The sequence below is a fragment of the Actinomadura sp. WAC 06369 genome, assembly GCF_003947565.1.
In the GTDB taxonomy this organism is placed as follows: Bacteria; Actinomycetota; Actinomycetes; order Streptosporangiales; family Streptosporangiaceae; genus Spirillospora; species Spirillospora rifamycini.
In genome coordinates, this window is the sequence record NZ_QHJN01000049.1 from 1 (window position 1) to 48,973 (window position 48,973).

The following is a 48,973-nucleotide window of genomic DNA, read 5'->3' on the forward strand; positions in this document are numbered from 1 at the left end:
GATGCCCCCGCCGCGGATCCCCCACCACCGCGTCCAGAAGCACCCCGAGGACGAGGCCCTCAGCAGAGACACGAATCAAGCTCATCCCAGTGACGCTCCAGCCAATCCTGAGCCCGCCTTATCCGGAGCCCCGCACCACCCTGCCAGACGCGCGCCCAGCTCCCGCCCGCCCGGGCCCTCGCACGCATCGACTCGTACGACCGCTCGAACCGCACCCGCGCCGCCGGCAGCACCTCGTTCCGCTCCCCCCGCGACAGCCCGTACGCGTCGCAGAACACCCGGAGCCTCCGCCCCACGTCGACGCCGTACCACACCGCGTCCCGATCCGCCGGATCCGCGATCGGCCCCCAATGCCGCAGCGCCGTCACCACGTCGTACAAACACCGCGTCGGCCGCGCCAACTCGAAGTCGATCAGCGCGACCGGCCGCCCCCCGCGAAACACCACGTTCTCCGGCGTCACATCGCAGTGCCCGACGACCTCCGGCTCCCCGTCGAGATACGACCCCCGATCCCACGGGCCGTCCGGCACCCCGAACGACCGCACCGCCTCGTGGTACCGCCGCAGCAACCCCGCGACCCCCCGCAGGGCGTCGTCCGTCCCCGCGTACCGCGGCAGCGGCCGCCCCGGCACCTCCCCGGGCACCCAGCTCAGCACCTCGCGGCCCGCCTCGTCCGTCCCCAGCACCCGCGGCGCCTCGAACCCGACCTCCTCCAGATGCCGCAGCAACCCCCGCACGGCCGCACTGTGCGCCCCCGCCGGCCGCCGCACCGTGTCCGCCACCCGCACCACGCCCCCCGTCCCGGAGAGCGGAACCTCACCTTCCACGGCCACCAAAGATATGCCCCGCACCACACCGGCGCGGCCGACGGCGGCGATATGGATGTGGAGCCAGACGACGCTCCGCCATACACTGTGTCCCGGCGTCCAGCCGGTCGCCGAGCGCCCGTAGCTCAGCTGGATAGAGCATCGGACTTCTAATCCGACGGTCGCGGGTTCGAATCCTGCCGGGCGCGCAACCCCATGACCTGCACAAATGCCCTCGCCAGGCCGAGTGGGTCGAGTGCATGTGGGGCCGGACCGAGGCCAGCCTGTGTCCAAGACATTCCCGCCCACACCGGCCGGTTCACGGGTTCCGACGCCGACAAGGGGCATTGGGGTACGACCGGGCAGCACCCACCGCGCGTCGACCTGTCCCGAGCCGAAGCGTGCGGTTATCCAGTTAGCCCTCACTCGAGGACAAGGACGGGGAGCCCGAGGCTCACGATCACTGAACGGCGGCGGATCCGCCTACTCGCTTTCACTCAGCAGCGTTGCGGCCGGCCGAGTTGACGTGCGGGGTGCGTCGTCGACGCCCGTGTCGGGGCCGTGTCGGTCTTGCGGAGTTTCCTGCGGCCGGTGTCTCGCCGGCGCACCCGGTTGGTACCGGGTATCAGCCGGCCCGCCTTCATCACGTGCTTGGCGGTCTTCTCCGCCGCACGATGAGCGACCTCGGGCAGCACCGAGGTGTAGGTGTCGGCGGTCAGCACGATGCTGGAGTGCCCCAGCATGTCCTGAACGACCTTCAACTCCACCCCGGCCGCCAGCGCCAGCGTCGCCGCGCCATGACGCAGGTCGTGCAACCGGATCGGCGGCAGACCGTGCTCGGCCACCAGCCCTTGGAACAGCCGGGTCAGCCGCACCGGGGCCAGCGGGTCACCGTCGGGGGCGGTGAACACGTAGCCGCTGTCGCGATAATCCACCCCGGCCTGCCGCTGTTCGCCTTGTTGCCGTTCACGATGAGCGCGTAGAGCCGCGACGGTGGTGCGGTCCAGCGCGATGACGCGGGCGCTGGTGGCGGTCTTGGGCGGGCACGCGGTCAGATAGCCCTGGTGCTGCTGGATCTGCTGGGAGATCACCGCGACCCGCTGGTCCAGGTCCACATCGCACCACCGCAGTCCGGCGGCCTCTCCGCGCCGTAGACCCCGTAACGCGATCAGGTGGAACGCCGCATACAACCGGTGCTCCCGGATCGCGTGCAGGAACTCGGCGGTCTGCGCCGCGGTCCACACAGCGACCGGCGGCCGCTCCCCCGTCCGCTGCCAGTGCACCACCCGCGCCGCGGTCCACACCACCACCCGTGGACGCCGCGCCACCGGCAACTCCACCCGAGACGCGGGATTGTCGCCGATGAGCCCCTGCCGGATCGCGGCGTTCAACGCAGTGCGCAGCGTCGCCCGGATCCGGTTCAGTCGCCGCCGTCAACGGCGCACCCCGCGCCTCGTGCCAGCGGACGATGCCCGCGAACATCGCCTGCAAGTGGGCGACCGACAACTCGGCCAGCACGATCTGCCCCAGGTACGGGGCCAGGTACCGACGGACATGGCATGCATAGTTCTTGATCGTGGACGCCGCCCCTGTCCGGGTGGCCAGCCACCGGGTCAGCCAGTCGCCCACCATGAGCAAACCGCCCCCGCCCCGCACGGACTGCCGAACTGCTCCAGCGCCTCCTCAGCGGCCTTCCGGGTGGCGAAGCCACCGCGGCGGATCCGGCGCCGCCGCCCATCCGCACCGACCGGCAACTCCAGCCGGATATACCAGCTCCCATGTCGAGGGCCTGCCTCCAGCTTCGGGCACCGGCCGCCCCAAGCCTTCCCAGATCGGGGGTCTACACAGCCACACCGCCGATAAACCCCACCAGTGCTGTTGCTAATCGCCATGCCCGCCATCTACACCCTTGGCAAGGACAGCGACTTCCAGACTCACGCAATCCAAGCCTGGAGGCAATCGATCCATCACCTCAACGAGAACGGACCCCGGGTTGACATCTTCACCAATTTGTCGGCCTTGCCCAGGAGGCTCAGCATCCCTGCCACCATCAAGGTGGCGGCCTCTAGCAAGACTGGACTTGTTGCCTCGGCGCGCCACCACGTCCTCGCCAGCCACCCGGAAACGAGAGGTAGTGTTCAGTCGCCACCTTCGAGCAGGCCGACTCGGTTTAGCAACTCGGTGCACTGCTTCTCCACCAGCGGCGTGGACTCCGGGGCTCGAAGAGAGCCGTCCGCGTGAGGGTGCAGCCCGAGCAAGGAGCCCTGGACAGGCACGGCCAACTCCTGAAGTACGTCGATACGCCCGTGCAGAAAGTCGTCCGCTGCATTCAGGAGGTCCGTCCCCCATTGTTCTCGCGCGTCCTCGTTCATATCAATGGCCTCTTGCCCCTCGTCGCCTATCAGCACGCCGTCGTCGGCCAGCAACTGGAGCGTGAGGTCCAGTTCGTGCCTGCCCTCCGCAAAGCGGACCTGGCGCGTGACCGAATCGTATGAGACGAGCAAACATTGCTCGTCCCGACGGAGGAGCAAGTCTTCCAAGCCGCCTTCCCAAGTCGATCGGTTCAGTTCGACCCAGCCGGAAGAGGACAAGATCACTTGTACGTAATCTAGAACGCCCTCCGTATAGTCATCCGTCTCGTTCGCACCGTATAGCCGTTTATAGGCTTTCTCAGCCCATCCTTCGCTCGCGTCGGCCACAGCCGCCGTGTCCCCCGCGGCAATGACCGGCTCCAGTAGGGGTGCCGCTTCCAGGAAGCCGACGTCAGGGCAGCCACCACGGTGACACCAATTGTCTCCCGGGCACGACAGATGCACTCGGTGAACGGTGTCGACCGTGTCCGTACCATCGGCTGTCCGGGTCACGCACAGCAGGTAACTATGCAGCGGGCTAGGGACACCGACCAAGCCCTCGGCCGCATGGAGCGCCCCACCGTGGATGTAGACGATCAGCCCGCTACGACCTTCATCCGCCCAACCGGCGATGGCCGCGCGAGCCGTAGCCAGCGTGGGCATACCATCGCCGGGCCCCCAGAGCTCGAGCGACCAGCGCGGGCTGTATCTCCAGTCCCCTGCAGAGCAGAGGGCGGTGACCACCGCCCCATAAGACTGGTCTTTGTCGTCGACGACCGACAACCCGCCAAGGCTTGGTGACGTGGCAAGCAGCTCACTCGCCACCCCTGGATCCTGCGCAGCGGACAGCGGCTGCGTCGGCTCCTTCTGCCACCACCGCCTGTCGTCCGGCACAAGGGCCTCATTGGAGTCAGCATCGAGAAGCACAGTCGTGGCGGGGCCATGCTCATGAGTGACGCCCAGCACCGCGTGCAGAGCCGCTTCCCACTCCCCGACCCCACCGGGCTTCATGGCCAGCTCCGGCCGATCCCAATCACCGGCCGGCAGCAGGACCGGCACATCGCCGAGTTCGGGGAGAGCTGTGATCGTGAGCGGGCGCTCAGGGAGAACGCTGTCAGAAGGCTCATCGTCCCGCGGCGTCGGCATGGGCTTGCCGTCCCGATCCAGGCGCGGAATCCAGGGAGGCCGGCGGTCCTGCCTCCGCCGGATCCGGTAGGCCTGGTCCACCAGCTCGTCCTTGGACGGATACGAACGAAGGAAACCATCGGCGACTGGCCGCACCAAGGCATCCAAATCAGCCTTGCGAAGCTTTTCCGGGTGTTCCGGAACGTCGATGAACGTCTCAGGCTGGACCAGCTGGGCGAACCGCGCCTCCACTGCAGCGGTGAACTTGGCCGTGAAGTCGCCTTTGGCTGACTCAAACGCCTCCCGAACCGGCTCCCAGTCACTCTCCCTGGTCAGCGTCTCCATCATCGCGAGCAACACGTCATTCTGAGTGTACGGACGGAACATGAACACGACCATAACCGCCGGAACCGACCCGGCAGGGAAGTTCAAGCGAATTGGTTCCGGCGCTCCCATCAGCGCGCCGGTCTGCCGATGACAGGATGCGTCTGCCCGAGCGTCAACCTGGGCTGCGGCGTCGCGTCCTGCCTCAGAGCCCGAACGCCTGCGTCACCCGCCGGCCAGCTCGCTCTCATGTGTCTCGCTGGCAATCTACATCCTTACTGGAACCGGGTCTGAGTGAGCGCACTGGGCGACGCAATGATCGCCTGAGAAGACATGTCAGCCGGTCTGCTGCCCGAGTTCGTCTGTCATTTCTGCAAGGTCGCTCCACTCGACCAGCTCGAACGACTGCCGGAGGACCCAGATGAGTTTCTGTTGGAGTCCCGGGTCTTCGCTCATCCGGCCGGTGGCCGCCAGCAGAATATGCGCCAGCCGTTCGACATCGTCCTTGGAATGGGCGACCTTGGCGACCAAGGGCCGCACGCGCTGGTCGAAAGTCTCCCAGGAGAGATCGGGTTCTGGTTGGCTGAGGTACTGCCGGAGCCACCAGAGGCTGGCACGCGTGATATCCGACAGATGGTCCTCGCTCAGGGAGACAACGGCGTCTTCGGCTAGGACCGTTTCGAGACGACCTGCCCTGCGCGCCTCGGAGAATCGTTCGGAGCGCACAAGATCCGGCCCAGTTAGGGAAACACTCATGCGCCCTCGAAACTCTACGTCGCTGTAGGTAGGCGTCGGCATCCAGGTCGCGAGCGCCATAGTCAGTTGCTGCTCTGCCTCGAATACCTCCTCGGGAAGCAATTTCTCGGTGATGCTCCTAGCCACTGCTTTCGCTCCAGCAAGCGCTGCGGCGCGCGCCGCAGCGGCGTTCGGGTGCGGACGATTCGCGTTGTGCACTCCTGAACGACGGAGTTGGTACCAAACCCGTCCTCGTCCCTCGAAAGCGATGCCGGGCACGGTGGTGGGTAGGGCCATCGCGGCCTTCACCGACCGGGCCCGCCCTAGCTTCGTTTCACGCTTCACACGCATCGGTGCCCTCTTCCCAGCCGAGCGAGGTGTCGGCGCTGCTGGACGGGGCTGATGCATCTCCGGAACCCTTGCTACCCCAGATCAGGCGCCTGAGCATCGTGTGGGCGAAATTGTCGTCCTCGTCCTGCTCGTTCCTGGTGAGCGCTTTGAGGAGATCGAGGTTCATACCCTTCCTGATGACGGTGCTGAACAACTCGTCGACGGACTCCTTCGGGATCAGAGCCCGCTTAGCGGCATTCTTCCAGAACACTGCGATCTCGGTGGCCACCGTTTGAGTCTCAGTGCTGGCGTGAGCCTTCTGGAGCGCCTCGGAGAGAACCGCGATGCGGTCGGGGGACTCGAGGTCTTTGCCGTCCTCACCGCAGAGCACGACGAGTCCTTGTTCGGTGGATGCGAGACAGAGGAACGCGACGATGCCCGCACGCTCAAGTTCGGTCTTGCTGAGCCACTTGCGAAGTGTTGTCAGAACCAGGTCCCGGTGCTCAGAGGTCCCAAGCACGGTAAAGGCGTTCACGAGGGCGGGACTGACGGGGTTCGGGGATCTGAGCGCGGCGCGTCCCAGGCGGGTGAGCGCCATGTTCGGGCTCGCCAGCCCGAACTCGCCGCCGCAGACCGCGGCGATCGTATCGACCTTCTCCTGCGACGGCCTCGCCGCGAGCCAGGTGTACAGGCGACTACGAACGTATGCGCCGATGACCGGATCAAGCGCGGCCTTCGACAGTTCTTCGACGAGGAGCTCGGGCCGCTTACCGGAAAGCTGTTCAAAGAGCTCCTGCACCAGAGATCGGTCGTTGAGACGGGCCGCGAGTTCCATCAATGAGCTGACCACTCGCATGGCGTCATCATCGTCGAGGTTCAGGATGCTGCCGATCGACCAAGCGCGTAGCGTCTTGCGTTGGTTGACGAACTGGTCCCACAGATGGAGCCGGACCGCAGCGGCGAGCCCATGGGACTGAGGATCTACCCTTGTCCTGCCATCCACTTCTTCGATCTTGGCTTCTTCCAGCCTCTCGGAGGCGAAGTCGTCCGAGAATATGTCGAGGAGAGAACGGGGCTGACCGATCTCATTTCGGAACATCTCGGACATGATGAGCACCGATTCGCGTCGACCGCCGTCGCACATGGCCGCCGACCAAAGGAGTGTGCGCGCCCCGAGGCTAGAGGGGCAGTCGGTCTTGAACCAGTCCTGCCAGCCGAGGAACTCCTCGGCGATCTGCTTGCCCGTGGCATCCGGGCCCACGGTGCGGAGAATGTTCGTCAGTCGGAGCACTTCCCTAGCCCGTGGTGACGACTGCCAGATCTTGGCGAGTGCGTCGTCCGCCAGCCGGAACAAGCAGTGGCCCGCACCAGTGCGTCGCAGGATGCTCTCGGCGAGCTCTCTACCTGGCGGTGCGGGGAGCCGAACGATCCGCCCGCCCAGCTCGCTCAACCACTGCTCTTTCTCCTTGGCCTCGCAGGTGAGCACGACGAGTCGCGCGCTGGCGTCCATGGCCCAGGAGAGCAGCTCCGCACCGAATTCGGCGGATGGGCTCTTGTCATATTCCGACATGTCGAGGACGTAGCCGTATCCTGGGGCCGCAGGCGGTAGTAGCTGCTTACGCGGCTGCCCCCAGTTGGGTTGCAACCGGATCACTCGATTGGTGCCACACTGCTCGCGGAGTCTGCGCAGGGCCGCGGTGCCCCGGCCGGTGCCAGGTGAACCGATGATGACGAGTGCACCGGGCTTGGAGAGGATGAACTCGCTCTTCCTCCAATCGTCGCTCCGCGGGTGGACGAACACCCCATCTTCGGTAGGCCGCAGTTCTGCGCCGCTGACGGGTACGGGCTCGACGGATTCGTCGCCCATGATGAAGGTCATGTGCTGCCCAAGCCAGGTGGGTCCACGGAAGGTGGCCTCAGGGAAGGTCATGGTTACTCCTTGGGGAAGCCGGGGGGTAATGGGTATTGATGGTCATGCCGTTGAAGACCTGGTTGGAGGCGAGGTAGACCGGACCTTGGAACGTGACGTCGCCTTCGAACCGGGCTCCGCCCTCGATCGGCGAGGACTGCCCCGCTCGCTCGGGGAGCGCGATGCCGTACTTGCGCTGGAACCGTGCCCGCACCTGGTGGGCGTCGAGGTCGCCTCCATGAGGTCCGACCTCTTCGGCGAGTTCGGCGAGCAGAGCCAGCAGGATGGCGGCCGACTGCCCGGTGTGGCGGGCCAGTTCGGCGAGATCGTCGAGTCCGTCCAGCCGGTCACGGCCGTCCTCGAACGGCTCGACCCGCCACACGTGCAGACGCGACAACACCTGGTGGGTCATCTGCCCGAGTTCGCTGGGTTCAGTGATGCCCGTCGCGGCGGACATCGCCTTAACGATGTGGGCGTGTCGTGTCCGTAGCCGCTGGTTCGTCGCCTTCTCCACAAGCAAGCTTTGGAACGAGACGAGCGAGGTGTGGTCGTGGGCCCGAGCTGCCAGCTCCGCCAAGTCGGCGAGATCGTCCGACGGCCCGGCCGCTGCGGCGCCGAGAAGGAGACGCCCGGTTTTCAAGGCATGCTCCCGTGTGCTCCAAGTCTCCGCCGCCTGGCCGAGCAGGGAGATCAACGCCTGGCTGCTCCCCGTGACGGCCAGTTGCTTCTTGACCTGAAATTCGATTGTCGTGTGCTGGTGCGGAGGCCCCGCCCGCATGACGATGTCATCGAGCAGACTCCCCGCGATCCGCTGTTGCAACGCGACGCTCTCGACAGGTAGATCGATGCCCACAGGAACATGGGCCCCACGCAGCAGCCTGCTGAACGCGAACGCCGCCACCCGGTACTCGAAGATCGTCCCGGCGCCTCCCGTAGCCTCGGGGGGCGCTACTCCGTACGCCATTCCCTCTCCCTGCTTCCGCGGTTGCCACAATCCTAGGAACTGCCACTGACAAAACCGTTACTCGAATGTTTATTCGATGTCAGAGGCGGGGTCTCCTGAGGCTCCTAACCAGAGTTATTGGGTGATGGCGGTCGGGTAAGTCGACGGACCGTCGGTGCAGGCGTATGCCGGTGACATGGCCAGATACCCCCAGGGCGGGGGATGACCGCCGCCGGCCGTGACAAACGAGAACGGGTGCAGATGCAGGCCGCGCAGTGGTTCGCCGAAGGACGGCCCAACGCCCGGATCGCCGCCGAGCTGCGGGTCGGGCTGCGGCAGGTGGAGAAGTGGCGGCGGGCCTGGCGCGAGGGCGGGGCCGAGGCGCTGCGGTCCAAGGGCCCGCATGGACGGCCGCGGCTGGACCAGGCGGCCTTCGCGCGGCTGGAGGCCGAGCTGAACCGCGGCCCCGCCGCGCACGGCTGGGCCCATGACCAGCGGTGGACGTTGGAGCGGGTCGCCGAGGTGATCCGCCGGCTGTTCGGCGTCGACTACACCCGGCCCGGGGTGTCGCTGCTGCTGCGCCGCAACGGCTGGTCGGTGCAGGTCCCCGGACGCCGCGCCATCGAACGCGACGACCGGGCGATCGAGGTGTGGAAAGAGCAGGTGTGGCCGCAAGTGGAAACACCGCGGCGGACCTGGGCGCCTGGATCTGCTTCGAAGACGAGGCCGGTCAAGGGCTCAGGCCGCCCCGAGGACGCACCTGGAGCCGCCGGGGACACCGCCCGCAGGTGAGGGTGCACGGCGGCGAGCACGGCTCGCGGGTCTCGATCGCCGGGATGGTCTGCTACCGGCCCGGCCACCGCTCCCGCCTGATCTACCGGATCCACCGCTACCGCCGCCGCAAAGACGAACGCGTCGGCTTCACCCTCACCGAGTACACACGCATGCTCCAGGCCGCTCACCAGCAGTTGCCGGGCGGGAGGATCGTGCTGGTGTGGGACAACCTCGGCGTCCACCACTCCACGGCGATGCGCGCGTTCATCGATGATCACGCCGACTGGCTGACGGTGTTCTACCTGCTGGCCTACGCCCCCGAGCTGAACCCGGCCGAGACGGTGTGGTCGCTGCTGAAACGCTCCGTGGTCAACTTCCTGGCCACCGACCTGGACGACCTCGCCGACATGATCAAGCACCGGCTCAAGGTCATCCAGCACCACCCCGGCGTGATCGACGGCTGCCTCGCCCCCACAGGCCTCACCCTCAACACCACACCCGCCATCACCAATTAACCCTGGTTAGACCGTGACGACGATTTTCTTTCCGGCGTGGAGCCCCTTTTCGAGGTGGCGGTGTGCCTCGACGATGTCGTCGAGGAGGAACGTCTTGTCGATGGCGGGCCGCAGCGCACCGAGGCGCACACCAGCGTTGAGGAAGGCCGCCATGCGCTTCACCACGACCGCGTCGAGGGTGTGCTCGAAGCTCTGGTAGCCGAAGACCGTGAGCGGCGTGCCCGTCGGGAAGGACGTGGGCCGAGGGTCAAGGAAGCCTGCGGCAACTAGTGCTCCACCGGGGCGGGCCGCCTTGAGAAGATCCTGCTGGCCGGGGCCCATGACCAGGTCGAGGACGATGTCGGCGCCTGTCCCGCCGGTGTGGTGGTGGACGGCTTCGACGACGTCCACCTGGTCGGTGGCGATGACCGCGGCCGCGCCGGCGGCGAGCAGGCCGTCCGTCTTCGCGGTGTGCCGAGTGACGGCGAGGGGCACGGCGCCGATCTGGTTTGCGATCTGCATCGCCGCCCGGCCGACGCCGCCGGACGCGGCGGTGATGAGGACGCGGTCGCCGGGCCGCATCCTCGCCTTCTCGACGAGCGCGCCGTAGGCGGTAGAGAACGCGACCCAGACCGCCGCCGCTTCCGTGATCGCGAGCCCGGCCGGCCGGGGGGCGACCCGGCCCGCGGGGACGGTGGTGTATTCGGCATAGCTGCCCTTGACGCTCGCGTCCGGAACGGCCGTGAGGATGACCGGATCGCCGATCTGCAATCCGGTGACGTCGCGACCCACCGCGTCGACGACGCCGGTTCCTTCGACACCGAGGCGGGCGTGCGGCAAGGGGGCGGGCGCGGGCGCGGCGCCGGAACGCGTCATGAGGTCGAGCGGGTTGACGGCGAACGCCTCGATCCTGACCCGTACCTCGCCGACCGCGGGCTCGACGATCGGCTCCTCGACGACGTGCATGACCTCCGGCCCGCCGAACTCGTCGAACACGACGACTCGTGGCATGGTGACTCCTCCGCATCTGGTGCTGGTTCAGTACTCACCGAAGACGTTACGGAGGCGTGGGTTACCTCCTGGTACCTTCGTTCACCATGCAGAACGCGACCGGGCCCGTCTTCCTCGCCGACTGCCCCACTCGCCTGGCGGTCGAGATCATCTCCGACAAATGGGCCGCGCTTGTGCTTTTCGGGCTCAGCCAACGGCCACGCAGGCACGGTGAGCTCGTCGACCTCATCGGTGAAATCTCGCGCAAGGTCCTCACTCAGACGCTGCGCAGGCTCCAGCAGTACGGTCTGGTCGAACGCCGGGCAGAAGCACCGCGGCGGGTCGAGTACGGTCTCACCGACCTCGGTCGGACCCTCGTCGAGCCCATCGAGGTCCTGACGAACTGGGCGAGGGACCACGGCGGGGCCGTCGTCGACTTTCAGGAGGCCGCGGAGGCCGCTGCTTCCGCTCAAGCTCGCGCGGCACACTGATCTCGGCGGCCGACGGCCTTGCCGGACGGGAGCACCGACCGTCGATCTGCGCGGCGGCTCGTCGGTGCCCGCCAGAGCATGGCCCAAGACCGGTCCAGTCCCTCACGCCCCGGGGCGCCGCCTGGTTCAGGCTCCGTTGTCAGCTTGTTCGGACGTTGTTGGCGGGTGTGCGGCGGAAGCGACTCTCCCCGCGGCCTGCTTTCGGTATCGCCCCGGTGTCGTGCCGAACTCCCTCTCGAAGGCGTGGGAGAGCGCGTACGGGCTGCCGTAGCCGACCCGGCCGGCGATGGCGGCCAGGGTCTCCTTGGTGTCGCGGAGCAGAGTGGCGGCGAGGATCACGCGCCACCAAGCGAGGTAGGCCATCGGAGGGCGGCCGACCAGGGCGGTGAATCGGCGCGCCAGGGTGGGACGGGAGACGCCCGCCTCCGCGGCCAGGCGGTCGTTGCTCCACGGCGCGGACGGATGCGAGTGCAGCGCCCGCAGGGCGGCGGCCGTCACCGGGTCCCCCAGTGCGCCGGGCCAGGTTCCGCAGGTGCTCTCGGCCATCCAGGAGCGGATCATGTAGACGAGGAGGAGGTCGAGCAGGTTAGGGAGCGCCACGCAGGAGCCGGGCCGCACCTCGTCCAGCTCGCCGGCGAGCAGGTCGATCGCGGCACGGAGTTCGAGGTGGCCGCCCACGCGGCTGGGCAGATGGACGACCTCGGGCAGCTCCGCCATCAGCGGATGCATGCGGCTGCAGTCGAGCCAGTACTTGCCGCACAGCAGCTCCGTCCCGTCGCGGCCGAGGTCTGCCTGCGACCCGACCTCCGCAAGCCATTGCTCGAACGGCTCCGCCTTCCGCGTCGCGACCGCCGCATCGGCGGGAGAGTCGGCGATCACGTGGCCCGTGCCGTGAGGCAGCAGGACCGCGTCGCCCACGCCGAGGGACACCGAGGTCCCGCCGTCGGTCAGGAGCCAGCAGCCTCCCTTCAGGAGGACGTAGAAGCCCGCGCCGTCGTAGGGGTCGAGCCGCGCGCACCAGCTCCCGCTCGTCCGCACCCGGTGGAACCACGGGTGCCCGAGGTGAACGGCAGAGATCGCGTCACTGACCACATCCATCCGGCCAGAATATCTTCACGCATGAAGCATGAGACGGACACGTATTTTATTGAGATGAACGAGCATTGAGAAGCTCGTTTCATCCTTCTTACGGTTGAGCGCATGACGCGCGAGAACGAGAGTGTGCAGCGCATGCTGCTTGGGGACGTCGAGGTCATCCGGGTCGTCGAGTGGCACGAACCGTTCCTGCCGACCTCCGACATGTTCCCCGGAGCCGACGCCGACGTGTGGAAGGACAACGAGGGCTGGCTGGCACCGGACCACTGGGAGCCGGACGGCGACAGAGTGGTGTCCGCCCTGCAGAGCTGGGTGCTGCGCAGCGGCGGGCGGACCGTCCTGGTCGACACCGGAGCGGGCAACGGGCGCGAACGACCGGGCATGGGACCGTTCCACCGGTCTCGGAGCGATCTCCCCGGCCTGCTGGCGAAGGCCGGGGTCCGGCCGCAGGACGTAGACGTCGTGGTCAACACCCACCTCCACGTCGATCACGTCGGCTGGAACACCGTCGACGCCGGCGGGCAGTGGGTGCCGACGTTCCCCCACGCCCAGTACCTCATCCCGGCCGCCGACGACTTCCATTACGGTCCGGACAACGCGTACGGCAACGGCGCGCAGCAGGTCGACCGTCTGATCTACGAGGACAGCATCGCGCCCGTCCACCAGGCCGGACAGGCCGTACTGTGGGACGGCCTCCACCGCATCGACGAGCACCTCACCCTGGAGTCCGCGCCCGGCCACACCCCCGGCTCGTCGGTACTGCGACTCGCGTCCGGCAACGACCGGGCGGTCTTCGTCGGAGACCTGCTGCACAGCCCGGTGCAGATCCTGCACCCCTGCTGCAACAGCAACGCCTGCCTGGCCCCGGAACAAGCGGCGAACAGCCGCCGACGGATTCTCGGGCGGGCGGCCGATGAACGGGAACTGCTCGTCCCTGCGCACTTCGGCGGTGCGGGCGCCCTGGAGATCCGGCGGAACGGCGCCGGGTTCGCCCTCGGCCCATGGGCCGCGAGCGAACCGGCGAGGGGCTCCTCCGGCTCCTCGTGAGCCCTGACGCCACCCCCTCAGCAGGCACCCTTCTTTCGAATGTGGCCCGGCCGCCGAGTAACGGAACGTGATCGGCTACCCGCCCCGTATCCGAACCCGACCACACGTCCTGACCACGCAACGCCGCCGGACACACGCCTGACCAGCACGGATTTCTTCACCTGGCCCGGAGCCCGGTCAGGCGAGCGCCTCTGGGCATCGGGCCACATTCGGGAGAACACCTTCCAGCAGCTGCGCACCCGAGGCAGTCAACGCCGCGGCGGACGGCGCGGCCGCTGCCATCCGGGCTCAGCCGACGGAGGGCGAAAAGCCACCTGCGGTGGAATCCGGCATCCCAACGACATCACATACTTCTCGGCCTGGAGCCGTCCCCTCATGCCGCACACGTCGACCGCCCGCCCTCCGATCGGATCGAGCGGAGCTTTCGTTCTGGTGCTCACCTTCATGGGCAGCGTGGTCTCGGTGATGCAGACCCTGCTCATCCCGGTGCTCGAAGACCTGCCGCAGCTACTGGACACCGAGCCGGACAACGCGGCCTGGGTCATCACCTCGACCCTGCTCGCCGGCGCCGTCACCACGCCGATCATGGGCCGCCTCGGCGACCTCCACGGCAAGCGCCGCATGCTGATCTGCAGCCTCGCGGTGATGGTCGTCGGCACGCTCATCAGCGCCCTCACCAGCAATCTGCTGATGATGATCGCAGGCCGGACCCTCCAGGGCTTCGCGATGAGCACGATTCCCCTCGGCATCAGCCTGATGCGCGACGCGCTCCCCCGCGAGAAGCTCGGTTTGGCGATGGCCCTGATGAGTTCCTCCATGGGCATCGGCAGCAGCCTCGCTCTGCCCGCTGCGGCCCTGGTGGCCCAGCACGCCGACTGGCATGCCCTCTTCTACGGCTCCGCCGGCCTCGGCACCCTGTGCATCGCTCTCATCCTCCTCATCGTCCCGGAGTCCCCAACCCGTGCCCAGGGCACCTTCGACCTTCTCGGCGCGGTCGGGCTGTCGACCGGCCTCGTCCTCTTCCTGCTGCCGGTCAGCAAGGGCAGCGACTGGGGCTGGACCTCCGGTACCACCCTTGGATTGCTCGCCGCAGCGGCGGTCGTCCTCATTCTGTGGGGTGTGATCGAGCTGGGCAGCCAGGCTCCGCTGGTAAACCTCCGTACCACGGCCCGCCCCGCCGTGCTTCTCACCAACCTCGCCTCGATCACGGTCGGCGCCTCCTTTCTCGTTGTCTCATTGGTCCTTCCCCAGCTGCTTCAGCTGCCGAAGGTCACCGGCCACGGCCTCGGCCAGTCAATGGTGGTCGCGGGCCTGTGCATGGCACCGCTCGGCCTGACCATGATCCTCTCGGTCCCCGTATACGCCCGGCTGTCCACCAAGCACGGCCCCAAGACCACCCTGATCCTCGGCATGGCGATCATCGCGACCGGTTACTGCGCCGGCCTCGGCCTGCTAAGCGCACCCTGGCAAAGCCTCATCATCACAGCGACACTAGGCGGGGGCATCGGTCTCGCCTACTCATCCCTCCCCGCCCTGATCGTCGGTGCGACCCCGGCTTCGCAGACGGCTTCGGCCAACGGCCTCAACACGCTGATGCGTTCGATCGGCTCCTCGGTCTCCAGCGCCGTCATCGGCATGGTCCTCGCCGACACCGCGCACTCGGTGAACGGCCTCACCGTCCCGACCATGCACGGCTTCCGCGTTTCCTTCGTGATCGCTGCGGGCGCGACGGTGCTCGGCCTACTCACAGCCCTCTTTCTGCCCCGGACCCGCTCGCACAGCCAGCCACGGCACCGCGCCGGCAACGAGGAATACGCCAAACCAGAGCCGGCCGAGAATCCCCCTCCGGGGTTGCCGACTCGAACACCATGCTCTTCTGGCCCAAGACCCCTCTGAGGCTTCGATCGTGAACGAGCCGGTAATGGTTAAGGCGCTACTGGAGGGGTGTGGGGCGTTCCCCTACGCCTGTGCCCCAGGGGCTCGGAACCTGCGCAACACCCGTTCATGTTCACTCGTTGTTTGCTCGTATGTCGCGAAACGTATTAACGGTAGGCGGCACTGAGCGGCATTGCAGGCCGTCGACAGCCGCACATACTGGGAGAGAGTGGCATGCTTCGACAGTTTGAATAATGGGTCGATAGCACTTTCCTCGGACTTCTAATCCGACGGTCGCGGGTTCGAATCCTGCCGGGCGCGCTCCCTTCACCAGGCTATCTAGCCTCTGACCAGGTAGAACGCCATCCGGACGACCTCCGGCCGGACGCAGCCGTATGCCACCAGAGGCAGCCCCGGAGCACGGTTCCCGGAATATACGCGGAATGACCGTCCCGACGTTTCCGCAGGTCAAGCCATACGCGAAGAGGGACCCCGGAACGCTCCGGAGCCCGTCATACGGACGGGCCGCCAACGGCGACTCGACCTGATCCGGAGTCAGCGCCAGGACCTAAGCCCGCTTCCACACCTGCGCGTAGGCCGAGCCAGAGAACGATTGGCCCCCGCTGGTGACGAACATGCGCCCATCCTCGGCCGTCCCGAACGCGTCGAGATGTTCCCGGAGGATGCCGACCAGTTCAGGCGGGACGGGAACGGGACGAACGACGTCATCGTCCCGGTGCTTGAGACCCCGATCGTCGAAGGTCTCCCCCGAGTCGGTGTACCGCTTGTTGCTCTGCGGACGGCTCTTCTTCAGCGTGATCAGGCCCCAGCCGGTTGCCGGAAGTTCGCAGTCCTGCCGCCGCAGGCCCGCAGCCTCAGCCGGACGCAGACCAGCGAAGTACATGCACGCGAACATCGCCCGCAGCCGAGGCCCGCGCGATTGTCCCACGTAGGAGACCGCCGTCAGCAACTCCCGAGCCTGCGAGGGGTTCACCACGACCCGCCGGTCAACGGCCCCACTCTGCTTGGGCGGACGCCACTTCACCCGGTCGAGCGGATTCGCCGCCAAGTCGCCCAGCTCGACCGCGTGGCCGAGCGCATGCTTGAACACCGCCCGCTTGTGCCGGAAGGTCGAGGCCGCCGCCGGCTGCCCGCCGAGCTGGAGTGCGAGAGCCTCCAAGGCCGCGCGAGCCAACCGCGGTTCGTCCAGCGCGGTGATCGGCATGGACGCCGCCTCCAGCCAGCGCAGCGCCAAACCCAGATACGGCGAGACGTCGGGGCGCCGATCGTCCGGGACGAACACGTACCGGCGCAGCAACGTCCGCAGGAGCCCCGCATCGGGGCGACCCGGCATGTCTTACCCTTGCCACGCTGGGGTCGCTCGCGCGAATAAGCACTTCGGACCGTGGTGCCTCCGTGCTGTTGGCCTGTAGTCCCGTCGGCCACCTTGACTGAATCACAGCCCCGCCCGCAGCAGCTACGCCACTACCCCATCCAGAGGATGTCGATGATGCGCAGCGTCTCCGCCTTGTCATCGATCAGGAGCGTCAGCATGCCTTCACCGTCGTTGCCGAAGAAGGCGTGTCGGATGGCTGTCTGCCCCGGTCGTTCGGGGACTGCATCCCATGGGGCCTCCAAGAGGTGAAGGAGGCGTCCGAGGAGGGGGCCGTCCCGGACATCTTCGGGGAGTCCGTTCAGTTCGTACAGCGCACGGCCGTGGAAGCCGTCGAAGCGGTACGTCACACCCGGCCTTCCCAGCCCGGCGGGGTGTAGCGGACGAAGGTGTCTTCCCTGCCCTGAAGCGCGTCCTGCACCGCTTCCTCGTAGCCGGGACGGTCGTAGGCGATGGCGCGCAGACGCCACCGGCGCAGGAGGGCCTGCACCTGCTTGAACCGCGCCAGGTCGTGAGCCGCGTCGAGCGCTTCGTCATACTCGGCCCGGAACTGGTCACGATGCGACGGCGGGAGCGCATCGAAGATCGCGGCCGGATCCTCGCCGGGATCGCGCGGCGCAGTCGGCTCCTCGGGCTGAGCGGTCATGGTGCCCAATCTACCTGTGAGACGGTCAGAGGGCTGGACTCTGCTGGATGAGCAGGCGGACGAGCCACAGAGCAAGATCCGGAGCATATGCGGAATGATCTTGGTCGGATGGGGCTCGGTCGGTGAGTCTGCGCAGGTGCGTGCGGAAATGGAAGCTCTGTTGAGCGGTCGGGCTTCTGATCCGACGGCCGCGGATTCATATCCTGCCGGGCGCGCAACCCCCCGACCAGGGGTCTTACCGCTGCCAAGATCCCAAAATAAAGCCCGACATGCCCACTTTCGTCCCCGTGGTCGCTCGATGTTCGCTCGGCTGTCGCAACCCGATCGCCGACTACACCCGCACGACCGAAGACCGGCACCGTCAGGTCCCGCACCGGCCATCGCGGGTCGGCGGCCACGCGAACCCCCATGGGCAGGGATCTGCGGCCACACGATCAGCGATCTCCCGCCGCGCGATCATCTGCTCGGCGACGTCAGCGAGCCCGGGACGGGCCGCGGATCCCTCGAACACCGCCAGAAACTGGGCCGACGGAAAGCTGCTGCAGGTTCGCCCTTGCGACGTCGATTCAGGGCGAACATGCCGCAACTCAACGAACCTGTCCCTGACAGATGCCATGATTCGCCGCGTGATCGAACTCGCGGCCCTGGTGGTGGAGATCGGGCTGCTGGGCCGGGAGCATGCGCACGTCCTCCCCAGCAAGTACGCCTCCATCGGCCCTGAAACGGAGCTATGCCAGACCGACCTGCTCGACTGGCTCCAAGAATTCGGCATGGCGGTGAGCATGCACTGCGATGACGTGGACGACCTGGAGCAGGCATACAAGCCGATCCTGAGCAAGCCGCAGCCTGTTCAGGTGACTCGGTGACCGTTACCGACGTCCAACTGGTCGAGGACGATGCCGGCGGCGAACGCCTCGACCTCCGGGTCAACGGGAGCCGAGGTCGTGGCGCGTCGAGCACCTCAGCAGCGGGTACCTCGACACGCTCGCAATGTTCGAGCACATCGACAAACTGGGCCCCGGCAAGGGTCAGCCCGCTGTCGCTTTCCAGATGCACCCAGGCCCGCCGCACCTTCCGCCTGGCGGCTTCCGCGATCGCGTCGAACCGCCACGGTGCTTCGACGCCGGTTCAATATCGGCCGGCACCGCGGCCTCGTAGTTGGATCGATGGCAGGCAGCCGGGACGGGATCGGCGCATCGATGCGCCTCGCCCCGCCAGGCCACCCCGAGCCGAGCGGCGCCGCCCTCCAGCGCGGCACAAGCGGCCTAGACCGGACAGTGACCGTAGGCATTGGCCTTCACGCCCGCCGCCATCACTGGCATGCCTCTCGCTGCCGATGCCAGTCGGCGGCGATCGAGGCCAGGTCGACGCGACCGTACGTCCCGTGTGCAACGTCCGCGACCAGATCCGCGAGAACTTCTGAACCGAAGCGGATCCGGTCTCCCGGTCGCCTCTTGCGAAGTAGCTTCGCAGCTAGATATCTTGGAGCAAGTATTTTTGAGCCAAGGTAATCGGAGGTGGCGGGTTGCGAGTCGGGGTCCTCGGGCACGGCGCGATCGGGTCGAAGGTCGCCGGGGCGCTGCGCGCCGGCGCGGTGCCGGGCGCGACGCTCGCCGGGGTCCTCACCAGGAACGGAAGCACCTCCCCGCGGCCCGTCCGCGACCTCGCCGAACTCCTTTCCGGCGCGGACGTCGTGGTCGAGGCCGCCGGGCAGCAGGCACTGCGCGAGCACGGTCCCGAGATCCTCGCCACCGGATGCGATCTGGTCGCCGTCTCGGTGGGCGCGCTGGTCGACGAGGTCCTGTTCCGCGACCTCACCCGGCCGCGGACCGCGCCGCCCGAGTCCGGACGGCTGCTGCTGTGCCAGGGGGCGCTCGGCGGTCTGGACGTCGTCCGCGCCGCGGCCTTCGGAGGGCCGCTGACCAGCGTCCGGCTCACCTCCTCCAAGTCGCCCGCCTCGCTCGTCCAGACCTGGATGGCGGAGGAGGAAGCCGAGCGGCTGAACACGCTGCGTCCCGGCGACTCCCCCGTGACCGTGTTCGACGGCGATGCCCGTGGGGCCGCCGCACGCTTCCCCCGCAACGCCAACGTGGCGGCGACGCTCGCGCTGGCGGCCGGTGGCTGGTCGGCCGTGCGCGTCCGGCTCCTGGCCGACCCGGACGCGACGCTGACCAGGCATATCGTCGAGTTCGCCGGTCCGGTCGGGGAGTACCGCTTTGAGCTGGGCAACCTGCCCGACCCGGCCAATCCGAAGACCAGCGGCCTGGTGCCGTTCGCCGTCCTGCGCACGCTCTCGGACCTGGTGCCCGACGTTCCGTGGCGGGTCGCGTGAGCCGCCGCGTCCGGTCCAGGGCCGGCGTGATCGCGCTGACCGATACCGGAGGCGACCTCCCGCCCGTCCTGTGCCTGCACGGCATCGGCACAGGCGCGGCGGCCTTCGCCCCGCTGGCCGGACTGTTGGCCGACCGGCTGCGGCTGATCGCCTGGGACGCGCCCGGCTACGGCAACTCGGCCGACCCGGAATCTGCGCCCGGCATGGACGGTTACGCCGACGCGGCCGCGGACGTCCTGGACGAGCTGGGACTCGGCCGCGCGAGCGTCATCGGCACGTCCTGGGGCGGTGTGATCGCGACCCGCCTGGCGCTCCGCCACCCCGACCGGCTGAGCGGCCTCGTCCTCGCCGACTCCACGCGCGGCTCCGGCACCGCGCCCGGGAAGGCCGCCGCCATGCGAGCGCGAGGCGGTGAGCTGGCCGAACGCGGCCCGGCCGAGTTCGCGCGGGCACGCGCGCGCCGCCTGCTGTCACCCGATGCTCCGGCCGCCGAGGTCGAGCGGGTCGCGGAGGCGATGGCCGCCACGATCCGCATGCCCGGTTACGGCTACGCGGCCGAGTCCATGGCCGCCACCGACCACGGAGACGTACTGGGCGCCGTCACGGCTCCCACCCTCGTCGTCGTCGGCGAGCACGACGCGGTCTGCCCTCCGGCGGAGAGCCGCCTCATCGCCGAGTCCGTCCCAGGTGCCCGGTACATCGAGATCCCAGGGGCGGGCCACCTGTCCAACCAGGAACGCCCCGAGTCGTTCGCCGGCGCGGTGCGCGACTTCCTGGTCACCCATTCGAAATCCAAGGAGAACCGTTAATGACCCAGCAGGCCACCGAGACCAACCTCGAAGAGCTGATCGACTCCTGCATCGCTTCCCGCGAGACCCGCCACGAGGACTGGGACACGCTCGCCTTCCAGGCCAAGGCCGGTGACGAGTTCCGCCGCGCGCAGATCCGCTACATCGGGTCAGGCGCGACCGGCAACCACGAGACCGACTCGCGGATCCTGCCGTCCGAGCACTTCACCTTCTCCAACATGCGGTTGCCGGCCGGCGCGATCGGCCCCGAGCACACCCACCACGACGTCGAGGAGGTCTTCTTCGTCCTGGAAGGGCAGCTTGAGGTCTCCGTGCACGACGTCGAGGATGGCACCAAGACCGCCAAGCGCGTACTGGGCTACCGCGACCTGATCCGCGTCCCCGCGGGCGTGCCGCGGAGCCTGAAGAACATCGGTGACACCGACGCGCTGTTCTGTGTCGTCATCGGGACGCGGAAGCCGCAGCTCCCCACCTACCCGAAGACCTCCGCAGTGCACGGCGTGACCCGAGACTGAGCGGGCCGACTGCAGAAAAGGCGAGCGGCGCCGGGACCAACAAAGTTCCCGGCGCCGTTTTCTATGCCATCAAGGAGTGAGGACGAACTTGCGGCTTGCTCCGGCTCCCGACATCTCGTAAGCCTCGGCGCCCTTGGCGAGCGGAATGGTCGTGGCGTGCACGACGTCCCCGATGCCGACGCCGCCGAGCAGCACGGCGGCGGCGAGTTCGTCCTGGTAGCGACGCACAGGCGTGGCGCCGGATGTGACCGTGATGGCCTTCGACCACACCCCGCCCAGCCACACGCCCAGCGGAGGACGCACGCCAGGCGCACCCGCCGGATAAACACCGGGAATGGCGATGGAACCGCCGTGACGCACGATCCCGATGATGTCGTTCAGCGCCAGAGCGGGCGCCACCATCCCTCCGGCCGCGGCCTTCGCAACGGCTGCGTCGGAGGCGCCGACACAATCAATACCGACGTCTACCAATGGCCGTCCGACGACCTCTGCAACGATTTCTTCGAGAGAACCGTTGGCCAGATCGGCGGGAATGAAGCCCACAGACCGAACGTGCTCCAGCCGTTCGGCGTTGAAGTCCCCGACGATGATGGCGGCCGCGCCGAGCATCCGGCACGCCGCCGCGCATGCGAGACCGACCGGTCCCGCGCCCGCGATGTAGACGGTCGAACCCGGTGCCACACCGGCCGAGCGGGCGGCGTGGTAACCGGTCGGGAGGATGTCACCGATCATGGCGACGTCCAGCAGCCGCTCGCGGGCCTGGTCGGCGTCCGCGAACACGTACAGGTTGAAGTCCGCGTAAGGGACGAGTGCGTATTCCGCCTGCATTCCGGCCCAGCCGCCGAACCCCTCGCCCATCCCGTATGTGGCACCGGGACGGGACGGGTTCGCGCTCAGGCAGTGCCCGGTGAGACCGGCACGGCAGTTCGCACACCGCCCACATGCCACGTTGAACGGAACCGAGCACGCATCGCCGACCTTGACACGCTCAACGTCCCGGCCGACCTCGACGACGACACCGGTGAGCTCGTGCCCGAGCACCATGCCCGGGGTCGCGCCCGGACCGTGCAGCGTGTGCAGGTCGGAGCCGCACACGCATGTCGCCAGCGTCCGGACTATCACACCGTGGTCGCAGCGGCGCGGGAGCACGCCGGGACCCGCCCGGGTCTCCAGGGCGGGCAACCGGACGTCCGCGACCTCGGCACGTCCCGGACCGGCGTACACGACGGCGCGCTGCGCACCGTTCGCGGACGCCGTCGCATCGTCGGCACGGCCGAGGTCGCCAGGGCTGGAGGATCCGCTCATAGCGAGCCCGACGCCTCATGCGAGCGCCCGCCGCGCTTGCCCGGAAGCAGCAACCGCTCCAGCACTTCCACCAGCACGAACAGGATGAAGCCGATCACCGTCAACCACACGATCGAGGCGAACACCGTGAGGCTGTCCATGTCGCCGCGCGCGGTGATCAGGACGACGCCCAGGCCGGTGTCGGAGCCGACGAACTCGGCAACGACCGCCCCGACCACCGCCAGCGTGATGCCGACCTTGATGCCGGCGAAGATGCTCGGCAGCGCCCACGGCCAGCGCACCTTCCAGAACGCCTGCCACCGGCTCGCGCCCATCGAGCGCACCAGCATCAGGCTCTCCGGACGGGCCGCCTTGAATCCCACCAGTGAGTCGATCACGACCGGGAAGAAGCAGATCAGTGCCACCATCAGCACCTTGGGCAGCTGGCCGAAGCCGAACCAGATGATGAACAACGGCGCGATCGCCACTTTCGGCACCACCTGCGCGATGATCAGCAGCGGGTACAGCGCGCGCCGTGCGAGGTCGCTGTAAACCATGGCCACGGCCAGTGGCACCGCGATCAGCACCGCCAGCGCGAACCCGGCGAAGATCGCCACGATGGTCGGGACGGACTGCTCGGCGAACATGGGGAAGTCGCCGAACATCTTCGTCACGACGTCCAGGGGCGCGGGGAGCACATACTCCTCCACCGCGCCGGCCGCGCACGCGAAGTGCCAGACCGCGAGGCCGATCACCACCAGACCGGTCGGCAGCGCCCAGTCGCCGAACCGGGAGTCCAGCAGGCGCTTCGCCGGCGACGGACCCTGCTTCCGGACGTGACCCGGGTCGTTCGCCGCCCGGCCCTTCGCGGTCGCGGGCCGCCTGCTCTGCTCAGTCATGCCGCTCAATTGCGCTCCTCGCTCAGGACGCCGAGGTTCTCGAACACGCCGCGGATCTCACCGACGAGGTCGGTGAACTCCCGGCTCGTGCGCGCGCTCAGATGCCGCGGGCGCTCCAGCGGGACGCGCAACTCGGCCGCGATGCGAGCGGGACGGGGCGAGAACACGAGGACGCGATCGGCGAGGAAGACAGCCTCGTCGATGCTGTGCGTGACGAAGACGACGGTCTTGCGCCGCTCCATCCACATCCGCTGCAGGTCGATCTGGATCTGGTCTCGGGTGAGCGCGTCGAGGGCACCGAACGGCTCGTCCATGACCAGGATCTCGGGGTCGTGCAGGAGCGCGCGGCACAGCGCCACCCGCTGCTGCATCCCGCCGGACAGCTCGTCGGGATAGTTGTCCTCGAAGCCGTCGAGGCCGACGCTGCCGAGCAGTTCCCTGGCGCGATCCTCTGCCGGCCCCTTGGGTGCGCGGCGGATCTCGGTCTGGAGCAGCACGTTCTGCAGGGCCGTCCGCCAGGGCAGCAGTTCCGCGCTCTGGAAGACGATCCCGAGGTCGGTGTACGGCTTGAGCACCGGCTCGCCCTGCACCCGCACCTGGCCTGAGGTCGGCTGGGTCAGCCCGGCCAGGGCCATCAGCAGCGTGCTCTTGCCGCAGCCGCTGGGCCCGACGATGGCCAGGAACTCACCGCGCTCCAGCTCGAAGGACATCTCGCTGACGGCGGTGACGGACGCGAAGGACTTGGTGAACCGGTCGAACTCGACGAAGGGAACGGTCGCCGTCGCCATCCCTCACTCCCCTCCGAGCGGGTCGGAGCAGCCGGTCAGGTAGGCGTTGCTGGCGACGTCCTCGGGCTTGAGCTCGCCCGCGGGCACACCCGCGTACTGCTCCATGATCTTGATGGTGCTCTCCCAGTCCTCGGCGGAGGTGCAGCCGAAGCCCTGTCCCTTGGTCCGATCGGTGGTCAGCAAGCCGTTGGAGATCTGCCACTGCTGCTTGACGACGTCCTTCGACAGGGTGCTCTTCGTGGCGAATTCGAAGAACGACTCGACGGCGGCGTCGGTGTTCGCGTTGGTCGTCTGGACCGCCTCGGCCGTCGCGGCGAGGAACTTGCGCAGCGCGTCGCCGTTCTCCTTGGCGAACTTCTCGGACGTGACAATGCCGGAGCTGAGCACGTCCAGGCCCGCGTCCGCGTACGGGATGGCGATCAGGTCACACTTGCACTTGACCTTCATGTTCGGCTCGGTGACGTTCAGCAGCCCGAAGGTGAACTGCGTCTTGCCCTGGACGAACAGGCTGTCGCGGGTGGGCACGTCCACCTTGTTGAGGGTGACCGACTCCGGGTCGAGGCCGCTCGCCTTGGCGAAGGCCGGAAAGACCGTCTCGGGCGCGGAGCCCGCGGTGAATCCGGCGCTCTTGCCGGCCAGGTCCTTGGCCGAGGCGATGCCGGAGTCACCGCGGGTGAAGACTGCCAGCGGCGACTTCTGCACCATGCCCCCGACCATCCGAACCGGCATTCTCTTGCCCGCGGCCTGCACCATCGCGCCCGCGTCGGCGTAGCCGATGTCGTCGGAGCCATTGGCCACGGTCTGCAGCGTGGTGGCCGATCCCGTGCCGGCGTTCAGCGTGACGTTCAGCCCGTGCTTCTCGTAGATGCCCTGCTCGACTCCCGCGACCAGGGGCAGGACGGCACCGGTGAAGAAGACGTCGGTGCGGACGTTGAGCTTCGTCCTGCCCGAGGCGTCGGTCTCGGCCTTTGAACCCGCGCACGCGGAGAGGACGAGCGCCGCCGTCAGCGTCATCGCGACGGCCGGGAGGATACGGCGGCTCCGGCGCCCCTTGCGGAGAGCGGCGAAAGGTGTGTGCATCGTGACCTCATATGACTGTGGCTCGGAAGACTCGCAGGCAGGAGGGATCCGAGGGGACCTACGCCGGGGGTGGCGCAGCGCCAAGTTACTTGCGGGCAAGTATCTGGGACTTAAATTGCTTGTGTCAAGGTATCTTGGATCGCTATCATCTCGATGGATCCATGGATCCGCCTCTCTCACACCACGGACGGTGCAATGGACACGGTCGGGAAGGCCCTGGACGACTGGCGTCGCGAGCGTCCAGACCTCGATCCCTCACCGATGGGCGTGTTCGCCCGGCTGCGCAATGCCGGGGACATGGCGCGCCAGGAACTCGAGGCGTTTCTCGCGCCCTTCGACCTGACCCCCAGGTCCTTCGACGTGCTGGCCAACCTGCGCCGCGGCGGCCCGCCCTACCGCAAGACACCGTCTGAGCTGGCCGAGTCGTCGCTGCTGTCCAGCGGCGCGATGACCGGACGGCTGGACGCACTGGAGCGCCAGGGCCTCATCACGCGCAGCCCGCACCCGAGCGACCGCCGGGTGATGTTCGCCGAGCTCACGCAGGCCGGCGTCGACCTCATCGACGATGTCTTCGCCCAGCACCTCGACAAGGAGGAGACGATGCTGGCGGCGCTGACCCCGAATCAGCGCGCGCAGATCATCGACAGCCTGATCCTCCTGCAGAGCTCCATCGAGGCCGCGATCGCCGAGCGCGAGGTCGTCCCGCCCCGCACAGGCGGCCGCCGCCGCGCCGCCCGTGTCCCCCGCTAGCTGTACTTAGCCAGAGGTCTGCTGGTCCAGCGTGTCCGCGACCAGGGACGCCAGGTCGCGCACGTGGCCGAGGAACTGGGTGTTTCCCGGCCGTGCGCGCACCGGTGGGCGCGCCGCTACGACACCGAAGGCCCGGCCGGCCTGCACGCCTGGTCCCCACGCCCGTTCCTGCGACGAGCCGCCGCGTTCTTCGCCGCCCGCGAGATCCCCCGGATCGAACCGGTCCTGACCGACAAGGCCTGGTGCTACCGCCACAGCCGCGACTTCGCCGCGGCCCTGACCGACCTGGGCGCCCGCCACGAACTCATCCGCCCGCACTGCTCCTGGCAGAACGGCAAGGTCGAACGATTCAACCGCACCCTGGCCGCCGAATGGGCCTACCGGCAGATGCACAGCTAGCGGCGGTTAGCCGGCCCAGGAGTGCGGTTCCTCTGTCATTCCCCAATAAATGCTTTTCTGGCGCATGTAGGCGGCGATGCCCTCGCGGCCCTTCTCGCGTCCGATACCGCTCTCCTTCATGCCGCCGAACGGCGTGGAGATGCTGAACTGCTTGTAGGTGTTGATCCAGACCGTCCCCGCGTCCATCCGCCGCGCGATCCGCCAGGCCCGCCGGTAGTCGCGGGTCCAAATCCCGCACGCCAGCCCATACACCGAGTCGTTGGCCTGCGCGACCAGGTCGTCCTCGTCCTCGAACGGCAGCGCGACGAGTACCGGGCCGAAAATCTCCTCCTGGCAGGTGGCCGAGTCGTTGGGGAGACGATCGAGGATCGTCGGCAGGTAGTACGCGCCCGTCTCGTACTCCTCGCCCTCCGGAACGCCTCCGCCGCACAGCACGCGTGCGCCCTCGCCCCGCGCCCGGTCCACCATCGCGGCGACGCGATCACGGTGGACGTGCGACACCAGCGGCGCGACCTGCGTCGCGGGATCGGCACCGGGGCCGATGCGCAGCTTGCGGGTGCGCTCGACAAGTTCGTCCAAGAACTGCTCGTACACGGAGCCGTGGATGAAGACGCGCGAGCCGGCGATGCAGCTCTGCCCGGATGAGGAGAAGATCCCGAACAAAAGCCCGGCGAGGGTTTGGTCCAGATCGGCGTCCGGGAACACGATCGTCGGGGACTTGCCGCCCAGTTCCAACGACACCGGCATGATCTTCTGCGCCGCGACCGCGCCGATGGCCCGTCCGGTCGCAGTGCCGCCGGTGAAGGACACCTTGCCGATGCCGGGGTGCCGGACGATCGCGTCGCCCGTCACGCCGCCCGGCCCCGGCAGCACCGACAGCAGCCCGGACGGCAGCCCGGAGTCGGTGATGACGCGGGCCAGGGCCAGCGACACCAGCGGCGTCCACTCGGCCGGCTTGAGCACGACCGCATTGCCCGCAGCCAGCGCAGGGGCGATCTTCTGTGCGTCGCTGGCGATCGGCGAGTTCCACGGGGTGATCGCGCCGACGACGCCGATCGGCTCGTGCACGCTCATCGTCACGTACGGGCCGCGCGGAACCGTGAGGGTCTCGTCCATCGTCTCCAGGACGGACGCGAAGTAGCGGAACGTCCCCTGCGCGCTGGCGACGAGCGCCCGTGTCTCGTTGATGGACTTACCGGTGTCGCAAGTCTGCAGAGCGGCCAGGTCCTCGGCGGATGCGGCGATGCTGTCGGCGATCCGGGTCAGGTGCCGGGCGCGCTCATGCGGAAGCAGATCCCGCCAGGACGGATCGGCCGCCACCGCAGCGCCCGCCCGGACCGCCTCGTCGACATCGGCGGGGTCGGCGCCGTGGACGCGCGCGATCACAGAGCCGTTCAGGGGGCTGAGCGACTCGACGACCGCGCCCGACCCGCGCCGCCAGACCCCGCCCACCAGGATCTCGTCCGCCATACCAGGGCCTCCGTCCACAAATACCTTGGACCTAAGATATTAGCCAACCAAAGCAGCAGAGTGGGCGGCGCGGGGCCCAGCCGCCGCGCGGGCTCAGGCGCTCAGCGCGGCCTGGCCGAGCCGGCCAACGCGACCACCGTCGAGCAGGCCGTCATCTACACATTGCGGCTGCTGGCCGGGCGTATCTTGCGGCTCAAAGCCGAGGCCTGCGAGCTGCACAAGCGACTCAAGGCGCTGACCAGCCAGCACCACCCCCGACCTGCTGGAGCTGCCCGGCGTTGGACCCGCCCCGTCCGAGAATCACAAGCATCACGGCCGCTGCTCGACGTCCCTATAGGTCCCTTGCCTCAGGTCGCCCAGCCCGCCGGCCGTGGCAGGTCCGTACTGCGGACGGTCGGCGGGCCGGTAAACCTGGATCGTCACTCCCTCCGGGGTGGCCCGCGATTCGACCAGTTCCAGTGCCGTGTCCGGGTCGGCGGCGGGGAACAGCCGCGTGCCCTGGCCGACGACCACCGGGACGGTGAGCAGGGTGATCTCATCGACCAGCCGGTTGTGATGCAGCCACCGGACCAAGGCGCCGCTGCCGTGCACCTGAAGCACGCCCTCCGACTTGGCTTTCAGCTCGCCGATGGCCGCTGCGACGTCACCGGACAGCACAGTGGTGCCGGCCCACCGCGGTTCGGTGAGCGTGGGCGAGGCCACGTACTTGGGCCGCGTGTTCAACGCCTCCTCGATGGGGTTGACGCTCGGATCCGGCACCGCTCCCAGTAGTCGGCGAAGAGCTCGTAGGTCCGCCGGCCGAACAGGAACGCGTCGGCGCGCTGGTGGACCTGGCCCAGAAACGCCTCGGCCTCGCCGGTGAACAGCGGCATGGCCCGTCCGCCGCGCCAAGTCCCTGCATCACTCCGTCGACGGTGACCCACGTGGTGGTCGTCAACTTCACGATCGCCCCTTCTGGGAGGGTGTCGTTCCTTCCGCACCTATCGACCGCTTCGGCGTCCGAAACTCATCGATGGGTTAACCCGAAACTCGGGAGGCTCAGGGAGCACTGAGGCTTCTCGTCACCGTCACCGCTCGGCGACGTCGAGAATCCGCGCGACCAGCACGCCCCACCAAGCAAGGGCGTGGTTCCCGACATCGCCGCACGGCAGCGGGAAGGGGAGCCGTTTGGGCGGGTACATGTCCGTCGTGGCCGGCAGCACGAGCAGGGGCTCAGGAACGCTGTTGCCGGGGGCTGGGCCACTGGCTGAGCCGGGCGGATGGCCAGCGTGCAACTCGGTCTTGGGCTGCTGCAAGCTCCTGATGCCAGCCGCGGGCCGGAACATCGACCTGGCGTTGTCGGTCAGGACCCGCTCGATGCTCGCGATACCGCGGGCGGCGAAGGAGGCAGCCGCCCGGCGCACACTGGTGACGGCGCCCTTCTCGTCGTTCAGAGCCTCGATGTAGGCGAGGCGGGTGTGGTCGTCGATGGCGGTGTGGACGAAGTCGTAGCCGATGCCGCGGCCGCGCACGGTCTTGCTGCGGCAGTGGATCCGCCAGCCGCCGCGGTCGGGGATCCGGCCGAGTATCTTGACGTCCAGGTGGGTCATCGCGCCAGGTCCGGGGTGTTCGTAGCGGCGAGGGCTCATGCGGGTGGCGCGGATCTGCCGTGACGCCCGCGTCGAACGGGTGCGCGGCAGGCGGCCCTGGCCGATGAGGCGCGGTCGGCCACCAGACCGCCGAGGACGCTGCCCCCCAGGTAGCCCAGCGCGAACGGCATCGTCGCCAGGGCGGCGGCGGGGTTGCTGTAGTGGTACACCTCGGTCAGGAGGATCACTGCGAAGCTCTGCATGACCAGCTGGCCGGTGAGCAGCCGCTGCCCGAGGAACTCCTGGAACGTGCGGATGCCCAGGAGCCCGCGCACCCGCGCCTAGGTGATCGGTGTCCGCTGGCGTGGCTGGGCGGCCTCGGCGGCGCCCACACCAGGGTCCCGGAAGAACAGCGCGGCCAGGAGGCCGAACAGCAGTTGCATCCCGCCCGCCACGAAGAAGCCATAGCGCCAGCCGTTCTCGACGCGGGAGAGATGCCCGATCAGCAGGCCGAAGACGGCGACGAACAGAGAGACGATCCCGTAGAGCGCGCCGACGGCCCGCCCCCGGGCACGGTCGTCGAACAGGTCGGCCACCATGCCGTTGACCAGTGGGTCCGCGCCGCTGACCCCGGCCGCGGTGATGACGAACAAGATCACCAGTTGGACCTGGTTCTGTGCCAGCCCGGTGGCCGCCCTCCACGATCCCTACACGCCCGAGCAGAGCACCAGGGCCCGCTTGCGGCCCGATGTGGTCGGCGACCAGCGCCCACAGCGGGCCGGAGATCACGCCGGTCGGCTTGCTCAGCCCGATCAGCATGCCGAGCGTCGACAGCGGCAGGGCCAGCGCGGCGCGCATCGTGGGGAACACCACGGAGGCCACGCTGGTCTCGCCATTGTCGGTGCTGATCAGGCCGCTCAGCAGCAGGAGCTGCCGCCATCCGCGGCGCCGCGCGACAGGCTCTGCGGGGGTGCCGCGCCGGTTGGCAGGGCCCCGGTGGACATGTCGCGCCTCCTCGGCTGCGGGGTGGGAAGTCGAAGGTCCGAGAGGGTGGGCGGGCCTGCGGAACGGGTCAGTGCCGCCGGGCGGGTTCGTCGGCCATGCGTTCGAACGCTTTGCCCCACCGCTCGATGAAGTGGGCCGTGGGGCGGGGCTCGGGGGGATGCCAGGACACCGGAGCGCTGAGGCCGGCGAGCCGTTCCTCCAGGTCTTCGGCGAGGTGGGCGCGGTCGGTGCGCCGCAGGTGGGCCGCGTATTCGGCCGGGTCGCTGTAGTAGACGGGGCCGGTCTGCAGGGTGGTGAGCATCGGGTCGGGCAGGCTGCCGGGGCGACCGGCGTGTTCGTGCCACCATTCGGCCAGGTGTGACCGCATCCGCGCGGTCAGGTCCGGTTCGTCTTCGAGCAGGTTCCGGGTGAGGTGGGGGTCGGCGGTGACGTCGAACAACTGCTCCCATTCGGCGCGGAACGAGCCGGGGTGGTAGGTGCGGATGTAGAGGTGGTCACGGGTCCGGACGGCGCGCTGGTAGGTGTGCGCGCCGTGTCCCAGCACCAGGTAGGACCGGGACTCCAGCTCCTCTCCGCGCAGCGCCGGTGCGAACGATTCGCCCTGCCAGCCCGGCGGCGCGGCCAGACCGAGCAGATCACAGAGGGTCGGGGCGAGGTCGATGTTGTAGAGCAGCGCGTCGTTGCGGCGGGCCTCGTCCGGCAGGTCGTCGGTGAGGCCGGGCCAGTAGACGATCAGCGGGACGCGCTGGACCGGCTCGGTGGCCAGACCGTGCTCGGCGTACATGCCGTGCTCGCCGAGCGCCTCGCCGTGGTCGGCGCTGACGATCACCGCCGTCTCGTCGGCGATGCCCAGCTCGTCCAGGGTCGCCATGAGCCGCCCGAAGTGGTGGTCCCAGTAGGCGATCGCGCCGTCGAACCCGTTGATCAGGTGCTCGTAGTCGGCGCGGTCGCGGATGGCGTCGGGCATGTTGTGCGGGACGGGCGACGTGCCTTGGCCGAGAAGCGTGTAGTTCAGGTCGAGGGCGCTGCGCGGGCCGTAGACGTGGTCGATGTGGGACCGGATCGTCGCGTCGTCGGGCCAGGAGGCGACCGGGGCTGAGGCCGCCATCCGGTCGGTCCATTCGGGCGGCTGGGTGTAGTCGGTGTGCGGCTCCCAGTAAGTGAGGTGGAGGTACCAGTCCTCCTCGAGGGCGTGCCTGCGGATCCAGTCGATCGCCGCGCGGTTGACATCGTGCGCCTCCTCGTCCCCGGTGCTCGCGGTGGCGCGGACGCTCTCCCGGAAGTTCCCGAGGAAGTGGTAGGCGCGGTGGCGCTCGGCGAACACCGACACCGCGGCGGTGTAGTGGCCGCCCATCTGGAGCCGCTGCCCCAGCAGGGGGCAGTCGGGATCGGGGCCGTGCCCGGCGTCCAGCCGGAACCGGGCGGCGGCGCCGAAGTGGCCGATCACCCCGTTGGTGATGCCGAACCGGCCGCTGGTCAGGGCCGTCCGGGACGGCAGGCACGGGGAGTCGGAGCAGTAGTAGCGGTCGAAGACCACCGACCGGTCGGCCAGCGCCTGGAGGTGGGGCGTGGTGGGGCGGTGGTAGCCGTAGGGAGTGGTGTGATCGGCCCGGAGGGTGTCGACGTCCACGTAGATGATGCGCATGCGGAACTCTCAAACGTTCGTGGGCATTGCTGAGCAGCGCCGACGGCGCCGTGCCGGTGGATACGGGCGGTGGCGGGTCAGGTGCGGTCGCGGGCGGCTTCGAGGCGGTGCAAGGTCAGCCGGAGCCAGGCGATGTAGGACGCCGTGGACGCGTAGCCGTGCTCGTGGGCGAGCGTGTGCACCTCCCACGCCCAGCCGGCGTCCAGCTCGGGGATCTGCGGTTCGATGTCCCGGCGGTGCTCCAGGACGGCCGACCGCCCGTCGTGCTCCAGCCGGTACTCCAGCTCGGTGCGCACGACCGCGATGGCGATCTCCGGATCGAGCTGGCCGCCGAACACGAAACGCAACTTGAAGTCGGGATCCATGGGGCGAGGGGACGGCTCGTAGGGGGACCGGGCCCACTCCAGCAGCGCCCGGCGGCCCGCCCCGGTGAGCGAGTACACCTTGGCGTCCGGCCGCCCGGAACGCGGATCCACCTCGAACTCGACCCAGCCGCGCTCCACCAGCGCACCGAGCCGGCGGTAGATCTGCGGGAGCTGCACGCCGTAGCCGAGGTACCGGCCCCGGCCCTCCATCCAGCGGCGCAGGTCATACCCGGACACCCGGCGCAGCGCCAGCATGCCCAAGATCACGTAGTCGAGCTGCATACCCCTCATTCCTATGTTCCTTGGAACTTAGCAGTGACAATGGCGTCAGCCCCGGCCGGTGTCAAGGTCCCAGGCGCAGCGGAATCCGGTGTTGCCGACCGAGGCGTCCCGGTCGTTGGCCGTGCGCGCCGCACCCCTCCAGCCCTCCTCGGGCGGCGTACTCCCACTCGGCTTCGCCGGGCAGCCGCGCCCCCGCCCACCGGCAGAACGCCTCGGCGTCGTACCAGGACACGTGCACGACCGGGCGGTGACCGTATAGGCGTCGGTACGGAACGGCTCGACGCGCACCCGGCGCACCGGCCCCTCCCCGTCCTCGGGGAACCCTTCGCGGCCATCGGTCCCCATCAGGAACTCCCCGCCGGGCAGGACGACCGCCGCGTCCAGGCCGGACACAGGGCCCGGCGACCGCTTCGCGGTCGGCAGGCAGCAGGCGCCCGTTTCGGGACCACTCATCAGTCGCTTCTTACGAAAATCGGCCTCTATGTTCTAACGTACACAGAGACCGCGACCGAGGGCACGCGATGAAGGCCATCATGGTGATGTTCGACGATATCGACCGCCGGGACCTGCCGCCGTACGGGGCGATCGGTGTGCACGCGCCCGGCTTTTCCCCGGCTGGCCGCGCGCACCGTCACCTTCGACAACTGCTACGCCGGTAGCGTGCCGTGCTGCCCGCCCGCCGGAGCTGCATACGGGGCGTACAACTCCCTGCACCGGGGATGGGGGCCGCTGGAGCCGTTCGACGACTCGATGCCCCAGATGCTCACCGAGAACCGCGTCTACACCCACCTGGTCACCGACCATCGGCACTACTGGGAGGACGGCGGGGCCACCCACCACGGCCGCTACCGCACCTTCGAGTTCTTCCGAGGGCAGGAAGGCGACGGAGCGTCGCCGACCCCCTGATCTCCGAGAGCCTGCGGGTACTCCGTCCTCCAGACGCTCGGGCAGGTCGAGCACGTCCGCAATGAGTACGAGGCGCTGCTTGAGGTGGTGCTTCATGGGCGCCGGTCGAGACACCCGGCGAGGACCGGGGCCCGCGCCCCGGACGACCTCGGCTGGTGGCGTCGGTGTTGTGGATCGGGCGCTGCGCGCTCACCGCGCTGCCGGATCGGCCGTTACTCGAAGGCTAGGGCTGGTTATGGGTGATGGAGGATGTGGTCTTTTTGTAATGGCGCATGAGACGGCCACTGGTGGGATGTGGGGCCTCGTGGTCGAAGGCGAAGCCGCAGGAAGTGATCAGCTCATGGTAGGCGGCTGCTCCGGGAAGGGACGCTTCGAAACTGATGACGGCTCCGGCCAGATCCGGATCTTGAGCGAAGGGCTCTCTAAGGGCGCCGATCGCTTCCTGCATGTAGTTGCCGAGCCAGTGGCGGCGAATGATGGCGACAGTACCCTCGGGTTTCTGGTTCTCGTCGGGCATAAACCCGAAGAAACCGATGACTGGGCCGCCGTCCTTGATCTCGAGGGTGTATGCAGTATAGCCGTGGGTGTGCAGGGATTCCATCCTCTGATCATGGAAGCACTGAATGCGCTCTTGAGTCCAGACCTTCCGAGTTCCCATGTGTTCCAGTGCGATGGGGTCGGTATACAACTCGTTCAGGGCTTCCAAGTCGCGGTCGGCTGGTGCGCGGATAATGAGCCGTTTCGTGAAGATGGGCAGGTCGAGCGCCATGGAACCGCCTCCTTTGGTCAGGGGATTTGGACGACCTGGACGGCGTAGCTGAGCCCGGCGCCGAATCCTGCGAGGAGCACGAATTGGCCGGAGCGCAGTTGTTCCCGGTCTCTGAGCCAGGAGAGGGCGAGCGGGATGGACGCGCTGGAGGAGTTGCCCAGTTCGGTGATGGTGGTGGCTACCACCAGGTCTTCGCGGAACGGCAGGCGTGCGGTGAGCGCTTCGATGATGCGCAGGTTGGCCTGGTGCGGAACGAAGGCGTCGATCTGATGGAACCGCACGCCCGCAGCCTCCAGCGCCTGTTCGATCACCGGCGGCAGGTTCTTGGCGACCCACTTGAACAGGGCGGGGCCCATCATGTTCCAACTCAACCGTTGTGGTACGGCCGACGACCTCGCGGATGGCCAACTGGCGCCCTGCTGGAGATAATCCCGGCGTTCCCCGTCGCTGCCCCATATCATCGGCCCGATTCCGCCGGTACCGCTGGGGGCCACCACCACGGCGCCGGCGCCGTCCCCCGAGAGGAAGGCCACCTTTCTATCAGTGGGATCGGTGACGTCGCTGAGCCGCTCGGTGGAGACGACCAGAACGTGATGGGCGGCCCCGGCGCTGATGAGCGAGTCGGCCATGCCGACGGCGTGGGTGAAGCCCGAGCACGCGGCATTGAGATCAAAGGCGGCCGGATTGCGCAGCTCGAGACGTGCGGCGATCTCCGGGCCTAGGGCGGGAAACTGATTCAGGTAGGTGGAGGTGGTGGTGATCACGCAATCAATGCGCTCGGGGGCAATGCCGGAATCGGTGATGGCGTCGCGGGCGGCGGCCTCGCCCATCACGGCCAAGGTCTCCTTGTCGTCGGCCCACCGGCGCTCCAGAATCCCTGACCTTTCGACGATCCAGGCGCTATCGGTGTCGATGCCCTGGCAGATTTCGTCGTTGGTCAGCACCAGAGAAGGCTGGTAGGCCCCGAGGCCGGTGAGCGCGTTGCCCGACAGGTTCGGGCAGCTCATGCGAGCCTCCGTCCGGCCTTGCCGTGCAGGCCGTTGCCCGTCGGCCGGACGTGGCCGAGGCGAACCTGAGAGATACCGATGATGCGCATGCTGTCGAAGTCCTCCGGATGGGAGCCATGCATGGTCTGCCGGCCTGCGGACGCGGCGACGGGTACGGACGGGCGGCTGGCCCGCTCGCGTTTCTGGCGGGCTGTCAAACTCGGTCGGGGGAGGTACTCGACACCGTTTGCGCCAATTCAGCCAAAGTGGCGCTGGGGTTCATGGCGTCGTCATCCAGATTGATGCCGTAGTGCTGCTCGATTCGAAGGACGAGTTCGACCATCGACATGGAATTTATGCCCAGTTCTCCGATAACGGCATGAGGGGAGAGATCTGTCGGGTTTGTCTCAGCAAATTTGGCGACCATCGCCGTGACGTCTCGCAGCGTTTCGCTCATGACTCGCCTCCTTGGAACGATGTGGTGTGAGCAAGCACACGATGCGAGGGAAACGTGCAACCCGCCACGGGAGCTGCGCGTTCAGATGCTTCCCGCGTCGGCGCGCCGGCGATATGAGCGATGCCGTTCCACCTCACGAGTCTCACCTACCCGATAGGCACTCTTGACAATTAGGCATCACTTAGAATAAGTGCATGGACGACGACATTGCTACCATCGCCGGTCTCATCCGCCGCCATTCGCTCGAAGATCTCCGGTGACCTCCTGTATAAGGAATCCCGACGCGCCTTCCATTGGGTGTTAGCAATGGCCACTTAAGGCGCCGGGGGTGCCAGGTCGCCGCCGGATATCGGTATCGGCTGACACAATGCCGCGCCATGAGCAAGAGGGAGGGCGCCCCGCTTGCCGGGCTGGACGACGCCACCGTCCTGTCATCGGAGGCCAGTGCAGCGATCGGCGTCCTCGAGGACGCCCATACGGTCCGAGCGGACGGCGTGCGGGTACATCGCTGACGCATCGAGAACGCCACTGTGGCGGTGCCCCGTGCGGAGCAGTGGGGAAACCGGTCGATGTGCAGGTAGACCGTCGCCCGATCGAGCCACATCCCCGAAGCCGGGATCCGACGTCGACACCTGCGCTTCACGGTCATCGGGGCCCGTCGAGCACCACCGCGCCGCGGACGCTGCGCGGGTCTCGCGCGTCTACCCACGTGAGCCCGTCCCGGTCCAGCGCCGGTCGATTCGTCCTTTCCTCGGTTCCGTCCGGGCGCGTCATCGGGCGGCCCTGTTCGAGTGCGGCAGCGATCTCGGTCAGCCAGTCCGGCAAGGGCCACCCGTTCGGGGAAGGGTAGGGGGCGTCCCCCGCATCGACCGCCCAGCCGCCGAGGTTGCCGTAGGAGGGCTCGCCCTTGCGCGCGTCGACGTACCAGCCGTACCAGGTGTCCCCGGGCCTGCGGGCGAACGGCAGAATGCCCGCCTCCCGCTCCCACTCGTCGGTATGCGTCCGATACTCACGGACCAGCCCGTCGAGCGGCAGCATCGTCCAGCCGTTCGGAAGGATCCCGGCGACGTGCACAGCGTCGGGCGTCCGGTCTTCGTCCACACCGTCATGGATGCGGTACCAAGCCGCCAGCGTCGCGGGAAACTCCACCCCTATGGCCGCCGCCGCCGCGCCGATGTCGGCTTCACCGGCCGGCGGGCGCAGCAATGCGGCCGAAGCCGGTGCGTGAACGCGCAGCCAGGCTTCCACCCGGTCCCAGGCTGCGATCAGCCGCTCGACACCGCCAATATCACTACCCATATACCCACATTACAAATGACCGGCGACATGAAGACCTCAATATCCGAATCGCTCGCCTTTGGAGCCAATGAGCGAAGCTTTCGTTGAGCGAAGTTCTCGATCTATTCGCTTTGGTCGTCGAGCGAGAGTCATTGCTCGACAATATGGCACAGCGAGACCGCTGCATGGCGAAGGTGATACGGACGGGGGGCACCTTTAGGACCCGAGCCCGCTTCCGAATAATCGTCCCGGTGCTTGAGGCCCGATCGTCGAAAGTTTCCCTGAGTCGGTATCAGGACAGCAGCCCACTTTTGGGTGCCTCCCCGGTGGCACGCTTGTGCCCTTCAACGGTGTTGTCGGAGCACAGCCAGATGGTGAGCGGCCATGCGGTGCTCGGCTCCGGCGCCGCTGCTGCGACCGGCCTCTCGGCCGTGCGGTGGGAACGGTGTGTGGCACATGTGCCGGGTGACCCATGGCAATTACCCGATCCTCGTTCACCAATGAAGAACCGCCATTCAGCGCGCTTGCCGGTTGACGGGGACCCGCTTGGCTGCAGACTGTCACTCCGCGTTAACGGGAACGCGGCTGATGGGACGGGTCCGAAGCCAGTACGAGCGGGCGGCGGCGGTCAGCGCGACCCCGTACACGGCGATCGCGGCCATGCCGATCCAGGCGACCAGCAGTGCGTCATCGGCGGTGTGGAAGTCCCCGCGCGGCATCGGCAGAACACCGGCCGTGGCCAGGGCCGAGTAGCCGGCCCCCAGCACCCCGTACGGAGCGAGGGTTGCGGCGCCGACCAGGGCCGGGGTCAGGGGGAGCCAGCGCGGGACGCGGCGGCCGCGCAGGAACGGCGTCCAGTGCGGGAAGACCTGCCCCCACGGCCGCACCAGAGCCCAGAGCAGGACGACGCCGAGTGCGGCCAGGAGCGCGGTGCCGTCCAAGCCCCAGGATTCCAGGGTGAGCCAGACCCCCGAAGCGCCGTTGCGCTCGGAGATCGCCAGCATCTCCGCGCCGGTCATCCCCGCGAATGTGCCGCCGGACGCCCAGACCAGCTTCATCACCACGTAAGGGAGGAAGGCCACCGTCCCCGCGCAGGCTGCCAGGTGAACCGGGCGAGAGGCGGCCGAGGGCGAGAGGCGGGCCGGTTCGCCGACCGTCGCGGTGAACGGACCGCGGTCGGAGCGGGCGGTGGCCGCGAGCAGGACCACCCCGGCCGCCGACAGCGCATGGTTGGCTGCGGCCGCCCAGCTGTCCACCGCCTGGCCGAACATCAGCGTGATGACGTCCATCAGCAGGCTGAACGCGCCGATCGCCGCCAGCCCGCAGACCGCCCACAGCAGCGCCCGCAGCATGGGCCGCAGCCCGTATCGCGCCACCGCACCACTGGCCAGCGCCGCCAGCGCCCCCACCGCCGCCACCGCCCACCCCATCGCGGCAGGCCCCGGGTCGCCGCCCAGGTAGAGCAACGGGGTCTCACTGAGCGCGCCTGCCAGCCCGAAGCCGGCGAACGCCACCCCCCACACCATCGTCGCCCGGCCCGCCCATCGTGGCCACCGCCGCCACCACGCGTGCCAAGGCGCCCTCATCGTCGGTCCGACACCAGTCATGCTCCGAACATCGCGTGACTGTGACGGCATGGCCTCGCCCATCAGGGCGATCTGTCTCCCCCTACCGAGTGAATGGCCTGCTGAAGCTCAGGAAGATTTCGCAGTGTGTGATGCCGCCTCAACTGGCCATCCGCGGAATTTGGCACTGGGTATCCAGTCGCCGAACGTGGCGGTGGACCATCTCTTCGGCGAACTCGCGGACCCGCTCGCGTCGGACGGCAAGCTGCGGGCCGGCGTCGCAGAGGCTGTCGAGGCGGTGCCGGGCTTCGAGGTCCAGGCGGGGTTGCTCAAGAACCAGGCGGTGGCCTGGCGAACGGTCGGTGGCCGCGGGGCGGTCGGTGCAGGCAGCCCGGCCCGCCAGGGTCGAAGGCATTGCCGGACATGGTGACGGCGCCGGGATAGCCGGGGGTGGTTAGTTCGTCACTCCTGCTCTCTACTGCGCGCCGAACCGGCCGTAGTCGTCAGCCAGCGGCGGACGTCGGCCAGCGCGGTGCCGTTGCTGTCGGCGTCGATGCCGGTGGCCAGGTCGGCGATGGTGATGGCGGACAGGGCAGCGGACCAGGCGTCCTGGGCGGCCGCCATGGCACGGGCGATCGCACACGGTTGCGAGCATTGATCGGCAGGGACGGCCAGTGGCCCGTTCTGCCGGATCTCGGTGCAGCGGTAGGCGGGCTCGGTTCCGTCGATGGCCTGGACGACTTCCAGGACGGTGATCGCGGACGCGGGTCGGGTGAGGGTGTAGCCACCGACCTGTCCCGCGGTGGAGTGCACGATGCCCGCTCGGGACAGCCCCTGCAGGTGCTTGGCCAGGTAGGCGCGAGGGATGCCGTGCAGCTCCGCGAGTCGCGCCGCCGGCACCGGCTCCCCGGCCTGACTGAGCGTGACACAGCCGTGGAGCGCCCATTCGACCCCGTTGGACAGCTTCATGCTGCCATCCTACCGATCTCGGACAAAGCTTGTCCGCGTTGTGATATATCTCGGATACCGATTGTCCGAGATCAACTGGAGCGGGCGTGACACAGACTCAGGAACCGGACGTCCAGGTGCGGACGGCCCTCGGCATGGCGGCCATCGCGCTGTTCGTCGCGGCGGCCAATCTCCGGCCGGCGATCGCCGCGGTGTCTCCGCTGGTGGACCGCATCCGAACGGATGTGAGCCTGTCGGCCACAGGAGTGGCGCTGCTGACGACCATCCCGACGCTGGCGATGGGGGTCTGCGCGCCCTTGGCGGCCGTGGTCGGCCGCAGGTTCGGGCTTCACGGCGGAGTCATGCTGGGGCTCGGCATCATCGCGGTCGCGACGGCGGCTCGCGGTTTCGGTGACTCGACGGTGCTGCAGATGAGCTGCGCCGCCGTCGTCGGGGCCGGCATCGCGATCGCGCAGACGCTGCTGCCTGCCGTGGTCAAGATGCGGTTCGCCGGGCGGGCCGGGCTGGTCACCGGTATCTACACCGCCGGTCTCGGCCTGGGCGGCGCGGTCGCCGCAGGTGTCAGTGCGCCGCTGGCCGACGCCCTCGGCTCCTGGCCCGGCGCGCTGGCGTCCTGGGCCGTGCTCGCGCTCGCGGGCATGGTGATGTGGAGGGCCGCCAAGGGCGCACTCGCCCTGGACGGTGTCGCAGACACGGCCGGGCCGACCACGAGCGGGCTGCCGTGGCGCAGCGGCGCGGCTTGGCGCGTCACGGCCCTGTCCGCCGGAAACTCCGCGCTCTACTACTGCGAACTGGCCTGGGTGGCGCCGCTGCTCCACGATGACGGGGGGCACAGCGAGACCGTCGCCGGCGCGCTGCTGACCGGGATGATCTCCATCCAGGTCGTCGCGATGCTGGCCGTCCCGGCCTTGCTGGGCGAACGGACGGACAAGCGCCTCGGGTTGGCGCTGACCACGGCGATGACCGCCATCGGCTTCGCGGGGTTGGCGGCCGTTCCGGGGACCGCGACCTGGGTGTGGATCCTGGCTCTGGGCATCGGCCACGGCGGTCTGTTCACGCTCGTGTTGACGCTGCCGGTGGTGATCGGCCGTGATGCGGCCGAGGCGGGGCGAATCAGCGCGATGGCTTTCTTCGTCGGCTACGCCTGTGCCGCGCTGGCCCCCGTGCTGATCGGCTTCCTGCGCGACAGCCTCGGCGATTTCCACCTGGCGTTCGGCCTCCTGGCCGTGCTGGCCGCGCTGATGCTGTCGGCCATCGCACCGCGCTTCCCGAAGCATTCCTAGGGCCACGCGTTTTCCGGACGACTTCTGGACTGGAACCTCTTCGCGGTGATATGTGGCCGCGAACGCGGGAGTGCCACCGGCCACGAGGCAACAGCGAAACTTGTCCGCGTTCTCCACCAGCCCGGAGATGCTGGGCCTGCTTCGCTTCCGCGTCGGTCTCGGCCTCGGCGGCGGCGTGTCCACCGCCGTCAGTTGAACAACGCGGTGATGTACAGCGGCTACTACTTCGGCGGCATCCTCACCGCGCTGGCAGGTCTGCTCCTGCTGCCGCACGTGGACTTCCGGGTCTTGTACGCGCTCGGTGCGCTGCCCACGGTATTCCTGTCCACCTTCGCCTCATTGCACGACGAGGCCATGAAACACCGGACTTCCCCCTCGCCCGCCTAGATTTTCCTGCCGACTCCCCCGACGACGTCCATGGCCCGCGGGGCGTTGGGGTGGCCGAGTTCGGGGCGCCATAGCGGTACGGGAGCGACGCCCGGCTCGACCAGCTGCAAGCCTTCGAAGAAGCGGGCGATCTGCTCCGGGCTCCGCAACCGGTAGGGGACGGCACCGGTCTCGTCGTAGCCTTGCTGCGCCCGGTTGAATTCCTCGTTGGTGTCGGTGCCGTCGTTGAGGGCAAGGAAACTGCCCGAAGGCAGCGGGTCCAGAAGTTGCGACACGATCGTGCGGGCTTCGCCGTGGTCGGTGATATGGCCGAGGACGCCCATGAACAGCAGGCCGATCGGCTCGTCGAAGTCCAGCAGCCGACTGGCCTGCTCCAGGATCCGGTCGGGGTGGCGCATGTCGGCGTCGATGTAGTCGGTGGAGCCTTCCGGGGTCCCGACGAGGAGGGCATGGGCGTGGGCGAGGACGAGCGGATCGTTGTCGACGTAGACGACGCGGCATTCCCGCGCGAGGGTCTGGGCGACCTGGTGCGTGTTGTCCTCGGTGGGCAGGCCGGTGCCGACGTCGAGGAACTGCCGGACTCCCGCTTCGCCGACCAGGTATCGGATCGCGCGGCCGAGGAACGCCCGTTCCGTTTGCGCCAGGTCGAAAATTCCAGGGAAGAGGCGGGCGTAGTCGTCGCCCGCCTGCTGATCGACGGCGAAGTTGTCTTTGCCTCCGAGCCAATAGTTCCAGATGCGCGCCGAGTGCGGAACGCTGGTGTCGATCCCGCGCATGAGGTCCTTCTCGGCCGCTGCCAGGAAGTCTTCGTCGCTCGCCATGGTGATCTCCAGATCCGGGTCGCCTGCGCCGACCCTCCCATGACAGCAGATGCTCCGCCCTATGGCACGGGTCGGTGGCCTTCTGGCTGAGACCGGTCAGATGAGTTCACGCAGAAAGCGCACGCTTTCGCAGGGCGGTAGCGCCTCGACCAGGTAGGTGGAGAACACGGCAGCGAGATAGCTGACCTCGGGCTTGTGAGTGACATAAAACCCGTTGGTGCGATGTTCGAGGAACACCATGTCGTTGATATGGGAATCGGGGAACCTCATGATCGTGAGCGGACCGTCCTCCACGGCCCTGCTGGCCCTGTCGGCCGGTATCACCTGGATCGTGATGTTGCGCTGCTCCGCGAGCGTCAGGAGATGCCGCACCTGCGCCCGCAGCACCGGTCGGCTGCCCAGGTCCTCGCGGAGGACGTCTTCATGGAAGACGATCCAGAGCTTCGGTGCATCCGGGCGGTGCAGGATTTCCTGCCGGCACAGCCGCAGCTCCACTCTGCGCTGCAAGACTTCATCCGGGCAGTTCGGGAGGTCTGCGGCGATGGCGAGTCGAGCGTATTCGCCGGTTTGCAGCAGACTGGGTATGCGGCGCGGAGCATACGTTCTGATCTCTGCCAGTTCCGGCTCGGCTGTTACGTAGAGTTCGAACCAGTCCGGAACGACGTCTTGATAGGTTCGCCAGGGGGCGTGGTGACCGCGCCTTCGCAACTCGTCGATGAACTGATCGTCGACGTCTCGAACGTAGCGCCCACTCTGGACGCCCGGCACAGGCAACCCCGCAGGGAACCGAGGGACATTGAGGCCGGCTTCCCAGGCGTCTTCTGCCGCTTGCCATGAGTCCGCCGAGATGCCGGCGCCCGCGGGTCGTCCGTCCGCGACCCGACCGCCTTGCCCAGGTGCCACAGCCTCGACCGGCGGAGCGTCTATGCGCCGGTGACGATCTCGCAGTTCGTCCAGCGTGATCATGGCGCTCGTGTCCCGCCCCCTCTCCTCGGCCAACCGGTACAGCGTCGCCCACAGGGACTCGAGCAGTTCCCACCTGGGGACGCGCCCCGCGGGCTTCCTCCACAGGTCGTTGGCCGTTGAGCGCGGAACCCGCTCGACCTGGACGCCGCACACGCGATGTCCGGTTTCCTCGAGTTCCCTCGATTTCTGATCGATCGCTGTAAAAGACACCGCCCCCACTATGTCGCGATTGTAGGCCAACACCCGAATCACTTCGTTACGGCAATATATGCGACCTTTGTCCATATTGACCGTCCTTGTCGCGGATGTTGCGGACCGTTGAAACCGGCATGATGCCAGCTCCACCCGGAACGGAACGGTCACATGACACATTCACGGTCCCGGGCGCGTACTGCCAGGTCTATGCCGATAGCGCATCAGGCGGTCAACTGTCACGCCCTAGGAGCATCCCGGATGAATCCCGGATGTACGTGACGGTAACTCGCGTCCATCCGAGATCCATCCGGGGTCCGTCCGGAGTCGGGCATTCGCCGGCTCTCGCGGGCGGCGGGCAGGCAGCGTGGTTCTCGCCCTGCCCGACCCCATCGTGGAAGGCCGACCGTTGATCGACCACCGGACCGAACCGTCCGCGAACTCCTCCGGCGACGACCCTCGAATGGCCGACGACCGGACCGATGAAGACGCCTACCTGGCTCTCGCACTGGTCACAGTCTGGGCTCTACGCAGTGGACGGCCGCTGCCGGCCGTCCCCCTCGGCGAACTGACGACCGAGGAACTGGAGACCTTTTGGGCGGATGAGCAGATGCGTTGCGACAACGATTCTCACTATCCCTGCCCACACCATTGACGAGGGACCGCCTTACGCCCCTCCCCCGGCTTTCAGCAGGTCCCTCGAAACCTGTCGCACCCCAGACCCCACCGCACTGCATCGACCAAGCGAGTTCACACCATGAATACGACTCTCATCGGCCTCGACATTCCGAACTTCGGCGACGAGCGCCGCACCCGCGACGTCCAGCAGTTCCTGCGCGGCAGCATGTACGACGTCGTCGCCGACTCGCTCGCCATCACGGGGCTGCACTGGCACGAGTGCCACCACGAAGACCGCGGCGACGGCGCTTTGATCATCGCGCCGCCGACGGCGCACGCCTTCCACGTCCTCGACCCCCTGGCGCACCACCTCACCGCCCGCCTGCGCCGCGCCAACCGGATCACCAACGACGTCGCCCGGCTGCGGCTGCGCGTGGCCGTCCACAGCGGCGACGTCCATTTCGACACGCACGGAGTACTCGGCCACGCGGTGATGCGTCTCTTTCGGCTGCTGGACGCTCCGGCGTTCAAGCAGGCGATGAGCGCCGCCCCGGACTCCGACGTCGGCATGCTGGTCTCCGACGACCTCTACCGCGCCGCCGTGGCCGACGACGCCGTCGACCGGGACGCCTACCGCCCGCTGTACGTGACCTGCAAGGAGACCCGCAACGTCCGGGCGCACCTCTGGATGCCGCCCCGGCACGCCCGGTAGATCGCCGCGCGTCGCTGGTCCGGCAGTACTCGCTGTGCGGGGACCCCGCGCGGCGGAACCGTGGCGGATCGCCGTCCGGCGACGCTGCGGTATCTCGGCAGGTCGAGGAGGGCGTGCCGAATCTGGACGCCGTCCGCGCGTTCGGGGACGGGACGGCGACGGTGAGGCCGAGCGCCGAACGCGGCAGGTCGACGGCGACCAGGTGACCTCGTCGCGGGAGAGCCGGAACCGGCCGTGAGCTGGTTACCCCGGCGTCCGGGACCGGCCGTCGGGTTGCGGGTCGTTGCGAGTCATCTGATCGGTTGGTTGTAGATGAAGACCGACCCGTCGGCCATGACTTCCAGGCGGCTGGTGTCGCCGTCGACGGCCTCTTGCGCGGCCTTCCACACTCGCGGGTCGGGCTTGCGCACCGTCACAGGTCCCGAGCGGGCGGCTGCGGAACGCCGGGGCGGGGACGGCTTTTCGGCCGGTGCGGATCGCCCGGTGCGCCGGGCGGGCTCGGAGTCGACGTTCTCGTCGCCGAAGCCGGCCCGGAGAAGGTCGTACAGGTCGGGCTTGGACTTGCGGGTCATTGTTCTCCCTGGGGTACCGGTCAAGCTGGCGAGGCGCACGCATGGACGGGCCGCTGTCAGGAACCGTCTCACGGGTTGCTCCTCTCGTCACGATCATGGACCGTGACACGGCCTGATGCCGAATGGGCGCCCGGCTCGAACGGGTCGGCTGCGTCCAGGGCCGTGGTCCAGGCCGAGGATGCGGCGCGGGGCGCGGACCAGGAGTTGAGCGGAGCGACCCGGCTTGCTCGGCCGGTGCCCGGATCCGGGCGTGAGAGCAGTTGCCCCCTTCGAGGGCTACTCCCGCCGACCGGATGAGGGACGCGGACCATGCCGCCGGCGCCCCGGCGGGCCCGGCAGGTGGTGCCGGGGCCGGCCAGGGTGTCGATGATGCCGACTATTACTGCGTCTCTCGGATCAGGGTCGCGGACTGGCCGGAGAACTCCACGACGGCATTGCGCGGTGCGGCCTGCACCCACTTCTCGAAACCGTCCATGTTGCACTTGCTGTCACCGGGGGGCCGGCTGCCGTCCGGGCAGGTGTCATCGGCGACGTAGAGGACGGTGGCGTTGGCGGTGAAGAAGGCGACGCCGCCGACGGTGAACTTGCCCGGCGCCAGGTAGCGCAGCTGTCCCCACTTGGACTTGATCTGCCGGCCGCCCGGCGTCTCGCTCGAAGGCTCCTGGGCCGCCGGAGTGCCCTGCGCCTCGGGGGACGAGGCGTTCGGCGCGGAAGCGGCGCCGCCCGAGGTGGAGGTCTCGCTCGGGGCGGGCGTGGAAGCGCCGGACGGGGCGGGCGGCGCCGCCGCGGAGTCGCCGGTACCGGTGCCGTCGCAGGCCGTCAGGCCGAGCGCCAGCGCCGCCGCCAAGCCGGTGACCAGGATCTTCTGCATAGGTGCCGCTCCCATTTCCGTGCGCAGCCCCTGTGGCCGCGTTGTGAAAGGTGAGATGCGGGTGTGATCCGGGGAGTTGGCGCGCCCGGCTGTGATCAGTTCGACCCCGTCCGGCCTGAACTCGCGCGCACTTACGGACGTCCTGGGACTTACCGCGGCACGAAGAAGTTCGTGCGGTTTCGCATCTTTCGCCGTCCAGGACGATCGTGGGGGCCGGCGCGGTTTTCCGAGTGCTGGGGGACGGCCGGGAACTCGGCGCCGACGGCTCCCTGCCGGGTCGTGGTGGGCAACGCCGTGCCCGGATCCGGTTCATGGTCGGTCGGCGCGATGTGGCCCAGGTGACGTCTCGCTGAGCGAGAATGCGCCGGGAACCATCGGTGTTGTGAAATATCTTCCGGCTGGTGGTGAACCGACAGCGAACGTTCCCGGCCCTCCTCTCGCCCGGCAAGATCGGGCCCATCGCGCTGGCCAACCGAGTGGTCCTCCCCGCGATGGACATGAACCTCTGCGAGGACGGTGAGATCCATCAGGGCGATATAGACCACTACGCGGCCCGCGCCAGGGGCGGCACCGGGATGATCATCACGGGCTGCTGCGCCGTCGCCTATCCGCAGGGCTGCACGAGCCGCAAGGAGCCGGGCCTGTCCGAGGACCGGTTCATCCCCGGGCTCAAGGCGCTGGCCGACGCGGTCCACGAGGCCGGCAGCAAGCTGTGCGTGCAGATGGTGCACCACGGCAAGGTCGCCCGGATCGACACGCTGGACGGCCGGCCGCAGCTGGTGCCGTCCGTCCCGAAGCCTCCCGGCGACATGAGCATGATGATCGACTGCACGCCCGAGGAACTCGGGAAGATGGCCGCGATCCAGGAGGGCAAGAAGGCCGCCCACCGTGAGGCCACCCACGAGGACCTCGCGTGGCTGGTCCGGATGTTCGCGGAGGCGGCGGGCCGCGTGAAGGCCGCCGGCGGCGACGCCGTCGAGATCCACTGCGCCCACAACTACGTGCTCGGCGGGTTCCTGAGCCGCTACTCGAACCAGCGCACCGACGAGTACGGCGGGACGCTCGAGAACCGGGCGCGGCTGTCGTGCGAGGTGATCCGCGCGGTCAAGGAAGAGGTCGGGGACGGCCTCGCCGTCATCGTGCGGCTGGCGGGCCAGGAGTACGGCGAGTCCGAGGGGCTGACGCCCGACGAGGCCGCCCGTGCCGCCGCCATGTTCGAGCAGGCCGGGGCCGACGCCATCCACGTCACCGGCACCGCGCTGAACGCGTTCGCGAACTTCACCGACGGCCCGCTGCCCGACAAGGTCGGCTTCTACACCGCCAACGCCGCGGTCGTGAAGCGGGCGGTGTCGATCCCGGTCATCACCGTCGGCCGCATGCTGCCCGAGGTCGGCGAGCGGATGATCGCCGAGGGGCACACCGACTTCGTCGCCATGGGCCGTCAGCTGCTGGCCGATCCGGACCTGGTCGACAAGCTGAAGGCGGGCCTCAGCGAGCAGGTCCGCCCGTGCATCAACTGCTATGTGTGCGTGCAGGAGAACTTCTGGGACGCCACCCCGCTGTGCGCGGTCAACCCCGCGCTGGGCGACGAGACGCTGCTGCCGTTCCCGCGCACCACGACCCCCAAGCACGTCGTCGTCGTGGGTGCCGGACCGGGCGGTATGGAGACGGCCCGGGTCGCCGCCGAGCGCGGCCACCGCGTCACCCTGCTGGACAAGACCGACCGTCTCGGCGGGACCCTGTGGTTCTCGACGCTGACCACCCCCGACAACGAGCGCCTGCTGAAGTGGCTCGCCCAGGAGGTGCGGCGGGCCGGTGTCGACGTCCGGTTGAAGACCGAGGCCACCGCCGCCACGATCAAGGCGCTCGCGCCGGACGCCGTGGTCGTCGCCACGGGTGCCGTGCGCGGACGTCCGGACGTGCCGGGCGGCGACCTGCCCCACGTGCACACCGGTGACAGCCTGCGCGACCTGATGACCGGCACCGGTGACGTCTCGGGGCAAAGGCCGCTCCTACGGATCGCCGGCAGGCTCGGCGGTCTCGCCGGCATCACCAAGAGCCCCGCCAGGATTCGCGACCTGAGCCGCAGGTTCCTCAGGTTCCTGCCGATGAGCAAGGACGTCGTCGTGATCGGCGGATCGCTCGTCGGTCTCGAACTCGCGGAGTTCCTCGCCGAGCGCGGCAGCCGGGTGACCCTGGTCGAGGAGGGCCGGCAGCTCGGTGTGCCGATGGCGATGCCCCGCCGCTGGACGGCCGTCAAGCACGCCGGCGAGCTGGGCGTGAAGATCCACCGCAACGCGACCGTCGAGCGCGTCACCCCGAAGACCGTCGAGTTCACGGTCGAAGGCGAGTCGCGGTCCGCGCCGGCGAGCATGGTCGTCGTGGCGGCGGGCGTCTCGGCGGCGGCGCCGCTCGCCGACGAGCTGGCCGGGGCGGGCGTCGCGGTCCACCTCGTCGGCGACGCCGGCGAGGTCGGCTACATCGAGGGCGCGATGCACTCGGCGTGGAAGGTGGCCACCGCGATCTGACCGCGGCCGGCGGCGCCCTGCGGGAGCGGGACGATGGAGCGCCGCTGCTCAGACGGTGCAGGTCCGATCGCGATTGTTGACAGTATGCCCGGACATGACAGCATGCTGTCCGTTAGCGCCTCGGTGAACCTGGAGTACCGCATGCCCTCTGCATCCCGTCCGCTCCGAGTCTCGCGCGACATCGTCATCGCCGCACCGCCGTCGGCGGTGTTCTCGGTGCTCGCCAACCCTCATCGCCACCCCGATTTCGACGGTTCCGGCACCGTGCAGAACGCGATCTCGGGCCCGGAGCGACTGGCGCTGAACGACAAGTTCAAGACGGCCATGAAGATGTTCGGCATGCCTTACCGGATCGTCAACACGGTCGTCGAGTTCGAGGCGGACCGGCGGATCGCGTGGTGCCACCCCGGCAAGCACCGGTGGCGCTACGAACTCGAGGAGGCCGACGGCGGCACGCGCGTGACCGAGACCTGCGACTTCTCCACGTCGCCGCTGCGCGGCCTGCTCGTGCGCACGCCGATCCCCCAGCGGAACGCCGAGGGCATCGAGAAGACGCTGCCGCGGCTCAAGGCGC

General features: G+C 68.4%; 52 protein-coding genes, 1 tRNA gene and 4 pseudogenes. 22 read left to right on the forward strand and 35 right to left on the reverse strand.

The features are described 5' to 3' along the window. Positions 1-59: 59 nt before the first annotated feature. Positions 60-827, reverse strand: coding sequence for a phosphotransferase (locus DMH08_RS15590; protein WP_125615049.1), 768 nt, complete (start codon positions 825-827; stop codon positions 60-62). Positions 828-941: 114 nt separating this feature from the next. On the opposite strand from DMH08_RS15590, the gene DMH08_RS15595 reads away from it, so the two are divergent. Beyond that, a tRNA-Arg gene (locus DMH08_RS15595) sits at positions 942-1,015 on the forward strand. A gap of 288 nt (positions 1,016-1,303) precedes the next feature. Here DMH08_RS15595 and DMH08_RS15600 read toward each other — a convergent pair. The 6 genes from DMH08_RS15600 to DMH08_RS15625 form a co-directional block, all read right to left on the reverse strand. Continuing rightward, positions 1,304-2,197: a tyrosine-type recombinase/integrase gene (locus DMH08_RS15600; RefSeq protein ID WP_233617616.1), complete on the reverse strand. Its 894-nt coding sequence runs from the start codon at positions 2,195-2,197 to the stop codon at positions 1,304-1,306. Between the two features lie 222 nt (positions 2,198-2,419). Then, entirely contained in the window at positions 2,420-2,707 is a 288-nt protein-coding gene (locus DMH08_RS42810) for an Arm DNA-binding domain-containing protein (RefSeq protein ID WP_125615052.1), read from the reverse strand. Between the two features lie 237 nt (positions 2,708-2,944). Further along, entirely contained in the window at positions 2,945-4,669 is a 1,725-nt protein-coding gene (locus tag DMH08_RS15610; protein ID WP_125615055.1) for a hypothetical protein, read from the reverse strand. Positions 4,670-4,942: 273 nt separating this feature from the next. Then, positions 4,943-5,692, reverse strand: a complete 750-nt coding sequence (locus tag DMH08_RS15615) for a hypothetical protein (protein ID WP_125615058.1) — start codon at positions 5,690-5,692, stop codon at positions 4,943-4,945. Next, a complete protein-coding gene (locus DMH08_RS15620; RefSeq protein WP_125615061.1) occupies positions 5,676-7,601 on the reverse strand; it encodes a hypothetical protein in 1,926 nt (641 codons plus the stop codon). The genes DMH08_RS15615 and DMH08_RS15620 overlap by 17 nt, the downstream gene beginning before the upstream one ends. Then, entirely contained in the window at positions 7,588-8,544 is a 957-nt protein-coding gene (locus tag DMH08_RS15625; protein WP_125615064.1) for a hypothetical protein, read from the reverse strand. The genes DMH08_RS15620 and DMH08_RS15625 overlap by 14 nt, the downstream gene beginning before the upstream one ends. A gap of 240 nt (positions 8,545-8,784) precedes the next feature. Here DMH08_RS15625 and DMH08_RS15630 point away from each other — a divergent pair, with 240 nt between their 5' ends. Together DMH08_RS15630 and DMH08_RS15635 are read left to right on the forward strand one after the other, a co-directional pair. After that, positions 8,785-9,315: a winged helix-turn-helix domain-containing protein gene (locus DMH08_RS15630; protein ID WP_233617623.1), complete on the forward strand. Its 531-nt coding sequence runs from the start codon at positions 8,785-8,787 to the stop codon at positions 9,313-9,315. After that, positions 9,231-9,812, forward strand: coding sequence for an IS630 family transposase (locus DMH08_RS15635; RefSeq protein ID WP_233617624.1), 582 nt, complete (start codon positions 9,231-9,233; stop codon positions 9,810-9,812). The genes DMH08_RS15630 and DMH08_RS15635 overlap by 85 nt, the downstream gene beginning before the upstream one ends. Before the next feature lie 6 nt (positions 9,813-9,818). On the opposite strand, the gene DMH08_RS15640 is transcribed toward DMH08_RS15635, so the two are convergent. Continuing rightward, positions 9,819-10,802: a zinc-dependent alcohol dehydrogenase family protein gene (locus DMH08_RS15640; RefSeq protein WP_125615070.1), complete on the reverse strand. Its 984-nt coding sequence runs from the start codon at positions 10,800-10,802 to the stop codon at positions 9,819-9,821. Positions 10,803-10,888: 86 nt separating this feature from the next. Between DMH08_RS15640 and DMH08_RS15645 the strand changes: the two genes are divergently transcribed. Beyond that, a complete protein-coding gene (locus DMH08_RS15645; RefSeq protein WP_125615073.1) occupies positions 10,889-11,272 on the forward strand; it encodes a winged helix-turn-helix transcriptional regulator in 384 nt (127 codons plus the stop codon). Between the two features lie 126 nt (positions 11,273-11,398). Here DMH08_RS15645 and DMH08_RS15650 read toward each other — a convergent pair whose 3' ends face one another. Further along, the gene (locus DMH08_RS15650; protein ID WP_026405356.1) at positions 11,399-12,370 is read right to left on the reverse strand and encodes an AraC family transcriptional regulator; all 972 of its coding nucleotides are present in this window, start codon (positions 12,368-12,370) and stop codon (positions 11,399-11,401) included. 102 nt (positions 12,371-12,472) lie between these two features. On the opposite strand from DMH08_RS15650, the gene DMH08_RS15655 reads away from it, so the two are divergent. Both DMH08_RS15655 and DMH08_RS15660 read left to right on the forward strand, forming a co-directional pair. Further along, entirely contained in the window at positions 12,473-13,414 is a 942-nt protein-coding gene (locus DMH08_RS15655; RefSeq protein ID WP_125615076.1) for an MBL fold metallo-hydrolase, read from the forward strand. A gap of 432 nt (positions 13,415-13,846) precedes the next feature. Next, on the forward strand, positions 13,847-15,310 hold the full coding sequence (locus DMH08_RS15660) for an MFS transporter (RefSeq protein WP_233617617.1): 1,464 nt from the start codon (positions 13,847-13,849) through the stop codon (positions 15,308-15,310). Positions 15,311-15,857: 547 nt separating this feature from the next. Here the strand turns inward: DMH08_RS15660 and DMH08_RS15665 are convergent. From DMH08_RS15665 to DMH08_RS15675, 3 genes are all read right to left on the reverse strand, one after another. Then, positions 15,858-16,643, reverse strand: coding sequence for a site-specific integrase (locus DMH08_RS15665; protein WP_125615081.1), 786 nt, complete (start codon positions 16,641-16,643; stop codon positions 15,858-15,860). Positions 16,644-16,774: 131 nt separating this feature from the next. Next, entirely contained in the window at positions 16,775-17,032 is a 258-nt protein-coding gene (locus DMH08_RS15670; RefSeq protein WP_125615084.1) for a hypothetical protein, read from the reverse strand. Next, positions 17,029-17,328, reverse strand: a complete 300-nt coding sequence (locus DMH08_RS15675; RefSeq protein WP_125615087.1) for a DUF6247 family protein — start codon at positions 17,326-17,328, stop codon at positions 17,029-17,031. The genes DMH08_RS15670 and DMH08_RS15675 overlap by 4 nt, the downstream gene beginning before the upstream one ends. Before the next feature lie 269 nt (positions 17,329-17,597). On the opposite strand from DMH08_RS15675, the gene DMH08_RS15680 reads away from it, so the two are divergent. From DMH08_RS15680 to DMH08_RS15695, 4 genes are all read left to right on the forward strand, one after another. Beyond that, positions 17,598-18,194, forward strand: coding sequence for a hypothetical protein (locus tag DMH08_RS15680; RefSeq protein ID WP_125615090.1), 597 nt, complete (start codon positions 17,598-17,600; stop codon positions 18,192-18,194). Positions 18,195-18,853: 659 nt separating this feature from the next. Further along, positions 18,854-19,660, forward strand: a complete 807-nt coding sequence (locus tag DMH08_RS15685) for an aspartate dehydrogenase (protein ID WP_199747810.1) — start codon at positions 18,854-18,856, stop codon at positions 19,658-19,660. Next, positions 19,657-20,469, forward strand: coding sequence for an alpha/beta fold hydrolase (locus DMH08_RS15690; protein ID WP_233617618.1), 813 nt, complete (start codon positions 19,657-19,659; stop codon positions 20,467-20,469). The genes DMH08_RS15685 and DMH08_RS15690 overlap by 4 nt, the downstream gene beginning before the upstream one ends. Beyond that, a complete protein-coding gene (locus DMH08_RS15695) occupies positions 20,469-20,984 on the forward strand; it encodes a cupin domain-containing protein (RefSeq protein WP_125615096.1) in 516 nt (171 codons plus the stop codon). Before DMH08_RS15690 ends, DMH08_RS15695 begins: the two co-directional genes overlap by 1 nt. A gap of 69 nt (positions 20,985-21,053) precedes the next feature. Here DMH08_RS15695 and DMH08_RS15700 read toward each other — a convergent pair whose 3' ends face one another. The 4 genes from DMH08_RS15700 to DMH08_RS15715 are packed head-to-tail and all read right to left on the reverse strand — an operon-like array spanning position 21,054 to position 24,969. Then, positions 21,054-22,289 carry an alcohol dehydrogenase catalytic domain-containing protein gene (locus DMH08_RS15700; RefSeq protein WP_125615099.1) on the reverse strand — a complete coding sequence of 412 codons (1,236 nt, stop codon included), beginning with the start codon at positions 22,287-22,289 and terminating at the stop codon, positions 21,054-21,056. Continuing rightward, positions 22,286-23,167: an ABC transporter permease gene (locus DMH08_RS15705; RefSeq protein ID WP_125615177.1), complete on the reverse strand. Its 882-nt coding sequence runs from the start codon at positions 23,165-23,167 to the stop codon at positions 22,286-22,288. Before DMH08_RS15705 ends, DMH08_RS15700 begins: the two co-directional genes overlap by 4 nt. A 5-nt stretch (positions 23,168-23,172) precedes the next feature. Further along, positions 23,173-23,955 (reverse strand): ABC transporter ATP-binding protein, encoded by a 783-nt coding sequence (locus DMH08_RS15710; RefSeq protein WP_125615102.1) that lies wholly within the window; start codon positions 23,953-23,955, stop codon positions 23,173-23,175. A gap of 3 nt (positions 23,956-23,958) precedes the next feature. Beyond that, entirely contained in the window at positions 23,959-24,969 is a 1,011-nt protein-coding gene (locus DMH08_RS15715) for an ABC transporter substrate-binding protein (protein ID WP_158642319.1), read from the reverse strand. Positions 24,970-25,230: 261 nt separating this feature from the next. On the opposite strand from DMH08_RS15715, the gene DMH08_RS15720 reads away from it, so the two are divergent. The 3 genes and pseudogenes from DMH08_RS15720 to DMH08_RS15725 all read left to right on the forward strand — a co-directional run. Next, a complete protein-coding gene (locus tag DMH08_RS15720) occupies positions 25,231-25,785 on the forward strand; it encodes a MarR family winged helix-turn-helix transcriptional regulator (RefSeq protein WP_125615108.1) in 555 nt (184 codons plus the stop codon). A 21-nt stretch (positions 25,786-25,806) separates the two neighbouring features. Continuing rightward, positions 25,807-25,923 (forward strand): annotated as a pseudogene (locus DMH08_RS42380) (helix-turn-helix domain-containing protein); the annotation flags it as partial. A gap of 27 nt (positions 25,924-25,950) precedes the next feature. Continuing rightward, positions 25,951-26,175: pseudogene (locus DMH08_RS15725) on the forward strand (integrase core domain-containing protein); the annotation flags it as partial. A 15-nt stretch (positions 26,176-26,190) separates the two neighbouring features. Here the strand turns inward: DMH08_RS15725 and DMH08_RS15730 are convergent. The 9 genes and pseudogenes from DMH08_RS15730 to DMH08_RS42625 form a co-directional block, all read right to left on the reverse strand. Beyond that, positions 26,191-27,654 (reverse strand): aldehyde dehydrogenase, encoded by a 1,464-nt coding sequence (locus tag DMH08_RS15730; RefSeq protein ID WP_125615114.1) that lies wholly within the window; start codon positions 27,652-27,654, stop codon positions 26,191-26,193. Between the two features lie 309 nt (positions 27,655-27,963). Beyond that, complete coding sequence (locus tag DMH08_RS15735; RefSeq protein WP_233617620.1) at positions 27,964-28,413, reverse strand: dihydrofolate reductase family protein; 450 nt, start codon at positions 28,411-28,413, stop codon at positions 27,964-27,966. Then, the gene (locus DMH08_RS41620; protein WP_233617621.1) at positions 28,374-28,526 is read right to left on the reverse strand and encodes a hypothetical protein; all 153 of its coding nucleotides are present in this window, start codon (positions 28,524-28,526) and stop codon (positions 28,374-28,376) included. The genes DMH08_RS15735 and DMH08_RS41620 overlap by 40 nt, the downstream gene beginning before the upstream one ends. Positions 28,527-28,985: 459 nt before the next feature. Next, a pseudogene (locus DMH08_RS41625) lies at positions 28,986-29,297 on the reverse strand (IS481 family transposase); the annotation flags it as partial. Then, positions 29,279-29,557 carry a hypothetical protein gene (locus DMH08_RS15745; protein ID WP_125615120.1) on the reverse strand — a complete coding sequence of 93 codons (279 nt, stop codon included), beginning with the start codon at positions 29,555-29,557 and terminating at the stop codon, positions 29,279-29,281. The pseudogene DMH08_RS41625 and the gene DMH08_RS15745, both read right to left, overlap by 19 nt. A gap of 6 nt (positions 29,558-29,563) precedes the next feature. Continuing rightward, entirely contained in the window at positions 29,564-29,905 is a 342-nt protein-coding gene (locus tag DMH08_RS15750) for an MFS transporter (protein ID WP_125615123.1), read from the reverse strand. A 389-nt stretch (positions 29,906-30,294) separates the two neighbouring features. Next, the gene (locus DMH08_RS15755; protein WP_125615126.1) at positions 30,295-31,872 is read right to left on the reverse strand and encodes a sulfatase family protein; all 1,578 of its coding nucleotides are present in this window, start codon (positions 31,870-31,872) and stop codon (positions 30,295-30,297) included. 77 nt (positions 31,873-31,949) lie between these two features. Next, entirely contained in the window at positions 31,950-32,528 is a 579-nt protein-coding gene (locus tag DMH08_RS15760; protein WP_125615129.1) for a PadR family transcriptional regulator, read from the reverse strand. A 52-nt stretch (positions 32,529-32,580) separates the two neighbouring features. Next, positions 32,581-32,972: pseudogene (locus tag DMH08_RS42625) on the reverse strand (formylglycine-generating enzyme family protein). 135 nt (positions 32,973-33,107) lie between these two features. Between DMH08_RS42625 and DMH08_RS15770 the strand changes: the two are divergent. Then, positions 33,108-33,425, forward strand: a complete 318-nt coding sequence (locus DMH08_RS15770) for a hypothetical protein (RefSeq protein WP_125615132.1) — start codon at positions 33,108-33,110, stop codon at positions 33,423-33,425. Positions 33,426-33,648: 223 nt separating this feature from the next. Here the strand turns inward: DMH08_RS15770 and DMH08_RS15775 are convergent, their stop codons facing one another. The 3 genes from DMH08_RS15775 to DMH08_RS15785 all read right to left on the reverse strand — a co-directional run bounded on the left by DMH08_RS15775 (position 33,649) and on the right by DMH08_RS15785 (position 35,637). After that, complete coding sequence (locus DMH08_RS15775; RefSeq protein ID WP_125615134.1) at positions 33,649-34,194, reverse strand: GNAT family N-acetyltransferase; 546 nt, start codon at positions 34,192-34,194, stop codon at positions 33,649-33,651. 17 nt (positions 34,195-34,211) lie between these two features. After that, positions 34,212-35,201, reverse strand: coding sequence for a beta-ketoacyl-ACP synthase III (locus DMH08_RS15780; RefSeq protein ID WP_125615137.1), 990 nt, complete (start codon positions 35,199-35,201; stop codon positions 34,212-34,214). Between the two features lie 193 nt (positions 35,202-35,394). Beyond that, positions 35,395-35,637 carry an acyl carrier protein gene (locus tag DMH08_RS15785; RefSeq protein ID WP_125615140.1) on the reverse strand — a complete coding sequence of 81 codons (243 nt, stop codon included), beginning with the start codon at positions 35,635-35,637 and terminating at the stop codon, positions 35,395-35,397. A 377-nt stretch (positions 35,638-36,014) separates the two neighbouring features. On the opposite strand from DMH08_RS15785, the gene DMH08_RS42385 reads away from it, so the two are divergent. Continuing rightward, positions 36,015-36,149 carry a hypothetical protein gene (locus tag DMH08_RS42385; RefSeq protein ID WP_267898550.1) on the forward strand — a complete coding sequence of 45 codons (135 nt, stop codon included), beginning with the start codon at positions 36,015-36,017 and terminating at the stop codon, positions 36,147-36,149. A gap of 133 nt (positions 36,150-36,282) precedes the next feature. Here DMH08_RS42385 and DMH08_RS15790 read toward each other — a convergent pair whose 3' ends face one another. Both DMH08_RS15790 and DMH08_RS41005 read right to left on the reverse strand, forming a co-directional pair. Further along, positions 36,283-36,936, reverse strand: coding sequence for an SMI1/KNR4 family protein (locus tag DMH08_RS15790; RefSeq protein WP_125615143.1), 654 nt, complete (start codon positions 36,934-36,936; stop codon positions 36,283-36,285). A gap of 539 nt (positions 36,937-37,475) precedes the next feature. Then, positions 37,476-38,429: a hypothetical protein gene (locus tag DMH08_RS41005; RefSeq protein WP_199747813.1), complete on the reverse strand. Its 954-nt coding sequence runs from the start codon at positions 38,427-38,429 to the stop codon at positions 37,476-37,478. Between the two features lie 121 nt (positions 38,430-38,550). Here DMH08_RS41005 and DMH08_RS15805 point away from each other — a divergent pair, with 121 nt between their 5' ends. Continuing rightward, positions 38,551-38,910 (forward strand): hypothetical protein, encoded by a 360-nt coding sequence (locus DMH08_RS15805; RefSeq protein ID WP_125615146.1) that lies wholly within the window; start codon positions 38,551-38,553, stop codon positions 38,908-38,910. A 32-nt stretch (positions 38,911-38,942) separates the two neighbouring features. Here DMH08_RS15805 and DMH08_RS15810 read toward each other — a convergent pair whose 3' ends face one another. After that, a complete protein-coding gene (locus DMH08_RS15810; RefSeq protein WP_026405034.1) occupies positions 38,943-39,449 on the reverse strand; it encodes an RrF2 family transcriptional regulator in 507 nt (168 codons plus the stop codon). A gap of 86 nt (positions 39,450-39,535) precedes the next feature. Here DMH08_RS15810 and DMH08_RS15815 point away from each other — a divergent pair, with 86 nt between their 5' ends. Together DMH08_RS15815 and DMH08_RS15820 are read left to right on the forward strand one after the other, a co-directional pair. Beyond that, positions 39,536-40,732: an MFS transporter gene (locus DMH08_RS15815; protein WP_199747814.1), complete on the forward strand. Its 1,197-nt coding sequence runs from the start codon at positions 39,536-39,538 to the stop codon at positions 40,730-40,732. A gap of 192 nt (positions 40,733-40,924) precedes the next feature. Next, positions 40,925-41,119, forward strand: a complete 195-nt coding sequence (locus DMH08_RS15820) for a hypothetical protein (RefSeq protein ID WP_125615149.1) — start codon at positions 40,925-40,927, stop codon at positions 41,117-41,119. Here the strand turns inward: DMH08_RS15820 and DMH08_RS15825 are convergent. After that, positions 41,116-41,940 (reverse strand): SAM-dependent methyltransferase, encoded by an 825-nt coding sequence (locus DMH08_RS15825; RefSeq protein WP_125615152.1) that lies wholly within the window; start codon positions 41,938-41,940, stop codon positions 41,116-41,118. The two genes, DMH08_RS15820 and DMH08_RS15825, sit on opposite strands and share 4 nt — an antisense overlap. A 96-nt stretch (positions 41,941-42,036) precedes the next feature. Next, a complete protein-coding gene (locus DMH08_RS15830; RefSeq protein WP_125615155.1) occupies positions 42,037-43,191 on the reverse strand; it encodes a DUF5753 domain-containing protein in 1,155 nt (384 codons plus the stop codon). 274 nt (positions 43,192-43,465) lie between these two features. Between DMH08_RS15830 and DMH08_RS15835 the strand changes: the two genes are divergently transcribed. Beyond that, positions 43,466-43,753, forward strand: a complete 288-nt coding sequence (locus tag DMH08_RS15835) for a hypothetical protein (protein WP_125615157.1) — start codon at positions 43,466-43,468, stop codon at positions 43,751-43,753. Between the two features lie 102 nt (positions 43,754-43,855). Next, positions 43,856-44,428 carry a hypothetical protein gene (locus DMH08_RS15840; RefSeq protein ID WP_125615160.1) on the forward strand — a complete coding sequence of 191 codons (573 nt, stop codon included), beginning with the start codon at positions 43,856-43,858 and terminating at the stop codon, positions 44,426-44,428. 290 nt (positions 44,429-44,718) lie between these two features. Here DMH08_RS15840 and DMH08_RS15845 read toward each other — a convergent pair whose 3' ends face one another. Continuing rightward, positions 44,719-45,000, reverse strand: a complete 282-nt coding sequence (locus DMH08_RS15845; RefSeq protein WP_026405038.1) for a hypothetical protein — start codon at positions 44,998-45,000, stop codon at positions 44,719-44,721. A gap of 379 nt (positions 45,001-45,379) precedes the next feature. Continuing rightward, complete coding sequence (locus tag DMH08_RS15850; RefSeq protein WP_125615163.1) at positions 45,380-45,871, reverse strand: hypothetical protein; 492 nt, start codon at positions 45,869-45,871, stop codon at positions 45,380-45,382. Between the two features lie 401 nt (positions 45,872-46,272). Here DMH08_RS15850 and DMH08_RS15855 point away from each other — a divergent pair, with 401 nt between their 5' ends. Both DMH08_RS15855 and DMH08_RS15860 read left to right on the forward strand, forming a co-directional pair. Then, positions 46,273-48,399: an oxidoreductase gene (locus tag DMH08_RS15855; RefSeq protein WP_199747815.1), complete on the forward strand. Its 2,127-nt coding sequence runs from the start codon at positions 46,273-46,275 to the stop codon at positions 48,397-48,399. Between the two features lie 84 nt (positions 48,400-48,483). After that, positions 48,484-48,973 (forward strand): SRPBCC family protein (locus tag DMH08_RS15860; protein WP_233617622.1); only part of this gene is annotated, 490 nt, incomplete at its 3' end.

What these genes read in the sequence shown, in the direction of transcription:
- DMH08_RS15620 (WP_125615061.1), bottom strand. Translation starts at nt 7,601, where the DNA reads ATGACCTTCCCTGAGGCCACCTTCCGTGGACCCACCTGGCTTGGGCAG.
- DMH08_RS15705 (WP_125615177.1), bottom strand. Translation starts at nt 23,167, where the DNA reads ATGACTGAGCAGAGCAGGCGGCCCGCGACCGCGAAGGGCCGGGCGGCG.
- DMH08_RS15825 (WP_125615152.1), bottom strand. Translation starts at nt 41,940, where the DNA reads ATGGCGAGCGACGAAGACTTCCTGGCAGCGGCCGAGAAGGACCTCATG.
- DMH08_RS15755 (WP_125615126.1), bottom strand. Translation starts at nt 31,872, where the DNA reads ATGCGCATCATCTACGTGGACGTCGACACCCTCCGGGCCGATCACACC.
- DMH08_RS15665 (WP_125615081.1), bottom strand. Translation starts at nt 16,643, where the DNA reads ATGCCGGGTCGCCCCGATGCGGGGCTCCTGCGGACGTTGCTGCGCCGG.
- DMH08_RS15650 (WP_026405356.1), bottom strand. Translation starts at nt 12,370, where the DNA reads ATGGATGTGGTCAGTGACGCGATCTCTGCCGTTCACCTCGGGCACCCG.
- DMH08_RS15840 (WP_125615160.1), top strand. Translation starts at nt 43,856, where the DNA reads ATGAATACGACTCTCATCGGCCTCGACATTCCGAACTTCGGCGACGAG.
- DMH08_RS15805 (WP_125615146.1), top strand. Translation starts at nt 38,551, where the DNA reads ATGGCCTCGCCCATCAGGGCGATCTGTCTCCCCCTACCGAGTGAATGG.
- DMH08_RS15625 (WP_125615064.1), bottom strand. Translation starts at nt 8,544, where the DNA reads ATGGCGTACGGAGTAGCGCCCCCCGAGGCTACGGGAGGCGCCGGGACG.
- DMH08_RS15780 (WP_125615137.1), bottom strand. Translation starts at nt 35,201, where the DNA reads ATGAGCTGCCCGAACCTGTCGGGCAACGCGCTCACCGGCCTCGGGGCC.
- DMH08_RS15775 (WP_125615134.1), bottom strand. Translation starts at nt 34,194, where the DNA reads ATGGCGCTCGACCTGCCCATCTTCACGAAACGGCTCATTATCCGCGCA.
- DMH08_RS41620 (WP_233617621.1), bottom strand. Translation starts at nt 28,526, where the DNA reads ATGCCGCTGTTCACCGGCGAGGCCGAGGCGTTTCTGGGCCAGGTCCAC.
- DMH08_RS15730 (WP_125615114.1), bottom strand. Translation starts at nt 27,654, where the DNA reads ATGGCGGACGAGATCCTGGTGGGCGGGGTCTGGCGGCGCGGGTCGGGC.
- DMH08_RS15830 (WP_125615155.1), bottom strand. Translation starts at nt 43,191, where the DNA reads ATGGACAAAGGTCGCATATATTGCCGTAACGAAGTGATTCGGGTGTTG.
- DMH08_RS15645 (WP_125615073.1), top strand. Translation starts at nt 10,889, where the DNA reads ATGCAGAACGCGACCGGGCCCGTCTTCCTCGCCGACTGCCCCACTCGC.
- DMH08_RS15785 (WP_125615140.1), bottom strand. Translation starts at nt 35,637, where the DNA reads ATGAGCGAAACGCTGCGAGACGTCACGGCGATGGTCGCCAAATTTGCT.
- DMH08_RS15695 (WP_125615096.1), top strand. Translation starts at nt 20,469, where the DNA reads ATGACCCAGCAGGCCACCGAGACCAACCTCGAAGAGCTGATCGACTCC.
- DMH08_RS15630 (WP_233617623.1), top strand. Translation starts at nt 8,785, where the DNA reads ATGCAGGCCGCGCAGTGGTTCGCCGAAGGACGGCCCAACGCCCGGATC.
- DMH08_RS15615 (WP_125615058.1), bottom strand. Translation starts at nt 5,692, where the DNA reads ATGCGTGTGAAGCGTGAAACGAAGCTAGGGCGGGCCCGGTCGGTGAAG.
- DMH08_RS15700 (WP_125615099.1), bottom strand. Translation starts at nt 22,289, where the DNA reads ATGAGCGGATCCTCCAGCCCTGGCGACCTCGGCCGTGCCGACGATGCG.
- DMH08_RS15760 (WP_125615129.1), bottom strand. Translation starts at nt 32,528, where the DNA reads ATGAGGGGTATGCAGCTCGACTACGTGATCTTGGGCATGCTGGCGCTG.
- DMH08_RS15655 (WP_125615076.1), top strand. Translation starts at nt 12,473, where the DNA reads ATGACGCGCGAGAACGAGAGTGTGCAGCGCATGCTGCTTGGGGACGTC.
- DMH08_RS15790 (WP_125615143.1), bottom strand. Translation starts at nt 36,936, where the DNA reads ATGGGTAGTGATATTGGCGGTGTCGAGCGGCTGATCGCAGCCTGGGAC.
- DMH08_RS15720 (WP_125615108.1), top strand. Translation starts at nt 25,231, where the DNA reads ATGGACACGGTCGGGAAGGCCCTGGACGACTGGCGTCGCGAGCGTCCA.
- DMH08_RS15675 (WP_125615087.1), bottom strand. Translation starts at nt 17,328, where the DNA reads ATGACCGCTCAGCCCGAGGAGCCGACTGCGCCGCGCGATCCCGGCGAG.
- DMH08_RS15810 (WP_026405034.1), bottom strand. Translation starts at nt 39,449, where the DNA reads ATGAAGCTGTCCAACGGGGTCGAATGGGCGCTCCACGGCTGTGTCACG.
- DMH08_RS42385 (WP_267898550.1), top strand. Translation starts at nt 36,015, where the DNA reads ATGAGCAAGAGGGAGGGCGCCCCGCTTGCCGGGCTGGACGACGCCACC.
- DMH08_RS15850 (WP_125615163.1), bottom strand. Translation starts at nt 45,871, where the DNA reads ATGCAGAAGATCCTGGTCACCGGCTTGGCGGCGGCGCTGGCGCTCGGC.
- DMH08_RS15680 (WP_125615090.1), top strand. Translation starts at nt 17,598, where the DNA reads ATGCCCACTTTCGTCCCCGTGGTCGCTCGATGTTCGCTCGGCTGTCGC.
- DMH08_RS15715 (WP_158642319.1), bottom strand. Translation starts at nt 24,969, where the DNA reads ATGACGCTGACGGCGGCGCTCGTCCTCTCCGCGTGCGCGGGTTCAAAG.
- DMH08_RS15640 (WP_125615070.1), bottom strand. Translation starts at nt 10,802, where the DNA reads ATGCCACGAGTCGTCGTGTTCGACGAGTTCGGCGGGCCGGAGGTCATG.
- DMH08_RS15610 (WP_125615055.1), bottom strand. Translation starts at nt 4,669, where the DNA reads ATGTTCCGTCCGTACACTCAGAATGACGTGTTGCTCGCGATGATGGAG.
- DMH08_RS15710 (WP_125615102.1), bottom strand. Translation starts at nt 23,955, where the DNA reads ATGGCGACGGCGACCGTTCCCTTCGTCGAGTTCGACCGGTTCACCAAG.
- DMH08_RS42810 (WP_125615052.1), bottom strand. Translation starts at nt 2,707, where the DNA reads ATGGCGGGCATGGCGATTAGCAACAGCACTGGTGGGGTTTATCGGCGG.
- DMH08_RS15845 (WP_026405038.1), bottom strand. Translation starts at nt 45,000, where the DNA reads ATGACCCGCAAGTCCAAGCCCGACCTGTACGACCTTCTCCGGGCCGGC.